Raw genomic sequence first — 57316 nt, 5'->3', positions numbered from 1 at the left:
CGAGGTCGCGGTCGAATATCCGATCGGGCACCGGCGCCGCCGCGAGGACGGCATCCCGCTGCTGGTCGAGAAATTCCGCACGAACCTGGCGCGGCGCTTTCCGCCGAAACAGCAGCAGGCGATCCTCGACGTGTCGCTGGACCAGGCGGCGCTGGAGGCCATGCCGGTGCACGAGTACGTCGATCTGTACGTCATATAGCGCCGTCAACAGTGGTATCGGCGCCGGCGCGGCATCCTGGGGGTCGCCGTCCGGCGCCTCGGGTAACCATCCCAAGATGTGATTTGTTACGCTCTTTTACTGGTATAGCATGCGCAAAGGCCCAAGTGGCGTGCGGGTTGCCCGCGCCGAAGGTGACGCATAAAGTAATGCTGATGCCGTCACGCCGGGCCCGCGGTAGCCGGTGGCCGCTGCCACGTGAAGCCGACGCGCACCAGGTTCGCACAACGTCCCGCACGAAGTCCCGCAAACAGCACCTCTTCGATTGGAGTCAGGCAATGCCCCACAACTTGAACGACACGCTCAAAGAATTCCAGATCGGCCCTTCCGCGAAGGGACAGTTCTACTCGCTGCCGCAGTTGGGCAAGGCCCTGGGCGTCGCCATCGAGCGCCTGCCGGTGTCGATCCGCCTGGTGCTCGAGTCGGTGCTGCGCAACTGCGACGGCAAGAAGGTGACCGAGGAACACGTGCGCCAGCTGGCCAACTGGGACCCGAACGGCGCGCGCGTCGACGAGATCCCGTTCGTGGTCGCCCGCGTGGTGCTGCAGGACTTCACCGGCGTGCCGCTGCTGGCCGACCTGGCCGCGATGCGCAACGTCGCCGAGAAGATGGGCCAGAACCCGAAGAAGATCGAGCCGCTGGTGCCGGTCGACCTGGTGGTCGATCACTCGGTGCAGGTGGACCACTTCCGCGAGAAGAAGGCGCTCGACCTGAACATGCAGCTCGAATTCCAGCGCAACAACGAGCGCTACCAGTTCATGAAGTGGGGCATGCAGGCGTTCGACACCTTTGGCGTGGTGCAGCCCGGCTTCGGCATCGTGCACCAGGTCAATCTCGAATACCTGGCGCGCGGCGTCCATCAGAAGGAAGGCGTCTACTACCCCGACACGCTGGTCGGCACCGACTCGCACACGACGATGATCAACGGCATCGGTGTGGTCGGCTGGGGCGTCGGCGGCATCGAGGCCGAGGCCGGCATGCTGGGCCAGCCGGTCTACTTCCTGACGCCGGACGTGGTCGGCGTGGAACTGCAGGGCAGGCTGCGCGAGGGCGTCACCGCCACCGACCTGGTGCTGACGATCACCGAGATGCTGCGCCGCGAGAAGGTGGTCGGCAAGTTCGTCGAGTTCTTCGGCGAAGGCACCGCCAGCCTGTCGGTGCCCGACCGCGCCACCATCGGCAACATGTCGCCGGAGTACGGCGCGACCATGGGCTTCTTCCCGGTCGACGAGAAGACCATCGACTATTTCCGCGGCACCGGCCGCACGCCGGAGGAGATCGCCGCGTTCGAGGCGTATTTCCGCGCGCAGCAACTGTTCGGTGTGCCGCGCGCCGGCGAGATCGACTACACCAAGGTGCTGACGCTGGACCTGTCGACGGTGGCGCCGTCGCTGGCGGGCCCGAAGCGTCCGCAGGACCGGATCGAGATCGGCAACGTCAAGCAGACCTTCGCCGACCTGTTCAGCAAGCCGGTCGCCGAGAACGGCTTCAGCAAGGACCCGGCCGACCTGGAGCGCGTCTACAAGACCTCGGACGGCATTTCGGTGCGCAACGGCGATGTGCTGATCGCCGCGATCACCTCGTGCACCAACACCTCCAACCCCAGCGTGATGCTGGCCGCCGGCCTGCTGGCCAAGAAGGCGGTGCAGGCGGGCCTGAACGTGGCCCCGCACATCAAGACGTCGCTGGCCCCCGGCAGCCGCGTGGTGACCGAATACCTGAAGGCCGCGGGCCTGCTGCCGTACCTGGAGAAGCTGGGCTTCGGCGTCACCGCCTACGGCTGCACCACCTGCATCGGCAATGCCGGCGATCTGGCCCCGTCGCTGAACGAGGCCATCGTGCAGAACGACCTGGTGGCCGCCGCGGTGCTGTCCGGCAACCGCAACTTCGAGGCGCGCATCCATCCGAACATCCGCGCGAACTTCCTCGCGTCGCCGCCGCTGGTCGTGGCCTATGCGATCGCGGGCAACATCCTGTGCGACCTGATGACCGAGCCGCTGGGCAAGGGCAGGAACGGGCGCGACATCTATATCGGCGACATCTGGCCGACCTCGGACGAGGTCAACGCGCTGATGCGCTTCGCGATGGACGAGGAGACCTTCAAGGACAACTACGAGAAGGTCAAGAAGCCGAGCACGCTGTGGGGCAAGATCAAGGGCACCTCGGGCCAGGTCTACGACTGGCCGAAGTCGACCTACATCGCGCAGCCGCCGTTCTTCGAGAACTTCACGATGGAGCCCGACAGCGGCGCGCGCAGCATCCGCGGCGCCCGCGCGCTCGGCATCTTCGGCGACTCGGTGACCACCGACCATATCTCGCCCGCGGGCTCGATCAAGGACACCTCGCCGGCCGGCAAGTACCTGCTCGAGAACGGCGTGCTGAAGGCCGACTTCAACAGCTACGGCTCGCGCCGCGGCAACCATGAGGTGATGATGCGCGGCACCTTCGCCAATGTCCGCATCAAGAACCTGATGATCCCGCCGCGGGAAGACGGCACCCGCGTCGAGGGCGGCTACACGCTGTTCCAGCCGTCGGGCGAACAGCTGTCGATCTACGACGCAGCGATGCGGTACATCGCCGAGGGTACGCCGACGGTGGTGTTCGGCGGCGAGGAATACGGCACCGGCTCGTCGCGCGACTGGGCGGCCAAGGGCACGCAGCTGCTGGGCGTCAAGGCGGTGATCGCGCGCAGCTTCGAGCGGATCCACCGCTCGAATCTGGTCGGCATGGGCGTGTTGCCGCTGCAGTTCAAGGGCGAGGACAGCGCCCAGTCGCTGGGCCTGACCGGCACCGAGACCTTCGACATCGAAGGCATCGAGGGCGAACTGCGGCCGCAACAGGACGTCACGCTGGTGATCCACCGCGACGGCGGCCAGACCCAGCGCGTGCCGCTGCTGCTGCGCATCGACACGCCGATCGAGGTCGACTACTTCAACCACGGCGGCATCCTGCCGTTCGTGCTGCGGCAGTTGCTGGTGGCGTAAGCGCCGCGCCATGGCTCCCGGTTGCGGTTGACCGGGGCGCCATGGCGCCGTCATGAATTTGTCACGAAGCCGCCATGCTTCGGTCATGGTTCGTCATGGCCGCTTCAGCGCTGCTCCGGGCCGCCATGTAAGTTCCACGCAAGACTGCGCTGCCACACTCGGTCTCATCCACAGAACAGCGCGGCCCCGCCCCGGCGGCCGCCAACGAGACCTAGGAGACAAAGCATGGCCAAGATCCTGATCGCCTTTATCGTCATTGCCGGCGCCGCCCTGATGCTGCTGATGCAGGGAGGCGGCGACGTCTCGATGGGTGGCGAGCAACACGGCACCGAGACGCACGCGCCGGCCTCGGGCGAGGCCAAGACCCAGAAGTGACCCGGCAGCCCTGACGGGCTTGTGTCAAGGCGGACACCGTTCCGATGCGTCGCGCGGCGATACCGCGCCGGTCCAACAGGGACACGCTGCACGCCCCGACGGATGCGGGAAGATGCAGGCGACGCCGACACGCCGATCATGCGGGCGCATGCCAGACCCATCAGGGTTTGCCCATGCGTTCGCTGGGCCGTGTCAACGCAACGAGTAGAATACCGTTTTACCGAAAAACGGATGAACTCAGCATATGGCAGGTTTTCGCCCCAAGGCCTCTCAACGACTGTCGCCGGACGCGGAGCGTCTCGTCGCCGATGCGCTCGCACTGGATGCGTCGGGTAGCCGCATGGAGGACGCGTATTGGGAACGGCGCCTATCGCAACGCCTGGGCCGGCTGCTGAAAAACGGCAGCCAATCCGCGCTGGACGCCGCGCTCGAGCATCTGTTCAAGCACAACGTCGACGCCTCCGACGTGCTGGCCGAGCAGGCCGAGACGCTGGCGGAGTCGGCCACGGTCGAAATCGACGGCGTGCGTTACGACGCGCTGCTGATCGCGGCGCCGATCCTGGCCCACACCCGCTACGCGATTCCGTCGGGCGCGCTCAAGCCCGAGCAGGCGCAGACGCTCGCCGTGCACCTGCAGGCCCATGTGCTGGCCTCGAATGCGCGGATGGCGCTGTCGCCGTATCTGTACAGCATCGACCAGCTGCCGCGCACCCATAGCGACACCTTCGCGCTGACCCACAAGCTGATCTCGGCCGCGCTGGCCGGCGTCGCGCCCAAGGTCGATCTGCGCGACCTGCCCGAGACCGCGCCGATCCTGGCCGACCCGCGCTATCTGCTGGCGGTGGTGGTCGCCGAGCACGAGCAGCCGTTGTTCCGCTGGCAGGAGGAATCGAAGGAACACCACGCCGAGCGCTCGGTGTGCCTGGAGCAATGGCGCACGCAGGTCCAGCCCTCGCTGGCGCTGCTGCTGCCCGGCTGCGAGTTCGAGCTGCTGCTGCCCGACGCCTTCTTCCTGTCGTGCCGCGAGTCGGACAAGAGCATCCGTCCGCTGACGGTGCGCGCGGCGGTCAACTACCTGTGCGGCACGCTCGATATCACCGCCGGCCAGCTGGCCGCGGTCACCGCGGCCTTCGGCGAGGACGAGGTCGAGGAATACCGCGTCGCGTTCACGATGCGCGGAGAGAAGGACGTGATCTACGGCATCGTCTGGCCGGTCTACGGCCGCGAGTCGGGCGAGATCGACGACAGCGGGCAAGGCAATCCGCTCGAACAGATCTGCGAGGAACTGCGCAACGCCGGCGTCGACGACATCTTCCGCCACGCGTCGCTGTTCGATCCCGAATACTGCGAGGACTGCGGCACGCCGCTGTACGCCGACCGCTCCGGCGAGATCGTGCACGCCGAGCTGCCCGAGGACGCGCCGACGCAGCAGCCGCTGTTCCACTGAGGTTTCGCATCCGGTCGTCCCCGCGCAGGCGGGGACCCAGCGTCTTGCGAACCACCGCAGTCACTGGAACCCCGCTTTCGCGGGGACGACAGACAGGTCCACGGCCCGCAGCGATGCGGGCCGTTTTCATTGGGGCGCCGGCCCCTCGCTGACGCAGCGCCACAGCGGGTGGCCCGAGGCCCGGTACTTGCGCTCGAACGGCGTCATCGGCTGTTCCGGATGCCACGGCTCGGTACGCGCGGGCCGGCCCACCAGCGCCAGCGCCTGCGCGAATTCGTCGATATAGACGGGCCAGTTGCTGCGGCACTCCAGGTAGTCGCCGCAAGCGGCCAGCGCGGGAAACACCGCATGGCCGTGCCAGCGCCGTCCCAGGTGACCGATCTTGGGCCACGGATTCGGATACAGCACGTAGTGGCGCGCCACCGCAATGCGGTCGCGCTGCAGCAGGCGCCAGACATCGACCAGATCGGCGCGCGCCCAGACGAAGTTGCCCGGCAGCGCGCCCTGCCACCAGTCCTTGCCGGCCGTCAGCCGCTTCTCCGACTGATCGACGCCGATGACGAAGTGGTCGGGATGTGCCTGCGCCAGCCGCAGCGTGCTTTCGCCGACGCCGCAGCCGGCATCGAGAATCAGCGGCGCCCCGCCGGCCGCCTGCCAGCTCGCCAGCGCCGCATCGAGCGCGCGCCGGCTGACCTCGCCGATCGGCTTGCGGAACGGCTCGGCGAGATGACGGGCGACGCGGGTGGCGAGCTGCTGGTGGGCATCGGTCTGGGCCGATGCGATCGGACGGGAGTTGGCGAACATGGGCGCGATTCTACCGGGCGCGCTCCGGTCGGCACGCTTTGCCGCCGGTGCGCTTCGATGGTCGCACTTCGCCGATCGCGCTTCGGGGGCTGCGCTTCGGTGGGTGCGCTTCGGTGGGTGCGCTTCGGGGGTGCGCTTCGGGGGTGCGCTTCGGGGCTGCGCTTCGGTGGGTGCCCTTCGGATGAGTGCGTTGTGCCTGCCCGCCCGGACGCCTGCGGCCGCCATAAGCATATGACGCACGCATCGCACGCGCCCCGCGATTTATCGGCACAATGCGCAACAAAGCCATCCGCGAACCCGCCTGCCCGCCTCGGCCGCAGCAGCAGCAGCAGCAGCAGCAGCAGCAGCAGCCACCGCGCAGGCCCGTACCAGGAGCCAACGAACGATGCCGCACCGCCAACGCCCTCTTCACCAGTCCCGCCAGACCACCCCTGCCCTGCCGTCGCGCCGCGGCTGGCTGCAGGCCAGCGCCGCGCTGCTGGCCACGCTGGGCGCGAGCGCGGCCTTCGCGCTGCTGCCGGCCGGCGCCGCGCAGGCCGAAGACCTGCGCATCGGCCTGGCGGCCGACGTCACGTCGATGGACCCGCACTGGAACAACGCCGGGCCCAACAACGCGATCGCGCTGCATATCTTCGAATCGCTGGTGTTCATGGACAAGAACGCCCGCTACATCCCGGGGCTCGCGCTATCGTGGAAGCCGATCGACGCCACCACCTGGGAAATCAAGCTGCGTCCCAACGTCAAGTGGCACGACGGCGCGCCGTTCACCAGCGAGGACGTCAAGGCGTCGCTGCAGCGCCCCGAGAAGCTGACCAACGCGCCGGGCTCGTTCACCAGCTACACCAAGCCGATCGCGCGGATCGATACGCCCGACCCGCTGACGGTGCGGCTGACGATGAACGTGCGCAACTACGCCAACCTCGCCAACGACCTGAACAGCGTACCGATCATGCCCAAGCGCATCGCCGCCACGCTGAACCAGACCGACTTCGACAGCGGCAAGGCGATGATCGGCACCGGGCCGTTCAAGTTCGTCCGCTTCGCGCGCGGCAGCGAGATCGTGATGGAGCGCAATCCGGACTACTGGGGCCCGAAGCCCGAGTGGGACCGCGCGGTGTTCCGCATCATCACCGACAGCGGCGCGCGCACCTCGGCGCTGCTGGCCGGCGATGTCGACGTGATCGAGAGCGTGCCGTCGGCCGACGTGGCGAAGCTGAAGAAGGACGCACGCTTTCGCATCGAGCAGCAGGTCTCGTGGCGCACGATCTTCTGGCAGATGGACCAGTCGCGCGACAACCCGCCTTATGTGACCGACCGCGCCGGCAAGCCGCTCGGCAAGAACCCGTTCAAGGACGCGCGCGTGCGCGCCGCGATCAGCCACGCGCTGAACCGCGACGCGATCGTCTCGCGCATCATGGAAGGCCTGGCGGTGCCGGCCTCGTCGATCGTCTCGCCGCAGATCTTCGGCCATCCGGGCACCAGGCCCGACGCCTACGATCCGCAGCGCGCCAGGCAGCTGCTGGCGCAGGCGGGCTACCCCGACGGCTTCGGCCTGACGCTGCATGCGACCAACAACCGCTACCTGAACGACGCGCAGGTGGCGCAGGCCACCGCCAGCATGCTGACGCGCATCGGCATCCAGACCAAGGTGGAGACGATGCCGGTGGCGGCCTACTTCACGCGCGCGCGCCAGGGCGATTTCTCGTTCCAGATGCTGGGCTGGGGCTCGGCCGCGGCCGACGTCGCGCTGCGCTCGATCACGGGCACGCCCGATCCCAAGACCGGCTACGGCACGTGGAACTGGGGGCGCTACAGCAATCCGCAGCTGGACAAGCTGATCGAGACCTCGCTGACCACGATCAGCAGCGACAAGGCGCGCGAGGAGAACGCCCGCGCGGCGGCGAAGTTCGCGCTGGCCGACCACGCCATCATTCCGTCGCACAGCCAGCTGGCGATGTGGGCGATGCGCAAGGGCATCCGCTACGAAGCACGCACCGACGAATGGTCGCTGGCGCAGTTCTTCCACAAGGAATAGCGACAGGCGGCTCCCGAATCAGGCGGGCAGGCGCCCCTCTTGGGGCAGAGGCCAACGGCGGTCCAGACACTACCGCAGTCGAAAACCACCTCCCTCTCCCCAACCCTCTCCCCCTGAGGGGAGAGGGAGAACACCATCAGGCGGGATCGAACGCGCTGCCGCGTCAAATCCGCAAGCGCGCCTCCTGCCGCGCGTTCGCGCGGCGCAGGCCCTTGACCCATTGCCGCGCCGGCAGGCCGGTCGCTTCCTGCACCACGCGCGCGCGCTGGTCCAGGCTCTCCCAGTCGATATCGATCGGCGGCCCGTTGAACGCCAGCGCGATCACGTTGCCGTCATGCACCTCCGGGAACACCAGCACGCGATCGTCGAAGGCCTCGCAGATCCGCACGATGTTCTTCGGAAAGCTGTCGTGGTCGCCGAACAGGTTGATCGTCATCACGCCGGGGTCCTTCAGCACGCGCCGGCAGGCCTTGTAGAACGCCGTGGTGTCGAGCACCGGCCCGCGCGCGGTGGCGTCGTACAGGTCGACCTGCAGCACGTCATGCGCGGCGGTGCTGGCGGGGTCCATCACATAGTCCCAGGCATCCTGCTCGCGCACGGTCAGCCGCGCATCGTTCTCGCGCAGGCCGAACATGCTGCGGCCGGCAACGATCACCGCGGGATTGAGCTCCACCGCAGTGACACGCGCCTTGGCGAAATGCCGGTGGCAAAACTTCGTCAGCGAGGCCGCGCCCAGGCCCAGCTGCGCGATATGGAAATCGGCTTGCGACGGCGACAGGAACAACAGCCAGGCCATCATCTGCTGCGCGTACTCCAGCTCGATCGCATCGGGCTTGCGCAGCCGCATCGCGCCCTGCACCCACTCCGTGCCGAAATGCAGATAGCGCACGCCGTTCCACTCGGAGAAGGTCACCGGCGCAAAGCGCGGCGTCATCCGTTTCTCGTCGCTCGGGTCACGGTCGGCGGCCGTGTCGCGATCGTGGCGGCGCGCGGCGCGCTCGCGTTCGCCGCGCGCGGGGCGGCGCGAAGCCACGGCTTCGATCGATTTTCTTTTCAACAGGGTCATGGGTCGGCAATGCGGTCGGCAATGCGGTCCGCAACGCAGTCAGCAATGCGGCGGGCTACGGAAAGACCGCCCCATTCGAAGAGGCGGTCGGCGTCAATCACGGCCGCGATTGTGACAGAAGCGCGCGCCACAGCTCCAGTTTCTGCTCGAAGGTGCGCGCGGCATGGGCGGGGCTGGACGAAGGCAGCACCACGGTCTCGTAGCCGGCCGCGGCGAATTGCGGCGCGAAGCGGCCCGAGGTGCCGCCGTTGAAACCGACGCGGCGCAGCGCCGGCGCCAGCTGCCGCAGGCGCTCGAAGTCGTTGGCCTGCGGGTGGCGGATATTGGAATCGAGACTGCCGGGCCGCACGCAGGCGCCCAGCACGTCCCAGATGCCGACGCGATGCGCCAGCACGCGCGTCAGCCGTTCCGCATAGGGCAGCTCGGGCAGCGGCTCGCCGAGCAGCGCCCCCAGCAGCGGCCAGAACTGGTTGCGCGGATGCGCGTAGTACTGGCGCGCGGCCAGCGACGCCGCGCCCGGGAAGCTGCCGAGGATCAGCACGCGGGTATGGCGGTCGATCACCGGCGGCAGGCCCTGCTGCAGGTCTGCCGGTGCCGCCTCCACTGACCCGCCGCGCCGGGCCGGCATCAGGCCAGCAGCTTGTTGATCCGCTGCACGTAGGCGGCGGGGTCTTCCAGCATGCCGCCCTCGGCCAGCAGCGCCTGGTCGAACAGCACGTGGACGCGGTCGGCGAAGGCGTCGGCATCGCTCTCGCCAAGCTGGCGCAGCTTGCCGACCAGCGCGTGCGACGGGTTCAGCTCGAGGATCGGCTTGGTTTGCGGCGCCTTCTGGCCGGCCTGCTTCAGCAGCCGCTGCAGATAGCCGCTGATCTCGCCCTCGTCCGACACCAGGCACGAGGCCGAGTCGGTCAGGCGCAGCGTCACGCGCACGTCCTTGGCCTTGTCTGCCAGCACCTCCCTGGCGCGCGTCAGCACGTCCTTCCATTCGTCCTCGGCCTTCTGCTGCTCGGCCTTTTCCTCTTCGTCGGCCAGCGCGCCCAGGTCCAGGCCGCCGCGCGCGACCGACACCAGCTCCTTGCCGTCGAACTCGTTCAGGAAGGACAGCATCCATTCGTCGACGCGGTCCGTCAGCAGCAGCACCTCGATACCCTTCTTGCGGAACACCTCCAGATGCGGGCTGGCCTTGGCGGCATTCCAGGTGTCGGCGGTCACGTAGTAGATCTTGTCCTGCCCTTCCTTCATGCGGCCGACATAGTCGGCCAGCGACACGGTCTGCTCGGCCGAATCCTGATGGGTCGAGGCGAAGCGCAGCAGCCTGGCGAGACGCTCCTGGTTCGCGGTGTCCTCGCCCAGGCCTTCCTTGAGCACCTGGCCGAACTGCTGCCAGAAGCTCGCGTACTTGTCGCGCTCGGCCTGGTCCTCGCTGTCGGCCATCGCTTCGAGCATCGACAGCACGCGCTTGGTGCTGCCTTCGCGGATCGCCTTGACGTCGCGGCTTTCCTGCAGCAATTCGCGCGACACGTTCAGCGGCAGGTCGGACGAATCGATCACGCCCTTGACGAAACGCAGGTAGTTCGGCAGCAGCTGCTCGGCATCGTCCATGATGAAGACGCGCTTGACGTACAGCTTCAGGCCGCCGCGATGGTTGCGGTCCCACAGGTCGAACGGCGCGCGCGCCGGGATGTACAGCAGCTGCGTGTATTCGTTGCGGCCTTCGACGCGGTTGTGCGTCCATGCCAGCGGCTTCTCGTGGTCGTGCGCGATGTGCTGGTAGAAGGCGACGTACTGCTCCTCGGTGATGTCGCTCTTGGCCCGCGTCCACAGCGCGCTGGCCTGGTTGACGCTCTCCCACTCGTCGGTGCGCTTGTACGCGCTGGTGTCGGCGTCCCAGACCTCCTTGGGCATGCGGATCGGCAGCGAAATATGGTCCGAGTACTTGCGGATGATGTCCTTGATCTTCCATGCCGACAGGAAGTCGTCCTCGCCCTCGCGCAGATGCAGCGTGATCGCGGTGCCGCGCTCGGTGCGCTCGATCGCATCGACGGTGAACTCGCCGTCGCCGGCGCTCTCCCAGCGCACCCCCTCGGAGGCGGCCAGGCCGGCGCGGCGGGTCTCGACGGTGACGCGGTCGGCCACGATGAAGGCCGAGTAGAAGCCGACGCCGAACTGGCCGATCAGCGCCGCGTCCTTCTGCTGGTCGCCCGACAGCTGCTCGAAGAATTCCTTGGTGCCCGAACGCGCGATCGTGCCGAGGTTGCGGATCGCCTCGTCGCGGCTCATGCCGATGCCGTTGTCGGTGATCGTGATGGTGCGGGCCTTGCTGTCGGTCTCGATGCGGATCGCCAGGTCGGCGTCGTTCTCGAGCAGCGCGGGATTGGCGATCGCCTCGAAGCGCAGCTTGTCGGTGGCATCCGAGGCGTTCGAGATCAGCTCGCGCAGGAAGATCTCCTTGTTGCTGTACAGGCTGTGGATCATCAGATGCAGCAGCTGCTTGACTTCCGCCTGGAAGCTCATCGTCTCGTGCGTGGCGTTCATGGTTCTCCTCGTCAATGAATCCCGGCGCCGCCGCCGCGCAAAGGCGGCAGCGCCCATCGTTCGGTCCGGTGCGCCGGGGTGGGTGGCATGGCGGCGCCGGTGGCGGCCAGATAGGGACGCCCCGGCGGATTTTCAAGTGGCGGCCCGGCGCTCGAGGCGGCCGGGGCGGCCGCGGGCTACAGCCGGTCCAGCTGGCGGGCCAGGAAATCCAGCATCTGCGGATCGTGGCCGCAGGCGACGTTGAAGCGCATCCAGCCCGACGGCAGCTGCGACGGCGAGAACAGGCTGCCGGGCGCGAACAGATAGCCCTCCTCGTGTCCGGCGGTGGCGATCGCGTTGGTATCGCGGCCGGTATCGGCCCACAGGTACATGCCGGCATGCTGGCCGGGGAACAGCGTCAGCCCCAGCTTCTCCAGCGCGTGCCGGGTCTCGTCGCGGGCGCGCTCGAGGCGATTGCGCACGCGCTCGACGTGCTTGCGGTAGTGGCCTTCGGTCAGCACCTTGTACAGCACGCGCTCGTTGATCTCCGGCGTGGCCAGCCCGGCCAGCAGCTTGGTGTCGGTCAGGCTCTGCGCCAGTTCGGGGCGCGCCGCGACGAAGCCGACCCGCAGATTGGCGGCCAGCGTCTTGGAGAAGCTGCCCAGGTAGATCACGCGGCGCAACTGGTCCAGGCTGGCCAGCCGCGTGGCCGGATGGCCGGGCGGGCACAGGTCGCAGTAGATGTCGTCCTCGACCACCAGGAAGTCGTACTGCTCGGCCAGCCGCAGCAGCTGGAAGGCCTTGGCGGCCGACAGCGAGGTGCCGGTCGGATTGTGCAGCACCGAATTGAGGACCAGCAGCCGCGGACGATGGGCCTGCACGATGCGCTCCAGCGCTTCGAGGTCAGGACCCTCGGCCGTGTACGGCACGCCGATCACCTGCGCACCCTGGGCGGCGAAGCGCGCGAACATCACGAACCAGGCCGGATCGCCGACCAGCACCGGATCGCCGGGACGAACATAGAGCCGCGCGATCAGGTCCAGTGCCTGCGTGATCCCGGAAGTCAGCACGATCTGCTCGGGCGCGGCGCCGATTTCCAGCTCCGCCAGCCGCGTGCGCAGCTGCTGGCGCAGCGGCAGGAAGCCTTCGGGCGTGCCGCTGGCCAGGAAATGGCTGCCCGGCTGGCGCGCCAGGCCGCGCAGCGCGCTGCCGATCAGTTCGCCGTCGAGCCAGTCGTTGGGCAGGAAGCCCAGGCCCGGCGCCTTGCGCGGCTCGGCACGGTGGAACATGTTGCGCAGCAGCCAGGGCACGTCGATGTTGCGCGACGCATGCGGCGCCGTCGAGGCGCCCTCGGCTGGCAGGCCGGTGCCCGGGCCGGGGCCGATCGACGGCCCGCGCTCGCGCACGAAGAAGCCGGAGCCGCGCCGCGATTCCAGATAGCCCAGCGCGACCAGCCGGTCATAGGCCTCGACCACGGTAAAGCGCGAGATGCCCTTGTCCTGGGCGAGCTGCCGGATCGAAGGCATGCGCATGCCGGGGCGGAACACCCGCTCCTCGATCCGCATCCGCGCCCATTCGGTCAGCTGCCCGACCAGCGTCATCTGCGCAGAGGGCACCGGGTCCGGCAGGCTGTCCGCTGCCGACAGCTCGCCCGATGCCGGAGGGGCCGACGGCAGGACCAGCCGTAGCGGACGGCGGCTGGCGGCGCGCGCCGGCCTGCCGGCCGCCTCGGTCGCTTGCCCGGCCGGCGGCGCTTGCCCGGTCTCGCCGTGCGGCGACCCGGCCTGATTTCCTGTTTCCATGGACGGCCCCCGAAAACTGTACTGAGGATCAGCAGAATAACTGTATCGGTACTGTACCGACAACCTTGTCTAACATCGACACACGATAAAAGCCGGTCCGGCGTCACCCGGCGCAGCGGCGCCGACTGTCCGGCCGGCAAGGCCATGCCGCGACAGGCCGCCGCACCGGTACAGGCCCCGGCGGACGACCCATACCGATCCAGATAACCCGCACCCGCACGACAGGAGACTCCCGATGTCCGACACCCCGTTGCCGCCGACGCGCAAGCGCTTCGACGAGGACGCCTATCTCGACCGCTGCGACGCCACCGTGCTCGCGGTACTGCCCGAAGGCATCGTGCTCGACGAAACCGTCTGCTACGCGCGCAGCGGCGGCCAGGCTGGCGATACCGGAACGCTGACCCTGGCCGACGGCAGCACGATCGCGCTGGGCGAAACCCTGTACGCGGCCGACCGCAGCGCGATCCTGCACGTGCCCGCGCTCGACCAGCCGCTGCCGGCGCTGGCCCCGGGCGAGCGCGTCACCGTCGCGATCGACTGGGCGCGCCGCCATCGGCTGATGCGGCTGCACACCTGCCTGCATCTGCTCGGCTCGCTGATCCCCGTGCCGGTGACCGGCTGCAACATCAACCCGGACACGGCGCGGATCGACTTCGATCTGCCCGAATCAACGCTGGACAAGGCCGAGCTCAGCGAGCGGCTCAATGCGCTGATCGCCGCCAATACGCCGGTCCGGATCGACCGCATCACGCCGGAGCAGCTGGCGGCCGAGCCGGAACTGGTACGCACCATCGGCGCGGCGCCGCCCGCGGGCACCGGCCAGATCCGCATCATCGAGATCCCCGGCATCGACCGGCAGCCCTGCGGCGGCACCCATGTTGCCGCGGTCGGCGAGATCGGCCCGGTGGCGGTGACCAGGATCGAGAAGAAGAGCCGCACCAACCGGCGCGTGGTCGTCAACTTCGCCGAGGCGGGCGGACAGGCCGCGGCTGCCCAGGCCGGCTCCGACGCCAGGCCGGCGCGCGCCGCGGCATGAGTGCGATGCCGATGGATGCCGCGCCGGCCGGCTGGCTCGCCGGGCTGAGCGTGACGCAGTTTGCCGCGCTGCTGTCGCTGATGACGGTCGGCCTGTTCACACCGGGACCCAACACCACCATTGCCGCGGTGACCGGGGCCAATTTCGGCCTGCGCGCGACGCTGCCGCACTGCATCGGCGTCGCGCTCGGCTTTGCCAGCATCCTCGCGCTGTGCGCGGCCGGCGTCGGCGCGCTGATCGTGGCCAGCCCGGTGCTGGCCACGATCGTCCATCTGGCCGGCGTGGCCTATCTGCTGTGGCTGGCCGCGAAGATCGGCCGCAGCGCCGCGCTCAGCGAGCGGCAGGTGCTGGCGCCGCTGTCGGTCTGGCAATCGGTGGCGCTGCAGTACGCCAACATCAAGGCCTGGATGCTGGCGCTGGCGATCGCCGCCTCCTACATGTCGGGCGCCGCGTCGCCGCTGCAGCGCGGCCTGCTGGTGTGCGCGGTGTTCGGCGTGTTCGGCTTTCTGAGCAACGGCGCCTACGGCGCGATGGGCGCGTCGCTGCGCCAGTGGCTGCAGGTCGGCCAGCGCATCCGCTGGTTCAACCGCGCGATGGGGTTGGCGCTGGCCGCCACCGCGCTGTGGATCGCCTTCGCCGGGCGGCCCGCGCTTTCTTGACGCTGCACAAGCGGCCCCGCATGAACGCCACCAGGACCCTGTCATGACGCAACGCGACTCCGCCGCGACCTGTTCATCGCGCGCGGCCATGCCGGCCGACACCCCGAGCGGCGGCATGCTGCTCGGCTTCATCGGCGTGGCGATCTTCAGCCAGACGCTGCCTTTTACGCGGATGGCGGTGGCCGAGCTCGACGCCACCTTCGTCGCGCTGGCCCGCGCGCTGGTCGCCACGCTGCTCGCCTTGGCGCTGCTGTGGCAACGCGGCGCGCTGTCGGCGGCGCGCCGCCCGCGTGGCGGACAATGGTTGCGGCTTGCCGTGACCGCGCTGGGCGTGGTGATCGGCTTTCCGCTGTTCTCGTCGCTGGCGATGCGCGAGGTGCCGGCCAGCCATGGCGCGATCGTGATCGGGCTGCTGCCGCTGGCCACCGCGGTATTCGCCGCCTGGTTCGGCCGCGAGCGGCCGTCGACCGCATTCTGGGCCGCGGCGCTCGCGGGCAGCGCGCTGGTGGTCGGCTTCGCGCTGTGGCAAGGCGCCGGCGCGCTGCAGCACGCCGACTGGCTGCTGTTCGCCGCGATGGTACTGGGCGCGCTCGGCTACGCCGAAGGCGGCAAGCTGTCGCGCGAGCTCGGCGGCCTCGAAACGATCAGCTGGGCGCTGGTCGTCTCGCTGCCGGTGGTGCTGCCGACGGTCGCGTGGCTGGCCGCGCAGACGCTGCCGCAGATCGCCGCCGCGTCGGCGCGCGCATGGCTGGGCATGGCCTACGTCTCGCTCTTTTCGATGTTCATCGGCTTCGTCTTCTGGTACGCCGGACTGGCGAAAGGGGGCGTGGCCCGCGTCGGCCAGATACAATTGCTGCAGCCGTTCATGACGCTGGCCGGCGGCGCCTGGCTGCTGGCCGAGCCGCTCGACGCGCCCACCATCGGTTTCGCCGTCGCGGTGATCGCGGTGGTGGCGCTGGGCCGCCGCACCGCGGTACGCGCCGCGCCCGCTGCTGCCGCTACTGCCGCTGCCGCCGCGTCCACCGGCCTGCCGCCGGCACGATCCCGCTGAACCACCCCGAACTCTCGAGAAACAGGAGTCTTCATGTCCGTCTACGACACCCTCGCCCGCCTGGGCATCGAACTGCCGGCCGCCGGCGCCCCGGCCGCCGCCTACGTGATGGCCGCGCAGACCGGCAACACGGTCTTCCTGTCGGGCCATATCGCCCGCAAGGACGGCAAGCCGTGGGTCGGCAAGCTCGGCGACCAGCTGGGCACCGAAGAGGGCAAGGCGGCGGCGCGCGCGATCGCGATCGACCTGCTGGCGACGCTGCACGCGCATGTCGGCGACCTGAACCGCGTGACGCGCATCGTCAAGGTGATGAGCCTGGTCAATTCGACGCCGGACTTCACCGAGCAGCACCTGGTCACCAACGGCTGCTCCGAGCTGCTGGCCGAAGTGTTCGGCGACAAGGGCAAGCATGCGCGCAGCGCGTTCGGCGTCGCGCAGATTCCGCTGGGCGCCTGCGTCGAGATCGAGATGATCGTCGAGGTGCAAGCCGCCCAATAAGACCAGCCCCACCGTTTCAGGCGTGCGCGCCGCGCATCGCCACATCGATTTGACCGACATCGCGCGGCGCCGCCGCGCGAGAACCACACAAGAGACCATCATGCATTGGGCCATCTCCCGCCGGGCGCAACAACTGACCAGCTCGGCCATCCGCGAAATCCTCAAGGTCACCGAGCGTCCGGAAGTCATTTCGTTCGCCGGCGGCTTGCCGTCGCCCGCGACCTTCCCGGTCGCCGCGATGGAACAGGCGGTGGCCCGTGTATTCGCCGACAACCCGCACGCCGCGCTGCAGTACACCGCCACCGAAGGCTATCTGCCGCTGCGCGAATTCATCGCGCGCCGTCACGGCGTCGATGTCGAGCGCGTGCTGATCACCACCGGCTCGCAGCAGGCGCTGGACCTGCTGGCCAAGGTGCTGATCGATCCGGGCAGCCCGGTGCTGGTCGAGACGCCCAGCTATCTCGGCGCGCTGCAGGCCTTCTCGCTGTTCGAGCCCGAGTTCGTCTCGCTGCCTAGCGACGACCAGGGCCTGCAGCCCGAGGCGCTGACCGCCGAGCTGACCGCGGGCGCGCGCTTCCTGTACGCGCTGCCGAACTTCCAGAACCCGACCGGCCGCCGCATGCCGCTGGAGCGCCGCCAGGCGCTGGTGCAGCGCGCCCGCGAACTGAACGTGCTGCTGATCGAGGACGATCCCTACGGCGAGCTCAGCTACACCGGCAACCAGCTGCCGACGCTGCTGTCGATGAACCCGGACGGCGTGATCTACATGGGCTCGTTCTCCAAGGTGCTGGCCCCGGGCCTGCGTCTGGGCTACGTGATCGCCCCGCCCGATCTGCATTTCAAGCTGTGCCAGGCCAAGCAGGCCTCGGACCTGCATACGCCGAGCTTCACCCAGCGCGTCGCCTACGAAACCATCCGCGACGGCCTGCTCGATACGCATATCCCGACCATCCGCGAGCTGTACGGCAGCCAGTGCCGCTACATGCTGGACGCGCTGTCGCGCCACATGCCGGCCGGCGTCAAGTGGAACCAGCCCGAGGGTGGCATGTTCATCTGGATGTCGCTGCCCGAGGGGCTGGACAGCATGGCGATCCTGCAGGAGGCGGTCAAGCGCAATGTCGCCTATGTGCCCGGCGCCCCGTTCTTCGCCACCAATCCGCGCCAGAATGCGCTGCGGCTGGCCTTCGTCACGGTGCCGCCCGAGCGCATCGAGCAAGGGGTGGCGATCCTCGGCAAGCTGTTCGCCGAGGCCATCGCGGCGCAGGCCGGCCAGGCCAGGGCCGCCTGATCGGGATCGACAGGCCGCGGCACCGTCCAGAACAAGGAAGACCGATATGTTGCGCATCTGGGGCCGGCTCTCTTCGATCAACGTCCAGAAGGTCGTCTGGTGCGCGCGTGAGCTGCATCTCGATCACGAGCGGATCGATATCGGCGTCACGCGCGGCGACCTGGACACCGAGGCCTACGTCCGCCTGAACCCGAACCGGCTGATCCCGGTGATCGAAGACTTCCGCGGCACCGATATCGGCGGCGAGCCGTTCGTGCTGTGGGAATCGAATGCGATCGTGCGCTACCTGTGCGCGCAGTATGGCGAAGGCACGCTGTGGCCGGAGGACGTGCGCACGCGCGCCTCCGCCGACCGCTGGATGGACTGGCAGAACACCGCCTTCACGCCGGCCATGGTCGACGCCTTCGTGCAGACCGTGCGCACGCCGGCAGAGCGCCGCGACGCCGATGCGGTCGCCCGCTCGATTGCGCGCGCCGAGCCGCTTGCCGCGCTGCTCGACAAGGCGCTGACCGGGCGCGAGTTCATCTGCGACGACCGCTTCAGCATGGCCGACATCTCGCTGGCCTGCGCCGCGCACCGCTGGATGGGCATGCCGATCCAGCGCGAGCCGCGTCCGGAACTGGAGCGCTGGCTGGCGAAGATGCGTGCGCGGCCGGCCGCCTCGGGCATCCTGGTGCTGCCGCTCGCCTGAGCACCGCGCAAGCGCCGATCCGTACCGCCTGGGCGCCACCGTCGATGCCGGCCGCCCGCCTCCCGGGGCGGCCTTTCCTCGCCGTTCCATCGCCGCCGTGCCGGCAAGCAGACATTTCCGTTCCGCAACAATTGGAGTACGCTGCACACCGGACGCGCGCCCCGGGCAAACCCTGATTCCTGAATCCGGTTCACGCCCACCATGACGCGATGTATCGCGGGTGATGTATAGCCGTCCTTAAAATCGTCCGCTTGCTCGTGCGCGAAGCTTGGGTCACCCCTGCGCGTCCCTCGCGTGCGCAGGCAAACCGGCGAGGATCGCCCGCAGAAGGATGGCTCGCCGGCCCATCACTGAGGAGGATTCAATCGTGTGGAGTCAAGTCTACGACCCGCTCGGCAGCATGGCCCTGTCCACGCTCGCCGCGGGCGTGCCGGTCGCTGTGCTGTTGGGCGCACTGGCGTTCTTTCATCTGCAAGCTCACCTGGCCGCCGGCCTGGCGCTGGTGGTCGGCATCGTGGTCGCTTCGGCGATCTTCGGCATGCCCGCCGCGATGGCCGGCAAGGCCGCCGGCCTGGGCATCGCTTCCGGCCTGTTCCCGATCGGCTGGATCGTGCTGAACATCATCTTCCTGCACCGGCTGACCACGCTGAACGGCTCGTTCAAGGTGCTGCAAGGTTCGATCGCCGGCATCACCGAGGACAGGCGCCTGCAGCTGCTACTGGTCGCGTTCAGCTTCGGCGCCTTCTTCGAGGGCGCGGCCGGTTTCGGCACGCCGGTGGCGGTCACGGGCGCGATCCTGATCGGCCTGGGCTTCTCGCCGCTGGCGGCCTCGGGCCTGGCGCTGATCGCCAATACCGCGCCGGTCGCCTACGGCGCGCTCGGCTCGCCGATCATTGCGCTGTCGGCGGTGACCGGTCTCGATCTGCTCGACCTGTCGGCGATGATCGGCCGCCAGCTGCCGCTGTTCTCGGTGCTGGTGCCGTTCTGGCTGATCTGGGCGTTTGCCGGCTTCCGCGGCATGCTCGAGGTCTGGCCGGCGATCCTGGTGGCCGGCGTCAGCTTCGCGATCCCGCAGTTCCTGGTGTCGAACTACCACGGCCCGTGGCTGGTCGACGTGATCGCCGCGCTGGTGTCGATGGGCTCGCTGGCGCTGTTCCTGAAGGTCTGGAAGCCGAAGAAGATCTGGACCACCACCAAGATCCTGGGCCGCCACGACGAGTCGAAGGTCGACGATCCCGAGGCGGTCGCCGCCGAGGCGCGCGCCAACGCCGCTGCCGCCGGCATCTCGACCGCCAAGGCCTGGATGCCGTGGGTGATCCTGACCGTGTTCGTCTTCATCTGGGGCGTGCCGCAGATCAAGAAGGCGTTCGACGCGATCTGGTCGTGGAAGTACGCGATCCCGGGCCTGGACAAGGCGGTGCTGAAGGTGCCGCCGGTGGTGCCGCAGCAGGTCGCCGAGGCCGCGGTGTTCAACTTCAACGTGCTGTCGATGGCAGGCACCGGCATCCTGGTCGCCGCCGTGGTCGGCGGGCTGCTGATGGGCTATTCGGTGCCGCGCCTGCTGCGCGAGTACTGGAACACGATCAAGCTGGTGCGCTACTCGCTGCTGACGATCTGCGCGATGTTCGGCGTCGGCTACCTGACCCGCTACTCGGGCCTGGACGCGACGCTGGGCCTGGCCTTTGCGCACACCGGCGTGTTCTACCCGCTGTTCGGCACCATGCTCGGCTGGCTGGGCGTCGCGCTGACCGGCTCGGACACCGCGTCGAACGTGCTGTTCGGCGGGCTCCAGAAGACCACCGCGGAGCAGCTCGGGCTGTCGCCGGTGCTGATGGCGTCGGCCAACAGCTCGGGCGGCGTGATGGGCAAGATGATCGATGCGCAGTCGATCGTGGTGGCCTCGACCGCGACCAAGTGGTACGGCCACGAGGGCGACATCCTGCGCTACGTGTTTTTCCACTCGATCGTGCTGGCGATTCTGGTCGGCCTGTTCGTCACGCTGCAGGCCTATGTCGAACCGTTCACGCGGATGGTGATTCACTGACGTCGCTACCGTTCCCGCCTGCGCGGGGACGACCAAGCCAACGGCAACTGCGCCCCGCTTCGGCGGGGCTTTTTTATTGCCGGACGATCGGCGCGGCCGGACTCACAGCGCGCAGGTACGAAAGCCCACGAAGGCGGCGTCTTCCTCCGGCGCCAGCGCCAGCCGCGCGCGCGCATGGCGCAGCCGCGCCGGGCCGACGAAGCAGGCGCCGCGCACGGCCTGGCAGACGCCGAAGCGCGCCTGCATCGCGCTGTCCCCGGGGCCGGGGTGCGACGGCACGTCGGCAAAGCCCGCATAGGGCTCGTACGGCGTCGCGGTCCATTCGCGCACCATGCCCCAGCGAAAGCCGCCGCGGTTCTGCACCGCAGCCATTTCCCACTCGGCCTCGTCCGGCAGCCGGCGGCCGGCCCAGGCGCACCAGGCCTGCGCCTCGTACAGCGTCACGTGCCGCACCGCCTCGTCGGGATTGAGCGTGCGCAGCGTGTCGAAGCGCTGCGCCATCCAGGCGCGCGTCTGCGCATGGCGCTCCCAGTAGCGCGGCGCCGAGCGCTCCTGCGTCATCAGCCACTGGCGGCCGGCCGGCGACCACCAGTTGGGGCGCTCGTAGCCGCCGTCGTCGACGAACTCCAGAAATTGCGCATTGGTGACCGGCGCGGCGTCGATCTCGAAGGCCGGCACGTAGGTGGGCTGCGCGGGCAGCTCGTCGGGCATCGCGAAGCCGTCGGGCTCGCCCCAGCCCTGCGTGAAACGGCCGCCGGGGAACTGCAGCGTGCCGGCGTCGGGCACGCTGACCGGCGGGCGGGTCAGCGCGGGATCGTCGGGCGCCGTCGCCAGCGCCTGCAGCAGCGCCGCGATCCATTCGATCTGCGCGTCCTCGTGCTGCAGGGCCCGGCGGAAGGGATACAGCGTGTCGTCGCCATCGTCGGGCAGCAGCGCGATCCGCCGCAGCACCGCGTCGAGCACCGAGGCCGCATAGTGCTTGAGCGCGGCGACATCGGGCAACGCCGCTTCCCAGCGCGCATCGGGACCGATGCGCTCGGGATCGAACCATTCGTCGGCACCGTCGAGCATCGCCGGCGCGGCCGGCACCGGCAGCAGCACGCCGCCGCGCTCTTGCCATTGGACGTCGCGCAGGCACCACCATTCGGCGTGCCAGGCGAGATGGCCCAGCGTCCATAGCGGCGGATCGGCATCGTACTGGCGCGGCACGATCCAGCCGCGCCTGGACGCGCCGAACGCGGCCAGCCAGGCCAGCGTGCGGTTGCGGCTGTCGACCAGCGCCTGCGCCACGCCTTCGCGCGGCAGCCGCCGCGGATCGCTCCAGTCGTGCCGGCCGCCGGCGAAATACAGATCGGGAAGCATGGTGAAGCCGCTCATCGGATTGCCCGCCTCGTCAAAAGCCGCTGGAAAACCGCGCGCAGCGCGAGCGGCATGTCAGCGGCCATTATGACACCGCGGCTTTTTCCTTCCCTTGCGCCGGCCTGTTCGACCCTCAGGCCGGCACGCGCGCGTGGAACACCGCGAACCATTGCCGCGCGTCGGTCCAGCAGACCGGATCGGCAAAGCCCGCCTCTTCGAGCAGCGCGGCAAACCCGTCGACGCGGTACTTGTGCGAGTCCTCGGTATGGATGCGTTCGCCGGCATGGAAGGCGCGGCCGCCGCCGGTCCAGTGGACCTCGACGTCGCGCACCGCCTGCAGATGCATCTGGATACGCGAGCCGGGCCGGTCGAAGCTGGCGACATGGCGCCAGTCGGCCAGCGCGAAGTTGGCGTCGATCGCGCGATTGACGTTGCGCAGCACGTTGCGGTTGAACGCCGCGGTCACGCCGAGCGCATCGTCGTAGGCCGATACCAGCTGCGCCTCGTCCTTGATCAGATCGACGCCGATCAGCACGCCGTCACCCTGGCGCGCCGCCGCGCGCAGCCGCTGCAGCAGCGCCAGCGCGGCATCGGGCGCGAAGTTGCCGATGCTGGAGCCCGGATAGAAGAACAGCCGCCGGCCCTGACGGATCGGCGCCGGCAGCGCGAGCGGCGCACACAGGTCCGCACCCAGTCCCAGCATCGGAATCTGCGGATGCTGCTGCTGCAGTCCGGCCAGCGTGTCGCGCAGGAATTCGACCGAGATATCGAGCGCGACGTATTGCGCGGGGCGCAGCACGCCGAACAGCCGCGCCGCCTTCTGGCAGTTGCCGGCGCCAAGGTCGATCAGCACGCCGCCGCTGCCGCAGCGCGCGCCGATCGCGCTCGCGTGCGCGGCGAAGATCTCGGCCTCGGTGCGGGTCGGGTAGTACTCGGGCAACGCGGTGATCGCCTCGAACAGCCGCGAGCCCAGCACGTCGTAGAAATGCTTGGGCTGGACGCTGGCGTGCGGAGCCAGCAGACCGTCGATCAGCTCGGCGCGCTCGGCCTCGTCGTCGTGGCGGTACTGCTGCACGAAGGCGAGCGGATCGCCGAAGCGCGAGCGTGCCCTGGCCAGCGATGAGGCCACGGCCGCAGGCGGAGAAGACGAGGAAGAGGAAGACGATGAGGACGGTGAAGGCGATGCGGAAGACGGGGACGATGAAGAGGTGGCGCGCGCCGCGGATCCGTTGTCCTGGCGGATGTGGCGCGATGGCATACCGATCGGGTCAGCCGGCATAGGGTTCTTGTTCCTTCTGGTCGGTTGATGTGGCTGGATGACACTGAGCACTGCGCTATCCGCATTCCGTATCGAGCGTCGAGCGCTGCGCAACCCCGAACCCCGGTCACACCGCCGCTGCCATCGGGGCAAACGCCGGCAAACGGCCGGTGCGGGCAGAGGACACGCCGCCATCGCTGTCCGGCGGCGCATCGGCCACTGCCGATCCGGTAAGAATAGGCGCTATCGGGCCCGTCTGCCTGCCCGCCTGCCTCCGACACGCGCCGGGCGCTTTGCCCGGGCCATGGCGGGGCAAGAAGCGGCCGGGGGCGTGGCACGGGGCCGGGTAAACGCCATTTGCCGCAAAGGCGACAATCGCCATCGACCTCGTTTATAATCCGTGCCCAAGCAAGGCCGACCACGGCCAAGCCCCTTCAAAGGGGAGTAGCTCCAGGGCAGCCCGCCCTTAGCACAATCGTCATTACGAGCGCCGCGCCCCCATTGCGGCCTCCGGTTGTGCTGACCGTACCGGCGATGTCGGCGTTATCGGCAATATCGCAGTTCGGTCGAGCAAGACCTTTGCAACCTGGATTCATGGTTTGCAGAGGCTCCCGTCCGCGGCTGCATGACTCCAGGCGAACCGATATTTCACGTTTCCAACAGGAGAGTTCATGGAGTGGCTTACCGATCTGTTCACGATGCAGTTTCTGACGGCACTGCTGTCGATCGTCGTCATCGACCTGGTGCTCGCTGGCGACAATGCCATCGTGATCGCGCTGGCGGCGCGTAACCTGCCGCCGCATCTGCAAAAGAAGGCCATCGTCTGGGGCACCATCGGTGCCGTCGTGGTCCGTTCGGCCATGACCATCGGTGTCGTCTGGCTGCTGAAGATTCCTGGCCTGATGCTGGTCGGTGGCCTCGCGCTGGTGTGGATCGCCTACAAGCTGCTGTCCGACGAAAACGGCGAGGACGAACATGGCGCCCCGGCGACCACGCTGGCCGGCGCGATGAAGACGATCATCATCGCCGACGCCGTGATGGGCGTCGACAACGTGCTGGCCGTGGCCGGCGCCGCGCACGGCAGCTTCCTGCTGGTGGTGCTGGGCCTGCTGATCAGCATCCCGATCGTCGTCTGGGGCTCGCGCCTGGTGCTCAAGCTGATGGCCCGCTACCCGGTCATCATCTACCTGGGCGCCGGCGTGCTGGCCTTCACCGCGGCCAAGATGATCCTGGGCGAACCGCTGGTCAAGCCGTTCTTCGCCGCCAACCCGGCACTGGCCTGGCTGCTGTATGCCGTGATCATCGGCGGTGTGCTGGGCGCCGGCTATATGGTGCAGAAGCGCCGCGCGCCGGCAGTGGAAAGCCAGTAAGCGGCAAGCTGTCGTCCCGCGCAGGCGGGAATGACAGCGATCCGGGCAAAGGGCGGCTCCATCGGGGCCGCCCTTTTTTCATGCCGGCGCCCCTTGCGAGCGCATCGGCTAGAATGACGGCCTGGCCCGCATGCCCCCGCGCTGCGGCCCTTTTTCCTTTCCGACGCCGATGAAACAGTATCTCGACTTCATGCGCCATGTGTACGAGCATGGCACCGTCAAGGCGGACCGCACCGGCACCGGCACGCGCTCGGTGTTCGGCTATCAGATGCGCTTCGACCTGCGCGAAGGCTTCCCGGTGGTCACCACCAAGAAGCTGCACCTGAAGTCGATCATCCTTGAGCTGCTGTGGTTTCTGCAGGGCTCGACCAATGTGCGCTGGCTGCAGGAACGCGGCGTCACGATCTGGGACGAATGGGCCGACGAGAACGGTGAGCTCGGCCCGATCTACGGCTATCAGTGGCGTTCCTGGCCCGCGCCCAACGGCGAGCATATCGACCAGATCGCCCAGCTGATCGAACAGATCCGCAGCAATCCGGATTCGCGCCGGCTGATCGTGTCGGCCTGGAACGTCGGCGACATCCCGCGCATGAAGCTGCCGCCCTGCCACGCGTTCTTCCAGTTCTACGTGGCCGACGGCCGGCTGTCGTGCCAGCTGTACCAGCGCAGCGCCGACATCTTCCTCGGCGTGCCGTTCAATATCGCCAGCTACGCGCTGCTGACGCACATGATCGCGCAGCAGACGGACCTCGAAGTCGGCGATTTCGTCTGGACCGGCGGCGACTGCCACATCTACAGCAATCACGAGGAACAGGTCCGCACGCAGCTCGCGCGCGAGCCGATGGCGCTGCCGAAGCTGGAAATCCTGCGCAAGCCCGATTCGATCTTCGACTACCGCTACGAGGACTTCGCGCTGGTCGGCTACGAATCGCATCCGGCCATCAAGGCCCCGGTCGCGGTATGACGCTGCTGACGCTGATCGTCGCGCGCGCGCGCAATGGCGTGATCGGCCGCGACAACACGCTGCCGTGGCGGCTGCCCGAGGACCTGGCGCACTTCAAGCGCACCACGATGGGCGCGCCAGTAATCATGGGCCGCAAGACCTGGGAATCGATCGGCCGGCCGCTGCCGGGCCGCCGCAATATCGTGGTGAGCCGCAATCCCGGACTGCGGCTCGATGGCGCGGAAACCGCGTGCTCGCTCGAGGATGCGCTGCGGCTGTGTGTCGGTGTCGAGCAGGTGTTCCTGATCGGCGGCGCGCAGCTCTATGCCGAGGCGCTGCCCAGCGCCGACCGGCTGATCGTCACCGAGATCGACGCCGATATCGAGGGCGATGCGCACTTCCCCGAGATCGACCCGCGGCGCTGGATCGCCACCGAACGGGAGCGCCATCGTTCGGAGTCGAACGGCTTCGACTATGCGTTCGTGACGTACGAACGGGCGCCGGAGTAATCTGGGTTTCCCCCTCTCCCGCTGACGGGAGAGGGTTGGGCAGAGGGCCGGGTTTCCCGACTGCTGCCCAGCTGCCCCCTCAATTCCCCGCAATCGTCATCTGCTCGATCAGGATCGAGCCGGTCTCCTTGGTGCCGCGCACCAGCGTGTCGGCGCCGATGGCGACGATCTGGCGGAACATCTCGGCCATGTTGCCGGCGATCGTGATTTCCTCGACCGGGTACTGGATCACGCCGTTCTCGACCCAGTAGCCCGAGGCGCCGCGCGAATAGTCGCCGGTCACGTAGTTGACGCCCTGCCCCATCAGTTCCGTCACCAGCAGGCCGGTGCCCAGCTTGCGCAGCATCGCCGGGAAATCGTCGCCCGGCTGCGTCAGCTTGCTGGTCAGCGCCAGGTTGTGCGAGCCGCCGGCGTTGCCGGTGGTCTGCATGCCGAGCTTGCGGGCCGAATAGGTCGACAGGAAATAGCCCTGCACCACGCCGTCGCGCACCACGTCGCGCGCGCGGGTCCTGACGCCCTCCTCGTCGAACGGCGCGCTGCCCATCGCGCCCGGCACGTGAGGACGCTCGTGGATGTCGATATGGGGCGCGAACACGGCCTTGCCCAGCGTGTCGTACAGGAAGGTCGACTTGCGATACAGCGCGCCGCCCGAGACCGCCTGCACGAAGGCGCCGAGCAGCCCCGCCGCCAGCGGGGCTTCGAACAGCACCGGGCAGCGGCGCGTCGACAGCTTGCGCGCATGCAGCCGCGCCAGCGCCCGTTCGGCGGCGTAGCGGCCGATCGCTTCGGGCTCGGCCAGCGCCTCGGGCGCGCGCTTGGACGAATACCAGTCGTCGCGCTGCATGCCGCCGCCGCTGCCGGCGATCGGCGCGCACGAGACGAAATGGCGGGAATACGGATAGCCGCCGACGAAGCCGCGCGTGGTGGCCAGCACGAACTGCGAATGCTGCGCCGACACGCTGGCGCCGTCGCTGTTGCGGATGCGCGGCGACACCGCGAAGGCCGCGGCCTCGGCGCGGCGCGCGATCTCGATGGCCTGCTCGGCGTCGATGGCCCACGGGTGGAACAGGTCCAGGTCGAGCGGATCGCGTTCGAGCAGCTCCTCTTCGGCCAGGCCCGCGCAGTCGTCTTCGGCGGTGAAGCGCGCAATGTTGTAGGCAGCCTCGGCGGTGGCGCGCAGCGCGGCCGGCGAGAAGTCCGACGTGCTGGCATTGCCGCGCCGCTTGCCGATCATCACGGTCACGCCGACCACCTTGTCGCGGTTCTGCTCGATCGTCTCGACCTCGCCCTTGCGCACCGAGACCGACAGGCCGCTGCCCTCTGAAATCTCGGTAGCGGCATCGGTGGCGCCCAGTTCGCGGGCGACGCGCAGCACGTCGGCTGCCATTTCGCTCAGTTGCGCCTGGGTGTAGGTGAAGTGGACGTTCTGGTCGGTCATGAGATCGGACATGCGTAAGTCTGGCCTGGTAGGTCTGGCGAAGGTCGGGGGCGTAGCAGAGGCGATTCCGGCGGCGAGCCGGGGCGCCATGGGAGCCGGGAAGGGCAAACGGAAACCCAAACGGGAATCATAGCAAGATAAAATGCCGCCCATGACGCGACATCCCCGCCACTCCCCCGGCGCCGGCTTTCCCGGCGCCTTCGCCCCCGAGCCCGAAGACGATACGCCCAAGAGCAAGTCGCAGCGCAAGCGCGACATGCATGCGCTGCAGGACCTGGGCAGCGAGCTCGAGGCGCTGCCCAAGGACCGGCTGGCGCGCGTGCCGATGCCCGAGGTGCTCGAGGACGCGATCCGCGAGGCCCGCCGCATTACCAGCCACGAAGGCAAGCGCCGCCAGATGCAGTATGTCGGCAAGGTGATGCGCGGCCTGAACGACGACGAGATCGATGCGATCCGGCGCGCCCTGGACGGTTTCAAGGGCACCAGCAAGGCCGAGACCGCACGTCTGCATCTGATCGAGCGCTGGCGCGAGCTGCTGCTCAAGGACGACGAGGCGCTGACGCGCTTCCTCGCCGAGCATCCGGCCGTCGACGTGCAGGCGCTGCGCAGCCTGATCCGCAACGCTCGCAAGGAGCAGCAGCTGGCCAAGCCCCCGAAGCATTTCCGCGAGCTGTTCCAGGCCATCAAGAGCGCGCTCGAGGCGCGCGAACAGCCCGGCGCGGCACCCGCCGCGCCGTCAACCGGAGAGGACCAGGAGCCCGCATGAGCGATCTCACCCAGCCTATTGCCCGCAACCATCCCGACGAGCTGCTGGTCGGCTTCGTGTCGATCTCCGACCGCGCCTCCGCGGGCACCTATCAGGACGAAGGCATCCCCGCGCTGCGCGACTGGTTCGGCCGCACGCTGACCTCGCCGTGGCAGGGCGTGGAACGGCTGATCCCCGACGAGCAGGCGCAGATCTCTCGCACGCTGATCGAGCTGGTCGACGTGGCCGGCTGCGATCTGGTGCTGACCACCGGCGGCACCGGCCCCGCGCGCCGCGACGTGACGCCCGAAGCCACGCTGGCGGTCGCCACCAAGCAGATGCCTGGCTTCGGCGAGCAGATGCGTCAGGTCAGCCTGCATTTCGTGCCGACCGCGATCCTGTCGCGTCAGGTGGCGGTGATCCGCGAAACGCCGAGCCATGCGGCGCTGATCATCAACCTGCCGGGCCAGCCGCGCGCGATCCGCGAGACGCTCGAAGGGCTGCGCGGCGACGACGGCAAGCCGCTGGTGCAAGGCATCTTCGCCGCGGTGCCGTACTGCATCGATCTGATCGGCGGCCCCTACATCGAGACCGACGAGGCCGTGGTCAAGGCCTGGCGGCCCAAGCACGCGATCCGGCAGAAGGGCTGAGCGCGCGCCGAGGCTGCCCCTGCCCCTGCCCCTCACCCGCACGCGGCACAGGGGCACACCGAAAGCGCTGGCCGCGTGCGCCTGGCGCCCGCTCCCCGCCCCCGCTTGCGAGAGGGCCTGGGGAGAGGGCTTCGGGAAGAGGGCTTCCGGGAGAGGGCAGCCCCCTCCGCGCGGATCGCCCTACCGCAAACCCAGGTAGAGCCCGACCGGCACGAACACCACCGCGGCAATATTGCCCAGCAGCACGATCGACGCGACCTGGTCCGGCTCCTGCCGGAAATGATCGGCCACCAGGAAGTTCAGCACGGCCGGCGGCAGCGCGGCAAACACGAACAGCAGGCCGCGCTGCAGTTCGGTCAGCGGCACCACCGCCGCCAGCGCCAGCGCGCAAGTGATGCCCGTCAGCGGGCAGATCACCGCGCCGGCCAGCCCCATGCCCCAGTTGCGCAGATTGACGTCCTTCATCCGCACGCCGAGCGCGAACAGCATCAGCGGCACGGTGGCGTCGCCCAGCAGCTTGATCGATTGATAGACCGGATCGGGCAGCGCGAACCACGGCCGCGCCAGCGACAGGCCGACGCCGGCGATCGTCGCCAGCACCATCGGGTTGCGCGAGATCTGCGCGAGCGAGGCATGGCGGTTGACGATCTTCAGCCCCAGCGTGAAATGCATCAGGTTGGAGGCCGCGAACAGCGCCACCGCGGGGGCCAGCCCGGCGGGCCCGAAGGCGAACACCGACAGCGGCAGCCCCATGTTGCCCGAGTTGTTGAACATCATCGGCGGCACGAAGGTGCGCGGGTCCGCGCCCATCAGCCGCGCCGCGCCCAGCGCCAGCAGCCCCGAGCCCAGCACCACGCCCACCGCGCAGGCCAGCAGCGCCACTTGATCGGCCAGCACGAACTCCTTGCTGACGAAGGCGGACACCACCAGCAGCGGCGCGATCACGTCGAGCGTCGCGCGGTTGATGCCCGCCATGTCGGGATGGGCCTTGCGCCCGTACAGCCAGCCGACCAGGATGATCAGGATGACCGGCGTGATGATCGAGACGATGCGCTCAAGCATGGCGGGATGGGGAGGAAGGGTCGAATCGAGGCGCGATGCCTGTCGTCCCCGCGCAGGCGGGAACGCGGCGGCTCATCGCCAGTCACCGGGTTCCCGCGTTCGCGGGAACGACGAACTGCGGCGTCAGACGGCGCCGGTGGAGCCGGCCGCGTCCGGCGCCGGCGTCGCCTGCTGGCTGCTGCGAATGAAATGCGTGCGGTAGTAGCGCAGCTCCTCGATCGACTCGAGGATATCGGCCAGCGCCGTATGCAGCTGCCGCTTGATGAAGCCCTTGTGGATCGCCGGCTCCCAGCGCTTGCACAGCTCCTTCAGCGTCGACACGTCGAGATTGCGATAGTGGAAGAACGCCTCGAGCTTGGGCATGTAGCGCGCCATGAAGCGGCGGTCCTGGCAGATCGAATTGCCGCACATCGGCGACTTGCCGGCCGGCACCCAGCGCTTGAGGAAGGCGAGCAGTTCGGCTTCGGCCTGCGCCTCGGTCAGCGTCGAGGCCTTGACCTTGTCGATCAGGCCCGAGCGCCCATGGGTGCCCTTGTTCCAGTTGTCCATCGCGTCGAGCACGGCGTCGTCCTGATGGATCACCAGCACCGGGCCCTCGGCCAGGATATGCAGCTCGGAATCGGTGACCACCACCGCCACCTCGATGATGCGGTCGTTCTCCGGGGACAGCCCGGTCATCTCCATATCGAGCCAGACCAGATTGTTTTCGCTCTTGACCGACTTGACGGGCGTGGCGGAAACCGGGGCGGAGGCGGGAGCGGCGGGGGCCGCAGGGACTGGGGCGGCGGGGCTGGAGCTTGTCATCGGACTGCGTGAGGATCGTTCGGGAGGGATGGTGGCTTCGCGGCACGGACGGCCGCCCGGCGCGAAGTCATATAATTCTCGCATATCGAAGGCACTAGACCGCCCCACAAGGCAAGGACCCGATGTTCACGCTGCTTTTTCTCGTCGCCCTGGTGGTGATGGTGCTCACCAAACTGTGGCTGGCCGCGCGCCAGGTTCGCCATGTCGGCCTGCATCGCGACACCGTGCCGCCCCGCTTCGCCGACACGATCTCGCTGGCCGCGCACCGCAAGGCCGCCGACTACACGATCGCGCGCACGCGGCTGTCGATGCTCGAGGTACTGGCCGGCGCCGCCGTGCTGATCGGCTTCACGCTGCTCGGCGGCCTGCACTGGCTGAATCAGTTCTGGTATGGCACCTTCGGCCCGGGCTATGCCTATGGCGTCGCGCTGATCGCCAGCGTCGCGCTGATCGGCGGGCTGGCCGAGCTGCCCTTCACGCTGTACGCGCAGTTCGGCATCGAGCAGCGCTTCGGCTTCAACCGGATGACGTGGCGGCTGTGGCTGGTCGACACCATCAAGATGCTGGTGGTCGCCGCGGTGCTGGGCCTGCCGCTGCTGCTGGCGGTGCTGTGGCTGATGGACCGGACCGGCGCATGGTGGTGGCTGTGGACCTGGGTGGTCTGGATGGGCTTCAACCTGGTGCTGCTGGTGATCTTCCCGACCTGGATCGCGCCGCTGTTCAACAAGTTCGAGCCGCTGACCGACGAGACGCTGAAGCAGCGCATCGAAGCGCTGATGCGCCGCTGCGGCTTCGCCAGCAAGGGCCTGTTCGTGATGGACGGCTCGCGCCGCAGCGCGCACGGCAACGCCTATTTCACCGGATTCGGCGCGGCCAAGCGCATCGTCTTCTTCGACACGCTGCTGTCGCGGCTGAACGCCGACGAGATCGAGGCCGTGCTCGCGCACGAGCTCGGCCACTTCAAGCGGCGCCATATCGTCAAGCGCATCGTCGTGACGTTCGCGCTGAGCCTGGCCTTCCTGGCGCTGCTCGGCTGGCTGTCGACGCAGGCGTGGTTCTACACCGGCCTGGGCGTGCTGCCGAACCTGATGTCCGACAGCCACGCGCTGGCGCTGGTGCTGTTCTTCCTGACGCTGCCGGTATTCACGTTCCTGCTGGGACCGCTGTCGAGCCTGACCTCGCGCCGGCACGAGTTCGAGGCCGATGCATTTGCCGCCGAGCATGCCGATGCGGGCCATCTGGTCTCGGCGCTGGTCAAGCTGTACAAGGACAACGCCTCGACGCTGACGCCAGATCCGCTCTACAGCGCCTTCTACTACTCGCACCCGCCCGCGGCGCAGCGCATCGACCGTCTGCTGGCGCACGCATGAGCCGCCCCGCCCGACTACGCGGCGGCGACGCCCAGCGCCGACCCGCCGGCGGCGCCGTGCCCAACGCCGCCGCGCGCGAATCCGCGCTGATCGTGGCCGCGCACGGCCGCCACTATGTGATCGAGCTCGACGATGGCGAGCGCACGCGCATGCATGCGTTTCCGCGCGGCAAGAAGAGCGAATGCGCGGTCGGCGACCGCGTGCGCGTGGAGCGCGCCGCGGCCGACCAGTGCGTGATCGTCGAGGTCGAGCCGCGCCGCAACCTGCTGCACCGCTCCGACCAGTTCAAGTCCAAGCTGCTGGCCGCCAATATCGACCAGGTCGCGATCGTGCTGGCGACCGAACCGAGCTTCTCCGAGGACCTGCTCGGCCGCGCGCTGGTGTCCGCCGAGGCGCTGGAGATCGCGCCGCTGATCCTGCTGAACAAGACCGATCTGACCGAACGGCTGGAGGAGGCCCGGCGCCGGCTGACGCTGTACCGGCAGCTGGGCTATCGCACCGTCGAGCTGTCGGTGCACGGCAATCCCGACGACGCGCTGGCGCAGCTGCGTCCGCTGACCGCGGGGCGCGCGACGATCCTGATCGGGCAGTCCGGCATGGGCAAGTCGTCGCTGCTGAACCTGCTGATTCCCGGCGTCGAGGCGCAGACGCGCGAGATCTCGGCCAAGCTCGATTCGGGCAAGCACACCACGACCTTCACGCGGCTGTATCACCTGCCCGACGACTGGGGCCAGGGCGGCAGCCTGATCGATTCGCCCGGCTTCCAGGAGTTCGGCCTGCACCATCTGTCCGAAGGCATGCTCGAGCGCGCCTTCCCCGAATTCCGCCCGCGGCTGACCGAATGCCGCTTCTACAACTGCCACCATATCAACGAGCCGGGCTGCGGCGTGCTGGCGTCGGTCGAAGCCGGCGGCATCGCGCCGCGGCGGCATCAGCTGTATCTGCAGCTGCTGCACGAGTCGCGGCAGCAGAAGCCGTGGTAGCAGTGCCGCGTTCGGCGGACAGCAACGGAGCTCGTTGAAGCGACGAGGGACTCCCTCTCCCGCTTGCGGGAGAGGGGCGGACACCCACGTCTTGCGCCATGTCGGCGCGCCCGTGCTAAGGTCTGAAGCATCCCCACTGCCGGTGACGCCGATGAAACTGCTGCTGTCGACGCCCTCGCTGGTGCATGCGGCCCATTGCCGCAATCTGCTGCTGGCCGCGGGCATCCGCGCGCAATTGCGCAATACGTGGCTGGCCGGCGCGACCGGCGATATTCCGTTTCAGGAGAGCGCGCCGCAGGTGTGGCTGCTCGACGATGCGCGCGAAGAGGAAGCGTGGGCCGTGCTCGATGCCGCGGCCAATCCGGCGCCGGGGCCGCGCTGGCACTGCGCGCGCTGCGGGGAATGGCACGAGGCGCAGTTCGGCGCCTGCTGGCAGTGCGGCAGCCCGCGGCCGTGAATCGGAGGCGAGACCTGTTCCGGCCGCTGTTCCGGCCGCCCTCCCGGCCTGCCGGAACTTGCCCCCAAGCTTGGCCGTACCCCTGGGCGAACCTCAGCCGACCCAGCTGGCCAGCGACAGCATCGCCAGCAGCAGCATCCACAGCACCACCGCGCGCCAGACCAGGCCGACCGCCGACTGCAGCGCCCGTACGCCGGGATCGGCGCCGAGCTCCGGCGCGGCCGGCTCCGGCGCACCGTCATCCTCCATGCCAGGCACATAGTCGAACGCGGCGCCGGTGCCCGGGGTGGCCAGCACCACGCTGGTGTCGTCCTCGGGCAGCGGCGTGCCGAGCCGCACGCCGAGCGCGCCGCCGCCGCTGGCCAGCAGGATGCCGTTGGTCTCGTCGCGCCACTTGCGCGCATGGTTGCGCCAGGCGTAGACCGCATCCTCGAAGTTGCCGACGATCGCAAAGCCGATCGCGGTGAGCCGCGACGGCACCCAGTCCATCAGATGGAAGGCGCGCGCGGCAAAGCGGCCGAACGCCGGGCTGCGCTCGGACGACGGCAGATTCCATTGCCGCGACAGGTATTCGGCGACGCGGTACAGCACCACGCCGGCCGGGCCGATCGGCAGCAGGAACCAGAAGAACACGCCGAACACATGCCGGTGCACCGCGACGATGGCCGCCTCGAGCGTGTGACGGACGATCTCGCTGACCGGCATGTCGACGGTATCGAGCCCGGTCCACTCGTGCAGCAGGGCACGGGCGGTGGCCGGGTCGTCGCGGTTCAGCGCGTCGTGGATATCGGTGAAGTAGTGGCTGAACTGGCGGAAGCCCAGCGTCAGGTACAGCAGCAGCACGTTCCAGGCGAGCGTCAGCGCCACGCTGATCGTCGCCAGCAGATGGTGGACCGCCAGCGCCGCCAGCGTCAGCGGCAGCGCCACCGTCATCCACGCCAGGGCCGCGTCGCGCGGCCGGCCGGTGTCGAAGGCGCGCTCGGCGCGTTCGGCGAGCGCGCGCACCATTTCGTAAATGGGATTGTTGCGGCCCAGGGCGCGGAACTGCTCGGCGATCAGCGCAAGAAGGACGGAAACGAAGGTCATCTCGGATCGGAAATAGGCGGCGGCGCGTGCAGCCGGGCCGTCCCGGACCATGTGCTGGCCCGGGCGCTTATCTATAGCGAGAAGATAGCACAGCGCTTCCGCCGCCTGACTCGCCCTTTCCTTCCGTTACGACTCGCCGCCACCGCGCTTCGGGGACGGCGCGTCGCGCATCACGGCATCGCCTCACGGCAGATCGAACACCAGCACCTCGGCGGCGTCGCCCTGTGCCAGGCTGACCGCATCGACGCCCTCGAGCTTGGCCGCGTCGCCCGCCTCCAGCGCCTGGCCGTTGACCGTGATGGCGCCGCGGGCGACGTGCACATAGGCGCGCCGTCCCGGGGCAAGCGCCAGCGTGGCGGCCTCGTCGCCGTCGAACAGGCCGGCAAACAGACGCACGTCCTGGTGGATCCGCACCGAGCCGTCGGCACCGTCGGGGCTGCCGACAAGGCGCAGCCGGCCGCGCTTGTCGGCGGCGTCGAAGTGCTTCTCCTCGTAGCCCGGTTCGATGCCGTTGCGATCGGGCACGATCCAGATCTGCAGGAAGTGCGTGGTGTCGTGCGCGGCGTGGTTGTACTCCGAGTGCCGCACGCCCGTGCCGGCGCTCATCCGCTGCACGTCGCCGGGGCGGATCACGCTGCCGTTGCCGATGCTGTCCTTGTGCGCCAGTTCGCCCGACAGCACATAGCTGATGATCTCCATGTCGCGGTGACCATGGGTGCCGAAGCCCATGCCGGGCGCGACGCGGTCTTCGTTGATCACTCGAAGCGGGCCGAACTGCACATGCCGCGGGTCGAAGTAGTCGGCGAACGAGAAGCTGTGATACGACTGCAGCCAACCATGGTCGGCGTAACCGCGTTCTGCGGACTTGCGAATTTCAATCATTTTGATGTCCTTCCTGGCGAGTGGTCCGCTGCTTCGTCCAGCCGGACTTGCATATGGACCGTCTGTTCTGCAACGATGCTAGGAAGTTTAGGACGGCTGCGCTATATTTGCGGCGGGCCATTTGCAAGCACTCATTCAGAATTTCTGAATATGCCACTCTCTCTCGAATCCCTGGAAGTTCTCGACGCGATCGAACGCAAGGGCAGCTTCGCGGCCGCCGCGCATGAAATGGGCAAGGTGCCGTCGGCGCTGACCTATGTGGTGCGCCGGCTGGAAGAAGATCTCGACGTGCTGCTGTTCGACCGGCGCCGCCACCGCGCCGAGCTGACGCCGGCCGGCCGTGCGCTGCTCGACGAGGGCCGCCACCTGCTGCACGCGGCCGACGACCTGGCGCGCCGCGTCAAGCGGCTGGCCACCGGCTGGGAGGCCAGCCTCAATATCGTCGTCGACGACCTGATCAATTTCCGCGCGCTGTTGCCGGTGATCCAGGACTTCTACGCGGAAAACAGCGCCACGCGGCTGCGCTTCGCCAAGGAGGTGCTGGGCGGCTCGTGGGACGCACTGGTCAGCAACCGCGCCGACCTGGTGATCGGCGGCGCCTACGATGCGCCCAGCACCCAGGGCTTCCAGATCCGTTCGCTCGGCGCGATGCCGTTCGTGTTCGCCGTGGCCTCCCACCATCCGCTCGCCAGCGAACCGGGGCCGCTGACCAGCACGCAGATCGCCCGCCACCGCATCGTCGCGGTCGGCGATACCTCGCGCAACCTGCCGGCCCGCACGCACGGCGTGCTGGCCGGGCAGGACATGCTGGTGGTGCCGACCATGCGCGACAAGCTGGATGCGCAGATCCGCGGCCTGGGCTGCGGCTGGCTGCCGGCGCCGATGGCGCAGCCGCATATCGAGAGCGGCGTGCTGCAGGTGCGCGAGACCGTCGAGGTGCGCGCGCCCGGCACCTTCACGATCGCCTGGCGCACCAGCAATCGCGGCAAGGCGCTGCAGTGGTGGACCGACAAGCTGCAGAATCCCCGGCTGGCGCAGGCGCTGCTGTCGCAACAACCGGGCGCGCCGGAGTAGCCAGAGATGAGCGCAGTACCCGGGCAGACCGATCAGCCGTCCGATCGTCCGCCGACCCATCGTCGGCCGTCAAACCCGCAATACCGCGGCCGCTTCGCCCCCTCCCCCACCGGCCCGCTGCATCTTGGCTCGCTGGTCACCGCGCTGGCCAGCTGGCTCGATGCCCGCGCCCACGGCGGCCAGTGGCTGGTCCGCATCGAGGACATCGACTATCCGCGCTGCGTGCGCGACGCCGACCGGCAGATCCTGCATACGCTCGAGCGCCTCGGCCTGCATCCGGACGAGGCGCCGGTCTGGCAGAGCCGGCGCGAGCCCCTGTATGCCGACGCGCTGCACCGGCTCGAGGCGGCCGGGCTGGTCTATCCCTGCGGCTGCTCGCGCAAGGAGATCGCCGACTCGCTGCGCCATGTCCGGGAACGGCATCAGACGCTGGCCTACCCCGGCACCTGCCGCAGCGGCCTGCACGGCAAGCTGCCGCGCGCCTGGCGCGTGCGCGTGCCGGACGGCGAGGCGGCGCTGCTGTGCTTCGACGACCGCTGGCAGGGCCGGCAATGCCAGGATCTGGCCACCGAGCTCGGCGACTTCGTGCTGCGCCGGGCCGACGGCCTGTGGGCGTATCAACTGGCGGTGGTGGTCGACGACGGGCTGCAGGGCATCACGCATATCGTGCGCGGCGCCGACCTGCTGGATTCGACCCCGCGCCAGATCCATCTGCAGCGGCTGCTGGGATTGCCGACGCCGGCCTATCTGCATGTGCCGGTCGTGGTCAACGAGATCGGGGAAAAACTGAGCAAGCAGACCGGCGCCGAGGCGATCGACGCGCTGGCGCCGCTGGACGCGCTGCGCGCCGCCGGCGCGCATCTGGACTTGCGCAGCGGCCGCGCCGACGTGGCAGGCTGGCTGGCCGAAGCGACCGCGCAGTGGGCGGCGCGGTGGGGGGCGAGCTGAGCGGCCTTGCCTCCCCGCGCAGGCGGGACCCGGCGAAATGGAAGACGCTGGCTTCCCGCGTTGGCGGGAAAGACGGATCGGCTCGGCGCGGCGCGATCAGGACTTGCGCGGTACGCCGCCGAGCAGCGCGGCGACCGGACGCTTCGGCCGCGCGCGCGCCAGACCGACCTGACGCGGATCGAGCGTCGCCTCGCTGGAAGTCGACGACGCCGACGACGCGCTCGGGCTGGGTTCATAGGGCCGCGAGAAGAACGGATCGTCCGAGGCCCGGAAGGCATTGCGCGCATTGCCGTGGTCGGCCTTGCGCGGACGGTCCTCGCTGTCGGCGCGCGGGCGGCGCGGCTCGTTCGAGCGGCCGCGGCGGCGATCGTCGTCGGCGGCACGGAAGCGCGCTGCCGACGGATCGAAGCCTTCGAGCTGTGCGCGCGGAATCTGCCGCTTCAGCATCTTCTCGATATCGGCCAGCAGCCGCTCGTCGCCCGGCACGAAGATCGACAGCGCATCGCCGGTGGCGCCGGCGCGGCCGGTACGGCCGATCCGGTGCACGTAGTCCTCGGCATTGAACGGCAGATCGAAGTTGATCACGCAGGGCATGTCGGCGATGTCCAGGCCGCGCGCGGCGACGTCGGTGGCCACCAGCGCGTCGATGGTGCCCTGCTTGAAGCCTTCCAGCGTCTGCATCCGTTCGGTCTGGGTCTTGTCGCCGTGGATCGCGGCGGCGTTGATGCCCTCGCGCTCCAGATGGCGGGCGAGCCGCGAGCAGCCGATCTTGCTGTTGACGAAGACGATGCACTGGCGCGACAGGCCCTGGTCGGCGCGCTGCTTCAGCAGATGCACCACGGCCTCCTGCTTCTGGCCGTCCTGCACCTGGTACACGGTCTGGCGCACGTTCTCGTTGGCCGAGTTGCTGCGCGCCACTTCGATCGTCACCGGCTGGTGCAGATAGCTGGCCGCCAGCTTCTTGATCTCGGGCGAGAAGGTTGCCGAGAACAGCAGCGTCTGCCGCTTGGCCGGCAGCAGGTTGATGATGCGCTGCAGGTCCGGCAGGAAGCCCATGTCCAGCATGCGGTCGGCCTCGTCCAGCACCAGCATCTGCACCTGCGACAGGTTGACCGATTTCTGCTGCACGTGGTCGAGCAGGCGGCCCGGGGTCGCGACCAGGATCTCGACGCCGCGCCGCAGCGCGTCGGTCTGCGGGTTCATGTCGACGCCGCCGAACACCACGGTGCTGCGCAGGTCGGTGTGGCGCGCGTAGCGGGCCACGTTGTCGTAGACCTGATCGGCCAGTTCGCGCGTCGGCGTCAGCATCAGCGCGCGCACCGGGTGCCGCGCCGGCGAGGCGCTCGCGTTGGCCAGCGGCAGCAGGCGCTGGATGATCGGCAGCGCGAAGCCCGCGGTCTTGCCGGTGCCGGTCTGCGCGGCGCCCATCACGTCCTTGCCCAGCAGCACCACCGGGATTGCCTGCGCCTGGATCGGGGTCGGCTTGGTATAGCCCTGCTCGGACAGCGCGCGCAGCACGCGCGGGTCCAGCCCGAAGCTGTCGAAGGTGATGTCGGTGGGAGTCGGTACGGCAGAGGTGTTCGTGTTCGTGGTGGTGGTCATGGTATCGGTGTCTGGCGAAGGCGAACCCGGCGCCAGCGGACACGCATCGATCGAACGCAATGGAACTGGCGGTAGCCGCGCAGTACTTGGCCTGGTCGGCAAGGGCTGATCGGGCGGATGGGGGGCTGGCGCCGCATTCCGGCACCGGCTTCGAGGCCCCTGCCGCGCCGAGATCGGCAACCAGATCGGCAATATCTGGGCACGCCGATCAATAGCGCTACAGAATCAAAGACTTAGATTCTACAACAGCGGGCAGATGCGGGGTAGTGCGGCGCGCGGCACTGTGGTAGCGCCGCGGCGCGACGACTCATTGCCCTGGCCGTCGCGTACGGGGAGGACGGGACGGGCGCGTCGCCGGTGTCGCCGCCTTGCCAGAGGCCTTGCGCCACTGGTCCCGTTGCGCGCCGAATGCCGCCCCTTCCGTCACCAGCCACGCCTCGATCGCGGCCACCTCGGGCCGCTGCCCCTGCGCCGAAACGAAGTAATAGGCGGCCTGGCTCGGCAGATGCAGGCCGAACAGGTCGACCAGCCGGCCGGCCTGGAGGTCTTCCAGCACCAGCGCGGTCCTTCCCATCGCGACACCCTGCCCCGCCAGCGCCGCGCCGATCGCCAGCTGCGACAGGTTGAAGCGCTGGCCATGCGTCAGGTCCGGCACCGTGACGCCGGCCTGCTCCAGCCACGCACCCCATTCGTCGAACTCGCCGGCACCGTCCCAGGGGCTGGCGTCGTGCAGCAGCAGTTCGCCCCGCAGATCGGCCGGGCAGCGCAGCTCCGGATGGGCGGCGACGAAGGCGGGGCTCGCCACCGGCAGCAGCCATTCGTCGAGGAAGCGCCGCGCGTGCACGTCGCGATACGCGCCGGGGTCGAAGCGCACCGCGGCGTCGATACCCTCGCGCAGCATCCGGCCGCGGTCCAGCGCCTGGAATTCGCCTTGCACGCGCAGCCCGATATCGGCATGGTCGCGAAAGAAGCTGCCCATCCTTGGCGTCAGCCAGCGCATCGCGAACGACGGCGAGCACGACAGCGAGACCGGCCCGGCCTCGCCGCGCCTGCGCAACTGGCTCAGCGCACCCGCGATCGCTTCGAACGACTCGCGCAGCACCAGGCGCAGCCGCTCGCCCTCGGGCGTCGGCGTCAGCGCGCGCGGCGTGCGCACGAACAGCGGGCGCCCCAACCATTGCTCCAGCTGCTTGACCTGCTGGCTGACCGCGCCCTGTGTCACGCACAGCTCTTCGGCGGCGCGGGTGAAGCTGTGGTGGCGCGCAGCCGCTTCGAAGCAGCGCAGCCAGGCCAGCAGCGAGGAGGAGAGCGTCGTTGTCATCGTTTTCATTAGTCAAACTAATGCGTGGCCGAGCACGAATGGTTTGCCGGAATCGGTGCCCGGGAGAACAATGCGGAAAAGCCGCCGGCCGAGGGCCCGCCTGCCCGATCGCCGAAGAACAACGCCGACCGCGCCTCCCGTAGCGTTCCCCGCCGACCACCGAAATGAACGACTCCAACCAGAACGCCGCATTTTCCCCACGCGGAAACACCCATTCCGCGGCGGCAAGCGCTCCGGTGCCCGCCGCCGATGCCACGCTGCTGGCGGCGCTCGGCGCGGCCCGGCCATGCCTGTGGACCAATCCGCTGCTGGCGCCGCAAACCCCGGCCGCAGTCCGCGCGGGCGCGAAGGATATTAGTCTAGCTGATGTCCACGCGGCCCACGCCCGCTTCGGGCGCTTTGCCCCGCTGCTGCAGCGGCTGTTTCCCGAACTGGTGGACAGCGCCGGCGCCATCGAATCGCCAGTGCTGCCGGCCGCCGCGCTGGCACCATCCGTCGGCTTGCCGCCCGGCAGCGGCGCGCTGTGGATCAAGGCCGATCACAGCCTGCCGGTGGCGGGGTCGATCAAGGCTCGCGGCGGCATCCACGAGGTGCTGGAATTCGCCGAACGGCTGGCCGTGCAACATGGGCTGGTGACCAACGATGCCGGCCCCGACGACTATCGCCGGCTGGCCGAACCGGCGGCGCGCGCGGTGTTTTCGCGCTACCAGGTCGCGGTGGGCTCGACCGGCAATCTGGGCCTGAGCATCGGCGTGATGGCGTCCGCGCTGGGCTTTCGCGCGGTGGTGCACATGTCGGCCGACGCCAAGCCGTGGAAGAAGGACCGGCTGCGCGCGCGCGGCGTCGAGGTGATCGAGCACGAGGGCGACTACCAGCAGGCGGTGGCCGCGGGCCGCGCGCAGGCGCAGCAGGACCCGGCCTGCCACTTCGTCGACGACGAGCGCTCGCTGTCGCTGCTGCTGGGCTACAGCGCCGCGGTACTGCGGCTCGATGCGCAATTGCGCCAGCATGGCATCGCGCCCGACGCGAAGCGGCCGCTGTTCGTCTATCTGCCCTGCGGCGTCGGCGGCGCCCCGGCCGGCATCGCCTTCGGCCTGAAGCAGCTGTACGGTCCGCACGCGCACTGCTTCTTCGCCGAGCCGACCCAGTCGCCGTGCTTCCTGGTGCAGATGATCGGCGCCGAGGTCAACGGTGCCGGCGGCAATCCCTCGGTCTACGACTACGGGCTCAGCAATCGCACCGAGGCCGATGGCCTGGCGGTGCCGCGCGCCTCCGAGCTGGCCGCGGCGGCGATGCGCGAACTGCTGTCGGGCGTCTACACCGTGGCGGACGATCGGCTGTTCCGCGACCTGTACCTGGCCAGGCGCGATGCCGGCATCGAGATCGAGCCTTCGGCCGCCGCCGGCTTCAGCGGGCCGGCGATGCTGACAGGCACCGAGGCCGGGCAGGCCTATCTGGCCCGCCATGGCTTGGCCGACGCGATGGGCACCGCCACGCATCTGGTCTGGACCACCGGCGGCCTGTTCGTTCCCCCGGAGGAATACCGGCACTTTCTCGCGCGCGGCGAGGCGCTGGCGGGCTCGTCGGCACGGCAGTAAGGACCCGAGCAGACCGCGATCGGCTGCGGCCATCGAGCGCAGCCAGCGAGCGCGGTCGGCGAGCGCGGACATTTACGGCGGCCATCGATTGCAACCATCGACGGCCGCCACAAAGAGCAAGGGCCGGCGACCATACGATCGCCGGCCCTCACCCTACCCCGCTAAGACAGGCAAGCCACGGTGCGCCCATGACGGGCGCGGGCGTATCAGTCGCCCTTGATGCCGTTGTCCTGGATGACCTTGCCCCACTTCTTGTCGTCGGCGCGCATCCGCGCGGCCAACTGTTCGGGCGGCATATAGGCCGCCACGGTGCCCGCGCCCAGCATCTTCTGCTGGACGGTCGGATCGGCCAGCGCCGCCTTCAGCTCGGCGGACAGCTTCGCGATGATCTCCTTCGGCGTGCCGGCCGGCGCCAGCAGGCCGCCCCAGGCGGTTGCCTCGAAGCCCGGGAAGCCCTGCTCGGCCACGGTCTTGACCTCGGGCGTGAAGCTGACGCGCTTGGCCGAGCCCACCGCGATCGGACGCAGCTTGCCGGCCTTGATATGCGGCAGCGCGGCGATCATGTCGGAGAACATCATCGGCACCTGGCCGGCGAGCAGATCCGAGATCGCCGGCGCGCTGCCCTTGTACGGCACGTGCTGCACGTCGAAGCCGCCGAGGTTCTGCAGCAGCTCGGTCGACAGATGGCCGAAACTGCCGTTGCCGGCGCTGGTGTAGTTCATCTCGCCCGGCTTGGCCTTGGCCTTGGCGATGTACTGCTGCAGCGTGGTCACGTCGGGCAGCGCGTTCGGATTGACCACCATCACGATCGGCAGATCGTAGGCTGCGCCGATCGGCGCGAAGTCCTTGAACAGATCGTAGCCCTTGCGATTGATCAGGTGCGGCGCGATCAGCGTGGGCGTGGCCAGCACCAGCAGCGTATAGCCGTCCGCCGCGCTCTTGGCGACGGTTTCGGCGCCGATGGTGCCCGAGGCGCCGGGGCGGTTGTCGACGACGACCGGCTGCTTCAGCGAATCGCTGAGCTTCTGCCCGATGATGCGTGCGGCGGTATCGGTCGGGCCGCCCGGCGGGAACGGCACCACCAGCCGGATCGGCTTGGAGGGATAGCTGTCGGCGAACGCCTGGGTGGCGCACAGCGGCAGCGAAACGGTCAGCATGGCGGCGCCGAGGCGGCGCGCGAAGGTACGGCGGCTTGTGTTCTGCATGGCAACAAGAGAAACGTCATCCGAAATCGGCGCGGCCCGCTTGGGGCGCGCCGGCGACACAGGTAACGCTCGGCGACTCGCAGGGCAGCCCGCGGGCCCCTGGAGCGCAAATCGATCCCGTCATTTCCAGTCGAAACAAGGCGTGGCTGGTCTCCTTGGGTGTACAGCTGGCCGGTGGTCCGGCCTTGTCGTTGTGGTGGAGGAAGGGCGGTCGATGCTCCGCCCCGCGAATCGGTCTTCGAGCCAATGCGCGCGTCGACGCGCCTCAGCCCGCAGCGACGATCGAAAACGGTCCCGGCCGGAACAGGCAGGCGTCCATCGGACGCAGATCCGGCGCGACCGCGATCGGCGTCGCGCACTGCGCCAGCACATCGCGCTGCAGGTCGACGCCGGGTGCGATCTCGATCAGCGTCAGCCGCGCCTCTCCGCTGGCATCCGGGCGCATCTCGAACACAGCGCGCTCGGTGATGTACAGCACCGGCACGCCGAGCGAGGCCACATACGGCCCGTTGAAGCTCAGGTGCGAGACCTCCGGCACGATCTTCCTGACGCGGCCCTCGCGCGCGATCTGCAGCTGGCCGCCCTCGGCGCGGACCTCGAGTCCGCCGGCCGTCAGCGTGCCGATGAAGACCACGGCCTTGGCGCTCTGCGTGATGTTGATGAAGCCGCCGACGCCGGCGATCAGCGCCTGCGCGCCCTCGCCGAACTTGCTGACGTTGACGTTGCCATGGCCGTCGAGCTCGGCCAGGCCGAGGATCGCCAGATCGATGCCGCCGCCCTCGTAGAAATCGAACTGCGACGGCTGGTCGATCACCGCCTCGGGATAGGCCGACGCACCGAAGCTCAGGCCGTCGGCCGGCGTGCCGCCGATCGGGCCCGCCTCGACGGTCAGCGTGAAGCCGTCCAGCCCCGCCTGTTCGGCCAGCATGCCGACCGCCGCCGGCATGCCGACACCCAGATTGACGACGCGCGGCCGGCGCCTGGCGAGCTCCAGCACCGCGCGACGCTGCGCAATGGTGCGGGCGTCGAGCGCCGCGGGCGCGGGATCGGCATCGGTTACCACGCCGCCATCGGCGTCGACACGGGCCGGCGCTGCATCCTTTGCCGCGTTCTTCGCCGCCGCCTCGCCGCGCCACGGCGTCACGTAGGCCGGGTTGAAGCGCTCGGCGAACGTCATCTGATGATGGGCCGGGTCCTCGCTGACCACCACGTAGTCGACCAGGATGCCCGGCACATGGATGGCCTGCAGGTTGTCGTGATGGTCGACCAGCTGCTCGACCTGCGCGATCACGATGCCGCCGGAGTTGTGCGCGGCCTGCGCCATCGCCAGCAGCTCGTGGTGGAAGGCTTCGCGATGCGTGCTCAGGTTGCCGCGCGGATCCGACGCGGTACAACGGATCAGCGCGCAATGGATCGGGAAGCTCGGATAGAACAGATAGTCGTCGCCGCGGAAGGACACCGCCTCGACCCAGTTGGCGCGTCCCGCGGCGATCGCCTCGCGGGCGCGCCGGTTGACGGCACCGCCGTGGTAGCGCGGATCGCGCTCGCTGCGCGGATCGACAAAGGTGTGCAGGCCGATCTTCGTCATCACGCCGGGCTTGCCGCCGGCGATCGCGCGGTACAGGTGGGTCAGCACGCCCTGCGGCAGGTTGTAGCCCTCGCACTGCTCGGCCATCGCCAGGTCGGCGAGCCGGGTCGCCGAGCGCCAGTGGCCGCCGACGATCGAGGCGGTCATGCCCGCATTGCCGAAGTGATTGACGCCGCGTGCGCCGCGGTCGCCCTGCCCCGCCGAATAGACCAGCGTCAGGTCGCGCGGCAGGCCGCTCTGCAGGAAGCGCCGCTCCAGCGCCTCGGTCACCGCCTCGGCATGGCCGGCCCCGACGAAGCCGGCGCTGGCCACCGTCCATCGGTCCTGTACCAGGGCCGCCGCCTGGTCCGCGGTGATCACCTTCATGCTGTCTCCTGATGCGTCGGCACACCCCAACCGCGGGCGCCGCTGTCGCCGTCGGCGCCCGGCATCGGAGCGCGCTTGTCGGCGTAAAAATCGGGCGGAAAAGTCGCGTTGTGGCTTTTGCGAACATTTGTTCGCGGAACGCCGTATCATACGGACGACCAGCCGGGTCGCGCAAGCCCGTAGTCGGCACTAAAATCGCCCCGATTCGTGCTTGACGTATATTTCCCGTCACTTCAAGCCACCTCAACGCTCCTCCAGGATCCCCGCCATGCCCGAAGCCGAGGCGCCGACGCAGAAGAAGGATGAGTTGCTCGACTCCCTGAACAAGGGGCTGGCGCTGCTGCGGCTGTTCGCCAGCGGCGTCGAGAGCCTGACGATGCAGGACGTCGCGGATCGGCTCGATGTCACGCGGGCGGCGGCGCGCCGGCTGCTGTTGACCCTGCACCACAACGGCTATCTGGCGCAGAACGGCCGGCAGTTTTCGCTGACGCCGCGCGTGATGGAGCTCGGCTACGCCTATTTCGCCTCGATGAGCCTGCCGCGGCTGGCCCAGCCGCATCTGCGTGCGCTGGCGAGCCGCTGCGGCGAGACGTGTTCGGTCGGCATGCTCGACGACGACGCCGTGGTGCTGGTCGCCCGCGAGGAGCCGCGCCAGATCCTGCGCGTGGACATGGCGATCGGCCGGCGCATGCCGGCCTACGCCCATTCGCTGGGCCGCGTGCTGCTGGCCGGACTGGACGACGGGGCGCTGGAGCGCTACCTGGCCCACGCGGAGCTGCGCAAGCTGACGCCATTCACCATCGATTCGCGCGAGGCGCTGCGCGCCACGCTGGCGCAGGTACGCAAGGACGGCCATTGCGTGCTGGTCAGCGAGCTGGTCGACGGCTTCGCCGGCATCTCGGTGCCGCTGCACGACCAGACCGGCAAGGTGGTCGCCGGCCTGGGCTTCAGCATGGTGCTCGGCAGCCGCGATGCCGGCACGCTGGTCGAGCGCTATCTGTCGCCGCTGCGCGAGGCGGCCGCGGCAATCGAGGCGGTGCTGCGCGCGCGCTGAGCGCGCAACGCCCACCCGCCGGATTCGGGCTCAACACAAAAAAAGCCCCGCAAGCCGGGGAGCTGCGGGGCACAGTGGTAGCGGGGCCGACATGCGTTCGAGCCCACGGCCGCTATCTTGCTCAAGGTTTGGCCCGCGCACATCACCCGCCTGTAGGGTTGATCGGCATCTTCGCTACCATTCGGCCTTTGAACAGCATCACGGCGGATCCGGCATGGAACTCAGACAACTGCGCTACTTCGTCACCGTGGTGCAGCACGGCAGCATGGGCAAGGCGGCGCTCGAACTGGGCGTCGTCACCTCGGCGCTGAGCCAGCAGATCAGCCGACTCGAGAGCGAACTGTCGACGCGGCTGCTGCAGCGGACCTCCAGTGGCGTGGTGCCGACCGATGCCGGCCTCGCCTTCTGGCGCCAGGCGCAACTGGCGCTGCGGCATATCGACGATGCCGCGGAGGCCGCGCGGCACGCGCGCCTGTCCGGCCATGTCAGCGTCGGGCTGGCCCCCACCACCGCCAGCGTGCTCGGCCTGCCCTTCATGCGCGCAATGGCCGAGCGCTACCCGGACGTGCGGCTGCGCATGGTCGAAAGCCTGTCGGGCTATCTCGCTTCGATGCTGAACGCCCGCCAGATCGATCTGGCGATGCTGTTCAACGACGAACCCGCGCAGCGCTGGACCGTGCAACCGCTGCTCGACGAGCGGCTGTTCGTGATCGGCGTGCGCTCGCTGGCCGGCATGCCCGACGGCGAAGGCGTCGCGATGGCCTCGCTGGCCAGTCTGCCGCTGGTGCTGCCCAGCGGCACGCATGGCCTGCGCGCACTGGTGACGAGCTGCTTTCACGAAGCCAGAGCGCAGCCGCGCATCGTCGCCGAGGTCGATGGGCTAGCGGTGCTGATGGACGCGGTACAAGGAGGTCTGGGCGCGACCATCCAGCCCGGCGCGGCGCTGGCCCGCACCCACAGCGACCGGCTCGCCAGCGTGCCGCTGCTCGACGAGCGCGCGGTCCGGCCGAACCTGCTGGTCAGCCTCAACGACGACGAGCTGTCCCCCGCCGCATTGGCCGCGCGCGTGGTGCTGACCGATGTCGCGCGCGCGCTGGTGCGCGAAGGGAAATGGCCGGGAGCGACGCTGCGGGACGGCACGGCCGCTGACGCCCGCGCCGGCTCCTGATGCAAGCGGCCCGGATCGTAATTCAAAAATACTGAATAACTGTTTCGCAAACTGGCCGGCTTTCTCGTTCCTTTGGTCCGTATAGTTCACCCCATCGCAGCACGACACCGAAGCAAGGCGCGCCGCGAAGGATTCAACGAATTTCACCAAATATCACCAAAGGAACCATCATGTCGAACCCGAAGCTCGAAGTCCTGACCCCGGAAAACAGCCAGCTGATCATCATCGACCACCAACCGCAGATGGCCTTCGGCGTGCAGTCGATGGACCGCCAGCTGATGAAGAACAACGTGGTGGGCCTGGCCAAGGCTGCGAAGATCTTCGAGATTCCGACCGTCATCACCACGGTCGAGAGCGAATCGTTCTCGGGCTACACCTATCCCGAACTGCTCGATGTGTTTCCGAACCAGAAGACGCTCGAGCGGACCTCGATGAACTCGTGGGACGACCAGAAGGTGCGCGACGCACTGAAGGCCAACGGCCGCCGCAAGGTGGTGGTGGCGGGACTGTGGACCGAGGTCTGCAACACCACCTTCGCGCTGAGCGCGATGCTCGAAGGCGACTACGAGATCTACATGGTGGCGGACGCATCGGGCGGCACATCGAAGGAAGCGCACGACTACGCGATGCAGCGGATGATCCAGGCCGGCGTGGTGCCGGTGACCTGGCAGCAGGTCGCACTGGAATGGCAGCGCGACTGGGCGCGCCGCGGCACCTACGACGCCGTGATCGGCCTGGCGCAGCAACATTCGGGCGCCTACGGCATGGGCATCGACTACGCCTACACGATGGTCCACAAGGCCGCGCAGCGCACCGCCACGCCGCACGAGTCGATCGCGCCGGTGGCGGCGAACTGAACGTCCGAACGACCGAACGCCTGAACCGACGCGACGCCGCGCCGGCGGCTGGAACAGTCAGAACAGCCCCAGCTGCCGGCTGACCACGTTGTCGAAGGCGTCGCCGACGAAGGGCAGGATCGCGTCGGCGACCGGCTGCAGCTGCCGGGTCAGATAGTGGTCGTAGTCGATCGGGGCCCGGCGCACTTCCAGCGGTTCCGGCCCCGCGATCGTCATCACGTACTGGATCCACGCGCCCTGCCGGTATTGCAGCGGCCGGCCCCGCTCGCGGTTGAAGTCGTCGGCGACGCGCGCCGCGCGCACATGCGGCGGCACGTTGCGCTGGTAGTCGTCCAGCTGCCGGCGCAGGCGCTTGCGATAGACCAGCAGCGCATCGAGCTCGCCGCTCAGCAGCTTCGCGACGTAATCGCGCACATAGTCGGCATACGGCTCGCCCTGGAAGATGCGCCGATACAGCTCCTGCTGGAACGCCTGCGCCAGCGGCGACCAGTCGGTGCGCACCGCCTCCAGGCCCTTGAACACCATCTGCTCGCTGCCGTCCGCGCCGCGCACCAGCCCTGCATAGCGCTTCTTGCTGCCGTCCTCGGCGCCGCGCACGGTCGGCATCAGGAAGCGCCGGTAGTGGGTCTCGTACTGGATCTCCAGCGCGCTGTCGAGGCCGTATGCCGCGCGCAGGTGCTCGCGCCACCAGCCGTTGATGTGCGCGACCAGCTCGCGGCCGATGCGGTCCGCCTCCTCGTCGGCGTGGCGGTGGCCGAGCGCGACGAAGGTCGAATCGGTATCGCCGTAGATCACGGTATAGCCGCGTTCCTCGACCAGCTCGCGCGTCCTGCGCATGATCTCGTGGCCGCGCATCGTGATCGACGAGGCCAGCCGCGCATCGAAGAAGCGGCAGCCGGTCGAGCCGAGCACGCCGTAGAACGCGTTCATGATGATCTTCAGTGCCTGCGACAGCGGCTTGTTGCCGTCGCGCTTGGCGGCATCGCGGCCCTGCCAGATCTCGGCGACGATGGCCGGCAGCGCGTGGCTGACGCGCGAGAAGCGCGCGCCGCGAAAGCCCGGCACCGTGGCGGCCGACTCGTCGCTGTGCATGCCCTCGACCAGCCCGACCGGATCGATCAGGAAGGTACGGATGATCGACGGATACAGGCTCTTGTAGTCGAGCACCAGCACCGAGTCGTACAGCCCGGGGCGCGAGTCCATCACGAAGCCGCCGGGACTGGCCTGCTCCGGCTGGTCGCCCAGGTTCGGCGCGACATAGCCGAGCCGATGCATGCGCGGCAGATACAGATGCGTGAAGGCGGCCACCGAGCCGCCGCTGCGATCGGCCTCCAGGCCCGTGACCGTGGCGCGGTCCAGCAGGAACTGCAGCAGCTCGGCCTTGTGGAAGATGCGCGTGACCAGCTCGCAGTCCTTCAGGTTGTAGCGCGCCAGCGCAGCCTTGTCGGTCGCGAACATGCGGTCGATCGCATCCATGCGGTCGTACGGATCGTCGATGTCCTTGCCCTCGCCCAGCAGCGAACGCGCGACGAACTCCAGGCTGAACGAGGCGAAGCTCCAGGTCGCCGAGCGCATCGCCTCGATGCCGTCGATGATCAGCCGGCCCGGCAGCGCGGCGAAGTAATGGTGCTCGCGCGTGCCGTGCTGCCGCCATTCGAGCGGCGCGCCGCCGCGGCCCAGGCGCAGCGGCACCTTCCACTGCTCGGCATGCTGGCGCAGCACGCGCAGGTCGAACTGGACCAGGTTCCAGCCGATGATCGCGTCAGGGTCATGGCGGTCGAACCAGGCGATCAGCCGGTGCAGCATGTCGGCGGGGCTGTCGCAATATGCGAGGTGGAAATCGACGCGGGGATCTGGCGTGCCGGCATCGCTGCCGGTCGGCGGGCCAAGCATCAGCACCGTGCGGTCGCCGCAGCCTTCCAGCGCGATCGAATAGAGGTCGCCCTGCATGCTGGTCTCGATATCGAGCGACACGCAGCGCAGCCGCGGGCGGTAGCTGGCGGCGGGCTTGATCTGCACGTCGACCAGCGCGCCGTCGGCGTCGGCCCGCCCGGAAAACTGCACCGGCGCGGTGATGAAGCGCTCCATCAGATAGCGCTCTGGCGGACGGATGTCGGCCTCGTAGACGTCGATGCCGGCCTGCCGCAGCGTCTTCTCGATGCGAAGCAGCTGCCGGTAGTGTCGGCAATAGACGCCGGTGACCGGACGCAGGCGGAAGTCCTTCAGCGCCAGCGGCTTGAGCTCGACCTGCGGCTCGCCGCGCAGCAAGGCATCGGCGCGCGGCTGCTGTTCCTCGGGAATGAAGGCGACGCACGGCTGCGGCGGCAGGCGCAGGCGCCGCGGACCGTCATCGGTGACCAACCAGATTTCGATCTCGGTGCCGGCCGGCGTGTCGTGCCAATGGCGGGTCAGGATGAAGCCGTGCTGCGGCGGGACCACGGTGGGGTGTCGGGGAAGGGTCGGAATCTGGACGTCGCCGGCGCATGCGGCCGGGGATCGGCGGCGAGTCTAACATGGGGCTTCGTCGGCCGAGGGACGCTGACCTGCCGCTGACCTGCCGCTCGCCTGCCGCTCGCCTGCCGCTTACCTGCCGACCATCGCGGCCAGCGTCAGGTGCGCCACCACGTGGGCAAAGATCGCCGCCTCGAGGCCGTAGCGCCAGAACAGGAAGCCCGCGATCACACCGAAGGCCGCGTTGGCCGCGGTCAGATGCAGCACGACCGGCCACGTCAGCGCTCCGGCCAGCCCTGCCGCGGCGGGCAGATGCGCGAGGCCGAACACCACCGCGCCGAGCGCGATCGCGATCCAGGCCAGCCCCGCGCCGGGGTTGGCGGCACCGCGTCGGAATACGCGCCACAGCGCCCACACCAGCAGGCTCATCAGCCCCCATCGGACCAGGACTTCCTCGGTCACGCCGCCGTACAGCAGCCGCACGGCCAGCGGCATCGTCGCGCCGTGAATCGGCGCCGCCGCTTGCGGCGCGGTCGCGATCAAACCCCACAGCAATACGCCGGCAAGCAGGCCTCCTATCAAGCCCGGCAAGCACTGCGGACGCAACGCGCCCCACGGCGCCCGGCCCGCCGCCAGCTCGGCCATGGCCGGCGCCCGCAGCCCGGCCTTGCCGGCGAGCCGGGCACCGGCGAAGGCCGCCAGCGCGAGCAACAGCGCGCTCTGCACGCCGCTGGCCAGGCTCACCATCCACATCGGCACGGGAAGGGCCTGGTGCTGCAGCAGCACCGGCACGCCCAGCCAGGCCATGACGATCACGCCTGGAAGGCCGGCACACCAGGTCAGGAGAAAGAGGCGGCGGTTCAGGGTTCGCTGAGCGGTCCGCTCGGGGGTTCGCTTCGTGTCGATCGCGTGGGTCTGCATCATGGTTCGCGGATGGGCTCGTATTCGTAGGCGCCGAGGATGTAGTCGTTGAAGTATCCGCCCTTGGAGTCGGCGTCCATGAAATCGCGGTACACGCTGGCCGGGACGTCGAGATAGTGGTAGAGCTTGCCGCTGACGAACTCGATGCCAAGTACGCGCTTGCGGTAGTCGTAGCCGATGGCGGCCACGACGGACGATTCGACGGGATCGAGGTGCATGGCTGTCGTTCTCATCCGGTGCCGAAGGTAGTGCTCAAGCCAGTGCTCAGGCCAGTGCCGAAGCCAATGACGGAGCCAATGACGGAGCACCAACAAAAAGGGGTTACGTTTGCACGTAACCCCTTTTTACTACAGTGGTGGGCCTCCCGTGAGTCGAACACGGCACCAATGGATTATGAGTCCACTGCTCTAACCAGGCATGAGCTAGAGGCCCCGAAACCGATTCGAACCGCCGCTCTACTTCGGAAACATGCGGCGGTCAATCCAGTTCTATCAGCTGCCTTCCAGGAAGCTCTTCAGCTTGTCGGAGCGGCTCGGGTGGCGCAGCTTGCGCAGTGCCTTGGCCTCGATCTGGCGGATCCGTTCACGGGTGACATCGAACTGCTTGCCGACCTCTTCCAGCGTGTGGTCGGTGCTCATTTCGATGCCGAAGCGCATGCGCAGCACCTTGGCTTCGCGCGGCGTCAGCGAGTCGAGCACGTCCTTGACCACGTCTCGCATCGAGCCGTGCAGCGCGGCCTCGGCGGGCGCCAGCGTGTTGGTGTCCTCGATGAAGTCGCCCAGATGGGAGTCGTCGTCGTCGCCGATCGGCGTTTCCATCGAGATCGGCTCCTTGGCGATCTTCATGATCTTGCGGATCTTGTCCTCGGGCATCTCCATCTTCTCGGCCAGCGTCGCTGGATCCGGCTCGTTGCCGGTTTCCTGCAGGATCTGGCGCGAGATGCGGTTCATCTTGTTGATCGTCTCGATCATGTGCACCGGGATACGGATGGTGCGCGCCTGATCGGCGATCGAACGCGTGATGGCCTGACGGATCCACCAGGTCGCGTAGGTCGAGAACTTGTAGCCGCGGCGATATTCGAACTTGTCCACCGCCTTCATCAGGCCGATGTTGCCTTCCTGGATCAGGTCGAGGAACTGCAGGCCGCGGTTGGTGTACTTCTTGGCGATCGAGATCACCAGACGCAGGTTGGCCTCGGTCATCTCGCGCTTGGCCTCGCGGGCGCGCTTCTCGCCCTCGGACATCTTGCGGTTGACTTCCTTCAGTTCCTTCAGCGGCAGCACCACGCGCGCCTGCAGGTCGATCAGCTTCTGCTGCAGTTCGTGCACGGCCGGCACGTTGCGCTCGACGATCGGGCTATACGGCTTGTTGTCGGCGACGACCGTGTGGATCCAGTCCAGGTTGGTCTCGTTGCCCGGGAACCGGGCCACGAAGTCGGCGCGCGGCATGCCGCACTTGTCGACCACGATGTTCAGGATCGCGCGTTCCAGTTTGCGCACTTCGTCGACCTGGCCACGCAGCGTGTCGCACAGGCGCTCGACGTTGCGGGCGGTGAAGCGGATGCCCATCAGTTCGTTCTGGATCGCTTCCTGCGCCTTGATGTAAGGCTTGGACTTGTAGCCTTCCTTCTCGAAGGCGCGGCGCATCTTGTCGAACTGGTCGGCGATCACGCGGAATTTCTCCAGCGCGGCGACCTTGAGCTCTTCCAGCTGGCGTGCCGAGGCACCGCCGCCGGCGGCGTCGTCGTCCTCGTCCTCGTCGGCTTCCTCGTCGTCCGATTCCAGTTCCTCGTCGTCCGAGGCAGCGGCGGCCGCCGGCGTCACGCCGACTTCCTCGACCGCTTCCTCGGCATTCGGATCGATCAGGCCGTCGACGAACTCGTCGATCTTGATCTCGTCATTGGCGACGCGCTCGGCGTGCGCCAGAATCTCGGAGATCGTGACCGGGCAGGCCGAGATCGCCATCACCATGTCCTTCAGGCCGGCCTCGATCCGCTTGGCGATCTCGATCTCGCCTTCGCGGGTCAGCAGCTCGACGGTACCCATCTCGCGCATGTACATGCGGACCGGGTCGGTGGTGCGGCCGAATTCGGAGTCGACCGTCGACAGCGCGGCTTCGGCCTCTTCCTCGGCCTCTTCCTCGCTGGTGGCCGACGGGGCATTGTCGTTGAGCAGCAGCGTCTCGGCGTCGGGCGCCTGCTCGTAGACGGCGATGCCGATGTCGTTGAGCGTCGCGACCAGCGTGTCGATCGTTTCCGAATCGACCATGTCGTCCGGCAGGTGATCGTTGATCTCGGCGTAGGTCAGGTAGCCGCGCGACTTGCCCAGCTTGATCAGCGCCTTGAGCTTCTGGCGGCGCGCCTCGAGCTCTTCCTCGGTGCCCTGCTGGGCCGAGGCGAACTCCTTGAGCAGCGCCTTTTCCTTGGCCTTGCGGTCCTTGGCCTTCTGCTTCTCGGTCTTCGGAGCGGCCGCCGGCGCGGCGGCACGCGTGTCGTCTTCGTAAAGCTCGTCGTTCACGTCGTCAGTATGGCTGTCGTCTTGCAGCATCTCGGCCTTGGGCTTGCGGCCGCGCTTCTTCGGCTCCGGGGCGGCGGCCGCAGCGGGACGCTGGGATGCTACGGGTGCGGTGGTGGCGGCGCGCGCCTTGGACGCCGCCGCGGTGGCGCCGGACTTGGCGCTGGCGGTCTTGGCGCCGGCGGCTGCCGTTCGCTTGCTCTCGACTTCGGTGTTCTGCTGTTTCGCCACGGGGATACTCTTGCCTTTAACAGGTTCGGATGCGGCACGTTTGCCGCCCGCTGTTGCCGTATGCGCGCTTGCGCTCGCGCTTGCATTGGCGTTCTTGCCGCTCTCGCGTGCCGAAGTCGAGGGCTGTTTCTCGGATGCGCGGGTTCTGGTGGGTGTCGTCGTTGCGGCCGCCTTGGCGGGACGCGCGGACTTGGCTGGCGCAGACCTGGCTTGCGTCGCAGATCGCGCGGCGGGCTTTTCCGCCGCGGTCGCTTGTATCGACGCCTTGCCGCTCCCCGCTCGGGGAGCCTTAGTGGAAACCTTTTCGGTTGCTTTGGCCTTTGCCATTGGCACGCTCACTTTCACCAGAACTGGAGAGAAAGATTTCGCAATCCAAACCGGCTATTGTAGCACGTCGCCACTAGCCGGCCTTCCCGACAGGTGAGGTTTTCACCTGAAAAATCAAGGCTTAAGCCCAAAACCGACGGACTTTGCCTTGTTTATGCTGTCCTTCTGCCACCTGGCCGCATACCTGTTTCCGGTATGGCGGCCGAATTCCGTTTTTCAACCAAGCCGCTTGCGCCGGTGGATCTCCGCGATCAGCCAGCGCATGCGCGTCTTGCCCGCCTCGTCCGCCGTGCCGTTCTCGACCGCCGACTGCAACTGCGCCAACTCGCGCTGCAGCGGCTCGACCAGCAGCTTGGCGATCGCCGCGTCGAACTCCAGCGTCGCCGGCTCCTCGTCGATGTCCTCGCGCAGCACCCCGGCGCGCACATTGGCATAGACGTCGGCGAACGGCGACTGCGCCAGCTGCTCGCTGAAGGCGGCGAAGTTGACCTCGCCCTGCAAGGCGTCGCAGCTGGCGACCAGATGGGCCAGCACCTCGGATCCGCCGGCCTCGGCATCGAGCAGCAGCGCGCGCGCATCGTCGTCGAGCCGCGCCGACAGCGCCGGATAGCGCATCAGCAGCTGCAGCACGCGCTGTTCCAGCCCCGCCGGCGCCTGCCGACGCGCCCGCGCGCGCGGCTGCGCGAAGCGGCCGACGCGCGCGGCATCGCTGCCCAGCCCACACACCGCCTCGATCTCGGCCGGTGTGGTACCGGTGGCCTCGGCCAGCTCGCGCACGATCTGCAGGCGCAGGCCGCCGGGCGGCATCGCCTTGAGCAGCGGCTTGGCCTCGTATTGCGCACGCGCACGTCCTTCCGGTTGCCGCAGATCCTGCTCCTCGGTCACGCACTGCAGCAGGAAGCGCGACAGCGGCATCGCATCGCGCACCTGCGCGGCGAAGGCCTCGGTGCCTTCCTCGCGGACGTAGCTGTCGGGGTCGTGCTCGGCGGGCAGGAACAGGAAGCGGATGGTCTTGTTGTCGGCGACATAGGGCAGGCACGCCTCCAGCGCGCGGCGCGCGGCACGGCGCCCGGCGGCATCGCCGTCGAACGAGAACACCACCGCGTCGGTCTGGCGCAGCAGCTTCTGCACGTGTACGGGCGTGCAGGCGGTGCCCAGCGTGGCGACCGCGTTGGCAAATCCCAGTTGCGCCAGCGCCACCACGTCCATATAGCCTTCGACCACCAGCACATAGCCGGTTTCCCGGATCGCATGCCGCGCCTCGAACAGGCCGTACAGCTCGGTGCCCTTGCTGAACAGCGGCGTTTCGGGCGAATTCAGATACTTCGGCTCGCCCTGCCCCATCACGCGGCCGCCGAAGCCGATCACCTGCCCCTTGGTATTGCGGATCGGGAACATGATGCGGTCGCGAAAGCGGTCGTAGCGGCGCGGCTTGCCGTCGGCGTCGCGCTTCTCACTCTCGATCAGCAGGCCGGCCTCGATCAGCGGGCCCGCGATGGCATCGTCGCGATAGCTGCCGAACACCGGCTCCAGACCCTGCCAGTCGTCCGGAGCGTAGCCCAGGCCGAACTGCGCCGCAATCTCGCCGGTCAGGCCGCGGCCCTTCAGGTACTGGATCGCCGCCGGCGCCCCGCGCAACTGGCGGCGATAGAACTCGCTGGCCCGCGTCATCGCGTCGGACAGCGCCAGCGACTTCGCCTGCTGCTCGGCACGCTGGGCCGGCGGCAGCCGGTCGCGCTCCTCCGGGACGGTCAGGCCCACCGACTGCGCCAGTTCGCGCACCGCATCGGGATAGCTCTGCCCGGAATACTCCATCAGGAAGCCGATGGCCGACCCATGCGCGCCGCAGCCGAAGCAATGGTAGAACTGCTTGGCCGGCGACACTGTGAACGATGGTGACTTCTCGTTATGGAAGGGGCAGAGCCCCATGAAGTTCGCGCCGCCCTTCTTCAGCTGGACATACTTGCCCACCACATCGACGATATCGACGCGGTTCAGCAGGTCCTGAATGAAGGATTGCGGAATCACCCGGTTGGCCGTCCTGACGACGCGGCCGCCGCGAACTTCGGGCGGCCTTGTAGAAATGCAAGCCGGGCGGTGTCTCACCCGGCGAAGAGTGAAATTATTGTAGTGCGTCGATCGCAGCTTGCCAGAAATTTGTGACTATATTGCCACTATGCTGGGCTGCGGCATTGCGATCGCGCCGGCGCTGCGCGCTATTTGCCGGTCAAGGCGGCCTTGACCTGGGCCGACACGGCACTCATATCGGCACGGCCCGCCAGCCGGCCCTTCAACAGGGCCATGACCTTGCCCATGTCCTGCGGACCCGCGGCGCCGCTCTCCGCCACCGCGTTGGCGACTTCGGCTGCCACTTCGGCGTCGGACAGCGCAGCCGGCATGTAGACCTGCAGCACCTCCAGCTCGGCGCTCTCCTTGTCGACCAGGTCGGTGCGGCCAGCCTGCTGGAACTGCGAGATCGAATCCTTGCGCTGCTTGATCAGCTTCTCGACCACCGCCAGCACGGCAGCGTCGTCCAGTTCCGTCCGCTCGTCGACTTCACGCTGCTTGATCGCCGCCAGCAGCAGCCGGATCGTGCCGAGCCGCTCCGACTCGCGCGCCCGCATGGCGGCCTTCATGTCATCGGTGATTCGTTGCTTGAGGGACA

The 57316-nt window shown here is 68.6% G+C and carries 48 protein-coding genes and 1 tRNA gene (2 of these 49 running past the window's edge); 26 read left to right on the top strand and 23 right to left on the bottom strand.

Annotated elements, in window-relative coordinates:
• The 4 genes from F7Q96_RS10190 to F7Q96_RS10180 all read left to right on the top strand — a co-directional run.
• A protein-coding gene (locus tag F7Q96_RS10190) for a bifunctional 2-methylcitrate dehydratase/aconitate hydratase (protein WP_053822198.1) crosses the window boundary here: on the top strand, window positions 1–199 show its 3' portion. 1277 nt of this gene lie to the left of the window's left edge; 199 of the gene's 1476 nt are visible here — the last part of the coding sequence; the start codon falls outside the window, past its left edge; the stop codon is at window positions 197–199.
• A gap of 296 nt (window positions 200–495) precedes the next feature.
• Window positions 496–3201, top strand: a complete 2706-nt coding sequence (gene acnA, locus F7Q96_RS10185; RefSeq protein ID WP_053822199.1) for an aconitate hydratase AcnA — start codon at window positions 496–498, stop codon at window positions 3199–3201.
• Between the two features lie 225 nt (window positions 3202–3426).
• Window positions 3427–3576, top strand: coding sequence for a hypothetical protein (locus F7Q96_RS26805; RefSeq protein ID WP_170265902.1), 150 nt, complete (start codon window positions 3427–3429; stop codon window positions 3574–3576).
• A gap of 244 nt (window positions 3577–3820) precedes the next feature.
• Window positions 3821–5023 carry a DUF2863 family protein gene (locus tag F7Q96_RS10180; protein WP_053822200.1) on the top strand — a complete coding sequence of 401 codons (1203 nt, stop codon included), beginning with the start codon at window positions 3821–3823 and terminating at the stop codon, window positions 5021–5023.
• A 126-nt stretch (window positions 5024–5149) separates the two neighbouring features.
• Here F7Q96_RS10180 and trmB read toward each other — a convergent pair whose 3' ends face one another.
• On the bottom strand, window positions 5150–5827 hold the full coding sequence (gene trmB / locus F7Q96_RS10175; RefSeq protein WP_170265901.1) for a tRNA (guanine(46)-N(7))-methyltransferase TrmB: 678 nt from the start codon (window positions 5825–5827) through the stop codon (window positions 5150–5152).
• A 385-nt stretch (window positions 5828–6212) separates the two neighbouring features.
• On the opposite strand from trmB, the gene F7Q96_RS10170 reads away from it, so the two are divergent.
• Entirely contained in the window at window positions 6213–7862 is a 1650-nt protein-coding gene (locus tag F7Q96_RS10170) for an ABC transporter substrate-binding protein (protein WP_053822201.1), read from the top strand.
• Window positions 7863–8025: 163 nt separating this feature from the next.
• Here the strand turns inward: F7Q96_RS10170 and F7Q96_RS10165 are convergent, their stop codons facing one another.
• The 4 genes from F7Q96_RS10165 to F7Q96_RS10150 form a co-directional block, all read right to left on the bottom strand.
• On the bottom strand, window positions 8026–8928 hold the full coding sequence (locus tag F7Q96_RS10165) for a class I SAM-dependent methyltransferase (protein WP_053822202.1): 903 nt from the start codon (window positions 8926–8928) through the stop codon (window positions 8026–8028).
• A gap of 97 nt (window positions 8929–9025) precedes the next feature.
• The gene (locus F7Q96_RS10160; protein ID WP_053822203.1) at window positions 9026–9556 is read right to left on the bottom strand and encodes a DNA-deoxyinosine glycosylase; all 531 of its coding nucleotides are present in this window, start codon (window positions 9554–9556) and stop codon (window positions 9026–9028) included.
• Complete coding sequence (gene htpG, locus F7Q96_RS10155; protein WP_053822204.1) at window positions 9556–11463, bottom strand: molecular chaperone HtpG; 1908 nt, start codon at window positions 11461–11463, stop codon at window positions 9556–9558. The genes F7Q96_RS10160 and htpG overlap by 1 nt, the downstream gene beginning before the upstream one ends.
• Window positions 11464–11639: 176 nt before the next feature.
• Complete coding sequence (locus F7Q96_RS10150) at window positions 11640–13244, bottom strand: aminotransferase-like domain-containing protein (RefSeq protein WP_082371508.1); 1605 nt, start codon at window positions 13242–13244, stop codon at window positions 11640–11642.
• A 235-nt stretch (window positions 13245–13479) separates the two neighbouring features.
• Between F7Q96_RS10150 and F7Q96_RS10145 the strand changes: the two genes are divergently transcribed.
• The 7 genes from F7Q96_RS10145 to F7Q96_RS10115 all read left to right on the top strand — a co-directional run bounded on the left by F7Q96_RS10145 (window position 13480) and on the right by F7Q96_RS10115 (window position 20511).
• Window positions 13480–14280, top strand: coding sequence for an alanyl-tRNA editing protein (locus F7Q96_RS10145; protein WP_082371509.1), 801 nt, complete (start codon window positions 13480–13482; stop codon window positions 14278–14280).
• Window positions 14281–14285: 5 nt separating this feature from the next.
• The gene (locus F7Q96_RS10140) at window positions 14286–14939 is read left to right on the top strand and encodes a LysE family translocator (protein ID WP_082371510.1); all 654 of its coding nucleotides are present in this window, start codon (window positions 14286–14288) and stop codon (window positions 14937–14939) included.
• Between the two features lie 115 nt (window positions 14940–15054).
• Window positions 15055–15990, top strand: coding sequence for a DMT family transporter (locus F7Q96_RS10135; protein WP_144425897.1), 936 nt, complete (start codon window positions 15055–15057; stop codon window positions 15988–15990).
• A gap of 33 nt (window positions 15991–16023) precedes the next feature.
• A complete protein-coding gene (locus F7Q96_RS10130; protein ID WP_053822206.1) occupies window positions 16024–16488 on the top strand; it encodes a RidA family protein in 465 nt (154 codons plus the stop codon).
• A gap of 100 nt (window positions 16489–16588) precedes the next feature.
• Window positions 16589–17776: an aminotransferase-like domain-containing protein gene (locus F7Q96_RS10125; protein ID WP_151022587.1), complete on the top strand. Its 1188-nt coding sequence runs from the start codon at window positions 16589–16591 to the stop codon at window positions 17774–17776.
• A 46-nt stretch (window positions 17777–17822) separates the two neighbouring features.
• Complete coding sequence (locus F7Q96_RS10120; protein ID WP_053822207.1) at window positions 17823–18467, top strand: glutathione S-transferase family protein; 645 nt, start codon at window positions 17823–17825, stop codon at window positions 18465–18467.
• A gap of 367 nt (window positions 18468–18834) precedes the next feature.
• Window positions 18835–20511: an L-lactate permease gene (locus F7Q96_RS10115; RefSeq protein ID WP_053822208.1), complete on the top strand. Its 1677-nt coding sequence runs from the start codon at window positions 18835–18837 to the stop codon at window positions 20509–20511.
• 102 nt (window positions 20512–20613) lie between these two features.
• Here F7Q96_RS10115 and F7Q96_RS10110 read toward each other — a convergent pair whose 3' ends face one another.
• Together F7Q96_RS10110 and egtD are read right to left on the bottom strand one after the other, a co-directional pair.
• Window positions 20614–21888, bottom strand: a complete 1275-nt coding sequence (locus F7Q96_RS10110; protein ID WP_053822209.1) for an SUMF1/EgtB/PvdO family nonheme iron enzyme — start codon at window positions 21886–21888, stop codon at window positions 20614–20616.
• Window positions 21889–22003: 115 nt separating this feature from the next.
• Window positions 22004–22999, bottom strand: a complete 996-nt coding sequence (gene egtD, locus F7Q96_RS10105; protein WP_082371511.1) for an L-histidine N(alpha)-methyltransferase — start codon at window positions 22997–22999, stop codon at window positions 22004–22006.
• 800 nt (window positions 23000–23799) lie between these two features.
• Here egtD and F7Q96_RS10100 point away from each other — a divergent pair.
• The 3 genes from F7Q96_RS10100 to F7Q96_RS10090 all read left to right on the top strand — a co-directional run bounded on the left by F7Q96_RS10100 (window position 23800) and on the right by F7Q96_RS10090 (window position 25950).
• Window positions 23800–24498: a TerC family protein gene (locus F7Q96_RS10100; RefSeq protein ID WP_053822210.1), complete on the top strand. Its 699-nt coding sequence runs from the start codon at window positions 23800–23802 to the stop codon at window positions 24496–24498.
• A gap of 169 nt (window positions 24499–24667) precedes the next feature.
• A complete protein-coding gene (locus tag F7Q96_RS10095) occupies window positions 24668–25462 on the top strand; it encodes a thymidylate synthase (protein WP_053822211.1) in 795 nt (264 codons plus the stop codon).
• Entirely contained in the window at window positions 25459–25950 is a 492-nt protein-coding gene (locus F7Q96_RS10090) for a dihydrofolate reductase (RefSeq protein ID WP_053822212.1), read from the top strand. Before F7Q96_RS10095 ends, F7Q96_RS10090 begins: the two co-directional genes overlap by 4 nt.
• A gap of 79 nt (window positions 25951–26029) precedes the next feature.
• On the opposite strand, the gene pmbA is transcribed toward F7Q96_RS10090, so the two are convergent.
• Window positions 26030–27400, bottom strand: coding sequence for a metalloprotease PmbA (gene pmbA / locus F7Q96_RS10085; RefSeq protein WP_053822213.1), 1371 nt, complete (start codon window positions 27398–27400; stop codon window positions 26030–26032).
• A 139-nt stretch (window positions 27401–27539) separates the two neighbouring features.
• Here pmbA and yjgA point away from each other — a divergent pair, with 139 nt between their 5' ends.
• Together yjgA and mog are read left to right on the top strand one after the other, a co-directional pair.
• Complete coding sequence (gene yjgA / locus F7Q96_RS10080; RefSeq protein WP_272481316.1) at window positions 27540–28154, top strand: ribosome biogenesis factor YjgA; 615 nt, start codon at window positions 27540–27542, stop codon at window positions 28152–28154.
• The gene (gene mog / locus F7Q96_RS10075; protein ID WP_053822215.1) at window positions 28151–28783 is read left to right on the top strand and encodes a molybdopterin adenylyltransferase; all 633 of its coding nucleotides are present in this window, start codon (window positions 28151–28153) and stop codon (window positions 28781–28783) included. Before yjgA ends, mog begins: the two co-directional genes overlap by 4 nt.
• A 180-nt stretch (window positions 28784–28963) precedes the next feature.
• On the opposite strand, the gene F7Q96_RS10070 is transcribed toward mog, so the two are convergent.
• Both F7Q96_RS10070 and orn read right to left on the bottom strand, forming a co-directional pair.
• On the bottom strand, window positions 28964–29845 hold the full coding sequence (locus F7Q96_RS10070) for an AEC family transporter (RefSeq protein ID WP_151022585.1): 882 nt from the start codon (window positions 29843–29845) through the stop codon (window positions 28964–28966).
• A gap of 123 nt (window positions 29846–29968) precedes the next feature.
• A complete protein-coding gene (gene orn / locus F7Q96_RS10065) occupies window positions 29969–30529 on the bottom strand; it encodes an oligoribonuclease (RefSeq protein WP_053822216.1) in 561 nt (186 codons plus the stop codon).
• 242 nt (window positions 30530–30771) lie between these two features.
• Between orn and F7Q96_RS10060 the strand changes: the two genes are divergently transcribed.
• The 3 genes from F7Q96_RS10060 to F7Q96_RS10050 all read left to right on the top strand — a co-directional run bounded on the left by F7Q96_RS10060 (window position 30772) and on the right by F7Q96_RS10050 (window position 33459).
• Entirely contained in the window at window positions 30772–32019 is a 1248-nt protein-coding gene (locus F7Q96_RS10060) for a M48 family metallopeptidase (RefSeq protein ID WP_053822217.1), read from the top strand.
• The gene (rsgA, locus tag F7Q96_RS10055; RefSeq protein WP_082371512.1) at window positions 32016–33002 is read left to right on the top strand and encodes a ribosome small subunit-dependent GTPase A; all 987 of its coding nucleotides are present in this window, start codon (window positions 32016–32018) and stop codon (window positions 33000–33002) included. The genes F7Q96_RS10060 and rsgA overlap by 4 nt, the downstream gene beginning before the upstream one ends.
• 151 nt (window positions 33003–33153) lie before the next feature.
• Window positions 33154–33459, top strand: coding sequence for a putative signal transducing protein (locus tag F7Q96_RS10050; RefSeq protein ID WP_053822218.1), 306 nt, complete (start codon window positions 33154–33156; stop codon window positions 33457–33459).
• A 93-nt stretch (window positions 33460–33552) separates the two neighbouring features.
• On the opposite strand, the gene F7Q96_RS10045 is transcribed toward F7Q96_RS10050, so the two are convergent.
• Both F7Q96_RS10045 and F7Q96_RS10040 read right to left on the bottom strand, forming a co-directional pair.
• Window positions 33553–34545 carry a CobD/CbiB family protein gene (locus F7Q96_RS10045; protein ID WP_053823153.1) on the bottom strand — a complete coding sequence of 331 codons (993 nt, stop codon included), beginning with the start codon at window positions 34543–34545 and terminating at the stop codon, window positions 33553–33555.
• 183 nt (window positions 34546–34728) lie between these two features.
• The gene (locus F7Q96_RS10040) at window positions 34729–35427 is read right to left on the bottom strand and encodes a pirin family protein (protein ID WP_053822219.1); all 699 of its coding nucleotides are present in this window, start codon (window positions 35425–35427) and stop codon (window positions 34729–34731) included.
• A 150-nt stretch (window positions 35428–35577) separates the two neighbouring features.
• Between F7Q96_RS10040 and F7Q96_RS10035 the strand changes: the two genes are divergently transcribed.
• The gene (locus F7Q96_RS10035) at window positions 35578–36501 is read left to right on the top strand and encodes a LysR family transcriptional regulator (protein ID WP_053822220.1); all 924 of its coding nucleotides are present in this window, start codon (window positions 35578–35580) and stop codon (window positions 36499–36501) included.
• Between the two features lie 6 nt (window positions 36502–36507).
• Window positions 36508–37449: a tRNA glutamyl-Q(34) synthetase GluQRS gene (gluQRS, locus tag F7Q96_RS10030; RefSeq protein ID WP_082371513.1), complete on the top strand. Its 942-nt coding sequence runs from the start codon at window positions 36508–36510 to the stop codon at window positions 37447–37449.
• A 96-nt stretch (window positions 37450–37545) separates the two neighbouring features.
• Here gluQRS and F7Q96_RS10025 read toward each other — a convergent pair whose 3' ends face one another.
• Together F7Q96_RS10025 and F7Q96_RS10020 are read right to left on the bottom strand one after the other, a co-directional pair.
• Window positions 37546–39051, bottom strand: coding sequence for a DEAD/DEAH box helicase (locus F7Q96_RS10025; RefSeq protein ID WP_053822221.1), 1506 nt, complete (start codon window positions 39049–39051; stop codon window positions 37546–37548).
• 307 nt (window positions 39052–39358) lie between these two features.
• Window positions 39359–40372, bottom strand: coding sequence for a LysR substrate-binding domain-containing protein (locus F7Q96_RS10020; protein WP_053823155.1), 1014 nt, complete (start codon window positions 40370–40372; stop codon window positions 39359–39361).
• Window positions 40373–40536: 164 nt separating this feature from the next.
• On the opposite strand from F7Q96_RS10020, the gene F7Q96_RS10015 reads away from it, so the two are divergent.
• Window positions 40537–41970: a D-serine ammonia-lyase gene (locus F7Q96_RS10015; protein ID WP_082371514.1), complete on the top strand. Its 1434-nt coding sequence runs from the start codon at window positions 40537–40539 to the stop codon at window positions 41968–41970.
• 206 nt (window positions 41971–42176) lie between these two features.
• Here the strand turns inward: F7Q96_RS10015 and F7Q96_RS10010 are convergent, their stop codons facing one another.
• Both F7Q96_RS10010 and F7Q96_RS10005 read right to left on the bottom strand, forming a co-directional pair.
• Window positions 42177–43175 carry a Bug family tripartite tricarboxylate transporter substrate binding protein gene (locus F7Q96_RS10010; protein ID WP_053822223.1) on the bottom strand — a complete coding sequence of 333 codons (999 nt, stop codon included), beginning with the start codon at window positions 43173–43175 and terminating at the stop codon, window positions 42177–42179.
• 265 nt (window positions 43176–43440) lie between these two features.
• Entirely contained in the window at window positions 43441–45129 is a 1689-nt protein-coding gene (locus F7Q96_RS10005; protein WP_053822224.1) for an acyl CoA:acetate/3-ketoacid CoA transferase, read from the bottom strand.
• Between the two features lie 268 nt (window positions 45130–45397).
• Here F7Q96_RS10005 and F7Q96_RS10000 point away from each other — a divergent pair, with 268 nt between their 5' ends.
• The 3 genes from F7Q96_RS10000 (at window position 45398) to F7Q96_RS09990 (ending at window position 48208) form a co-directional block, all read left to right on the top strand.
• Window positions 45398–46183, top strand: a complete 786-nt coding sequence (locus tag F7Q96_RS10000) for an IclR family transcriptional regulator domain-containing protein (RefSeq protein WP_053822225.1) — start codon at window positions 45398–45400, stop codon at window positions 46181–46183.
• A gap of 214 nt (window positions 46184–46397) precedes the next feature.
• A complete protein-coding gene (locus F7Q96_RS09995; protein ID WP_053822226.1) occupies window positions 46398–47351 on the top strand; it encodes a LysR family transcriptional regulator in 954 nt (317 codons plus the stop codon).
• A 170-nt stretch (window positions 47352–47521) separates the two neighbouring features.
• Window positions 47522–48208 (top strand): hydrolase, encoded by a 687-nt coding sequence (locus tag F7Q96_RS09990; protein WP_053822227.1) that lies wholly within the window; start codon window positions 47522–47524, stop codon window positions 48206–48208.
• Between the two features lie 57 nt (window positions 48209–48265).
• Here the strand turns inward: F7Q96_RS09990 and F7Q96_RS09985 are convergent, their stop codons facing one another.
• The 7 genes from F7Q96_RS09985 to F7Q96_RS09955 form a co-directional block, all read right to left on the bottom strand.
• Window positions 48266–50647 carry a DNA polymerase II gene (locus tag F7Q96_RS09985; protein WP_053822228.1) on the bottom strand — a complete coding sequence of 794 codons (2382 nt, stop codon included), beginning with the start codon at window positions 50645–50647 and terminating at the stop codon, window positions 48266–48268.
• A gap of 144 nt (window positions 50648–50791) precedes the next feature.
• Complete coding sequence (locus F7Q96_RS09980) at window positions 50792–51583, bottom strand: CPBP family intramembrane glutamic endopeptidase (protein ID WP_226994751.1); 792 nt, start codon at window positions 51581–51583, stop codon at window positions 50792–50794.
• Entirely contained in the window at window positions 51580–51798 is a 219-nt protein-coding gene (locus tag F7Q96_RS09975) for a KTSC domain-containing protein (protein ID WP_053822229.1), read from the bottom strand. The genes F7Q96_RS09980 and F7Q96_RS09975 overlap by 4 nt, the downstream gene beginning before the upstream one ends.
• A 135-nt stretch (window positions 51799–51933) precedes the next feature.
• Window positions 51934–52012, bottom strand: a tRNA-Ile gene (locus tag F7Q96_RS09970).
• 59 nt (window positions 52013–52071) lie between these two features.
• Window positions 52072–54651 (bottom strand): RNA polymerase sigma factor RpoD, encoded by a 2580-nt coding sequence (rpoD, locus tag F7Q96_RS09965; protein ID WP_144425818.1) that lies wholly within the window; start codon window positions 54649–54651, stop codon window positions 52072–52074.
• A 216-nt stretch (window positions 54652–54867) separates the two neighbouring features.
• Window positions 54868–56679 (bottom strand): DNA primase, encoded by a 1812-nt coding sequence (dnaG, locus tag F7Q96_RS09960; protein ID WP_053822231.1) that lies wholly within the window; start codon window positions 56677–56679, stop codon window positions 54868–54870.
• A gap of 188 nt (window positions 56680–56867) precedes the next feature.
• On the bottom strand, window positions 56868–57316 hold the 3' portion of the coding sequence (locus F7Q96_RS09955; protein ID WP_053822232.1) for a GatB/YqeY domain-containing protein. It continues 1 nt past the right edge of the window; the window shows 449 of its 450 coding nt (coding positions 2–450); its start codon straddles the right edge of the window (only 2 of its three bases are visible, at window positions 57315–57316); it ends in the stop codon at window positions 56868–56870.

The sequence above is a fragment of the Cupriavidus gilardii genome, from assembly GCF_008801915.1.
Lineage (GTDB): Bacteria > Pseudomonadota > Gammaproteobacteria > Burkholderiales > Burkholderiaceae > Cupriavidus > Cupriavidus gilardii.
The sequence above is the reverse complement of the archived record's forward strand: the minus strand, read 5'-3'. Positions and strand labels throughout refer to the sequence as shown.

Coding starts and splice junctions, on each gene's coding strand:
- acnA (WP_053822199.1), top strand. CDS start 496: ATGCCCCACAACTTGAACGACACGCTCAAAGAATTCCAGATCGGCCCT.
- F7Q96_RS26805 (WP_170265902.1), top strand. CDS start 3,427: ATGGCCAAGATCCTGATCGCCTTTATCGTCATTGCCGGCGCCGCCCTG.
- F7Q96_RS10180 (WP_053822200.1), top strand. CDS start 3,821: ATGGCAGGTTTTCGCCCCAAGGCCTCTCAACGACTGTCGCCGGACGCG.
- trmB (WP_170265901.1), bottom strand. CDS start 5,827: ATGTTCGCCAACTCCCGTCCGATCGCATCGGCCCAGACCGATGCCCAC.
- F7Q96_RS10170 (WP_053822201.1), top strand. CDS start 6,213: ATGCCGCACCGCCAACGCCCTCTTCACCAGTCCCGCCAGACCACCCCT.
- F7Q96_RS10165 (WP_053822202.1), bottom strand. CDS start 8,928: ATGACCCTGTTGAAAAGAAAATCGATCGAAGCCGTGGCTTCGCGCCGC.
- F7Q96_RS10160 (WP_053822203.1), bottom strand. CDS start 9,556: ATGCCGGCCCGGCGCGGCGGGTCAGTGGAGGCGGCACCGGCAGACCTG.
- htpG (WP_053822204.1), bottom strand. CDS start 11,463: ATGAACGCCACGCACGAGACGATGAGCTTCCAGGCGGAAGTCAAGCAG.
- F7Q96_RS10150 (WP_082371508.1), bottom strand. CDS start 13,244: ATGGAAACAGGAAATCAGGCCGGGTCGCCGCACGGCGAGACCGGGCAA.
- F7Q96_RS10145 (WP_082371509.1), top strand. CDS start 13,480: ATGTCCGACACCCCGTTGCCGCCGACGCGCAAGCGCTTCGACGAGGAC.
- F7Q96_RS10140 (WP_082371510.1), top strand. CDS start 14,286: ATGCCGATGGATGCCGCGCCGGCCGGCTGGCTCGCCGGGCTGAGCGTG.
- F7Q96_RS10135 (WP_144425897.1), top strand. CDS start 15,055: ATGCTGCTCGGCTTCATCGGCGTGGCGATCTTCAGCCAGACGCTGCCT.
- F7Q96_RS10130 (WP_053822206.1), top strand. CDS start 16,024: ATGTCCGTCTACGACACCCTCGCCCGCCTGGGCATCGAACTGCCGGCC.
- F7Q96_RS10125 (WP_151022587.1), top strand. CDS start 16,589: ATGCATTGGGCCATCTCCCGCCGGGCGCAACAACTGACCAGCTCGGCC.
- F7Q96_RS10120 (WP_053822207.1), top strand. CDS start 17,823: ATGTTGCGCATCTGGGGCCGGCTCTCTTCGATCAACGTCCAGAAGGTC.
- F7Q96_RS10110 (WP_053822209.1), bottom strand. CDS start 21,888: ATGAGCGGCTTCACCATGCTTCCCGATCTGTATTTCGCCGGCGGCCGG.
- F7Q96_RS10100 (WP_053822210.1), top strand. CDS start 23,800: ATGGAGTGGCTTACCGATCTGTTCACGATGCAGTTTCTGACGGCACTG.
- F7Q96_RS10095 (WP_053822211.1), top strand. CDS start 24,668: ATGAAACAGTATCTCGACTTCATGCGCCATGTGTACGAGCATGGCACC.
- F7Q96_RS10090 (WP_053822212.1), top strand. CDS start 25,459: ATGACGCTGCTGACGCTGATCGTCGCGCGCGCGCGCAATGGCGTGATC.
- pmbA (WP_053822213.1), bottom strand. CDS start 27,400: ATGTCCGATCTCATGACCGACCAGAACGTCCACTTCACCTACACCCAG.
- yjgA (WP_272481316.1), top strand. CDS start 27,540: ATGACGCGACATCCCCGCCACTCCCCCGGCGCCGGCTTTCCCGGCGCC.
- mog (WP_053822215.1), top strand. CDS start 28,151: ATGAGCGATCTCACCCAGCCTATTGCCCGCAACCATCCCGACGAGCTG.
- F7Q96_RS10070 (WP_151022585.1), bottom strand. CDS start 29,845: ATGCTTGAGCGCATCGTCTCGATCATCACGCCGGTCATCCTGATCATC.
- orn (WP_053822216.1), bottom strand. CDS start 30,529: ATGGAGATGACCGGGCTGTCCCCGGAGAACGACCGCATCATCGAGGTG.
- F7Q96_RS10060 (WP_053822217.1), top strand. CDS start 30,772: ATGTTCACGCTGCTTTTTCTCGTCGCCCTGGTGGTGATGGTGCTCACC.
- rsgA (WP_082371512.1), top strand. CDS start 32,016: ATGAGCCGCCCCGCCCGACTACGCGGCGGCGACGCCCAGCGCCGACCC.
- F7Q96_RS10050 (WP_053822218.1), top strand. CDS start 33,154: ATGAAACTGCTGCTGTCGACGCCCTCGCTGGTGCATGCGGCCCATTGC.
- F7Q96_RS10045 (WP_053823153.1), bottom strand. CDS start 34,545: ATGACCTTCGTTTCCGTCCTTCTTGCGCTGATCGCCGAGCAGTTCCGC.
- F7Q96_RS10040 (WP_053822219.1), bottom strand. CDS start 35,427: ATGATTGAAATTCGCAAGTCCGCAGAACGCGGTTACGCCGACCATGGT.
- F7Q96_RS10035 (WP_053822220.1), top strand. CDS start 35,578: ATGCCACTCTCTCTCGAATCCCTGGAAGTTCTCGACGCGATCGAACGC.
- gluQRS (WP_082371513.1), top strand. CDS start 36,508: ATGAGCGCAGTACCCGGGCAGACCGATCAGCCGTCCGATCGTCCGCCG.
- F7Q96_RS10025 (WP_053822221.1), bottom strand. CDS start 39,051: ATGACCACCACCACGAACACGAACACCTCTGCCGTACCGACTCCCACC.
- F7Q96_RS10020 (WP_053823155.1), bottom strand. CDS start 40,372: ATGACAACGACGCTCTCCTCCTCGCTGCTGGCCTGGCTGCGCTGCTTC.
- F7Q96_RS10015 (WP_082371514.1), top strand. CDS start 40,537: ATGAACGACTCCAACCAGAACGCCGCATTTTCCCCACGCGGAAACACC.
- F7Q96_RS10010 (WP_053822223.1), bottom strand. CDS start 43,175: ATGCAGAACACAAGCCGCCGTACCTTCGCGCGCCGCCTCGGCGCCGCC.
- F7Q96_RS10005 (WP_053822224.1), bottom strand. CDS start 45,129: ATGAAGGTGATCACCGCGGACCAGGCGGCGGCCCTGGTACAGGACCGA.
- F7Q96_RS10000 (WP_053822225.1), top strand. CDS start 45,398: ATGCCCGAAGCCGAGGCGCCGACGCAGAAGAAGGATGAGTTGCTCGAC.
- F7Q96_RS09995 (WP_053822226.1), top strand. CDS start 46,398: ATGGAACTCAGACAACTGCGCTACTTCGTCACCGTGGTGCAGCACGGC.
- F7Q96_RS09990 (WP_053822227.1), top strand. CDS start 47,522: ATGTCGAACCCGAAGCTCGAAGTCCTGACCCCGGAAAACAGCCAGCTG.
- F7Q96_RS09980 (WP_226994751.1), bottom strand. CDS start 51,583: ATGATGCAGACCCACGCGATCGACACGAAGCGAACCCCCGAGCGGACC.
- F7Q96_RS09975 (WP_053822229.1), bottom strand. CDS start 51,798: ATGCACCTCGATCCCGTCGAATCGTCCGTCGTGGCCGCCATCGGCTAC.
- rpoD (WP_144425818.1), bottom strand. CDS start 54,651: ATGGCAAAGGCCAAAGCAACCGAAAAGGTTTCCACTAAGGCTCCCCGA.